Origin of the sequence: Mycobacterium sp. M23085, from assembly GCF_045343915.1 — a bacterium.
Lineage (GTDB): Bacteria > Actinomycetota > Actinomycetes > Mycobacteriales > Mycobacteriaceae > Mycobacterium.
In genome coordinates this window covers 1,770,687-1,826,897 of record NZ_CP174280.1, presented here as the reverse complement: position 1 = coordinate 1,826,897, position 56,211 = coordinate 1,770,687, and the positions used below count along the sequence as shown (strand labels likewise).

Below are 56,211 nucleotides of genomic sequence, written 5' to 3'. Positions count from 1 at the left end.
GGCGGCATCGACAACATCGTCTACACACCTGCCGTCGGACCGTTGGTCCGCATGGTGGACACCGATGCCGACACGTGGCGGCGCATCTTCGACACCAATGTCATCGGCGCATCGTTGGTGACTGCGGCGGCGGTGCCGCATCTGACGGTGTCGTCCGGCAAGGCGGTGTACCTGTCTTCGGACGCGGGCACCTTTGGGCCGCCGTGGCCGGGTCTGGGCGCGTACGGCGTCAGCAAGGCCGCCCTGGAACGGCTCGTGGAGGCGTGGCGGGCCGAGCACTCCGACATCGGTTTCACCAACCTGATCGTCGGGGAGTGCGCGGGCGGTGAGGGCGACGGTCAAACCGGGATGAACGAGGGCTGGGACATGGACCTCGCGATGAAGGCGGTCCCGCTGTGGTCGTCGCGCGGCTGCATGCCCGGCAAGTTGATGCCGGTCGAGGACCTGATCGACGTCGTGCACACCATCCTGCGGACCAACGCCTCGACGTCGATGCCGCTGGTGGTGGCCCGCGGCGCGCCCGCCAGTGCGGCCGCGTTCGCCGAAGCCAACCAGTCCTAACCGCGGCCGAGCTTCTCCTTGGCCAGGTCGGTCAGGAACCGCGCCGCCGACGTCGGCCGGAACGCCAGGGCCGCCTCGGTGAGCGCGTCGCGGGATGCGGTGGGCAGCTCGATGTCGGCGGCCGCGACGTTGAACTCGAGCTGCTCGACGCTCGAGGCGCCGGGGATGGCGACCACGCCCGGATAGCTGATCAGCCAGGCCAGCGCCACCTGCGCCGGCTTGGCGTCGACGTCCGTGGCGACGTCGCGCAACAGCTGCAGCAGCGGCTCGACGCGGCGCAGGTTTTCGGTGCCGAACAGCGAGTTCACCGCGCGGACGCCGCCCGGACGGTTGTCGACGCCGTACTTGCCGCCTAGCAGTCCCTGTTCCAGCGGGCTGTAGGCGATCACGATGCGGTTCTCCCGCTCGGCGAACGGCACCAGGTTCTTCAGCGCCTTGGGGTACGCCAGCGAAAAGTGCACCTGGTTGCTGATCACCGGACGGCCCAGCGCGGCGTCGGCCTGCTGCCACCGCTGCAGCGAATAGTTCGAGACACCGGCGGCGCCGATCTTGCCGCTGTCGAGGAGGTCGCGCATGCCCGGCATGATCACCGAGTCCGGAAACACCGGGTTGGGCTGGTGAATCTGGTACAGCGGGATCCGGTCCAGTCCCAGCCGCCGGGCGCTGGCGCGGGCCCGCTGCTTGACCACCGCGGGGAAGGGCACGACCGGCATGATCTTGCTGGCCACCACGACGTCGGCGCGCCTGTCGCCCAGGGCCTCACCGAGGATCCGCTCGCTCTTGCCCAGGCCGTACACCTCGGCGGTGTCGAACAGCGTCACCCCGAGGGCAAGGGCGCGGCGCACGATGTCGCCGGCGGCGCCGGCGGCGTAGCTTTCCCCGTAACCCCACTCGCGTGAACCGAACTGCCAGGTGCCCAGGCCGATCCGGCTGACCCGGCCGACCCCGTCGACGTCGACAAATTTCATGCGCCCAGCGTAGTGGCGATCGCAAGCGCGGCGGAGCCGGGCGCGGCGGGTCGCCACTGATGAGCCCGGTGGCGATCGTAAGCGCGGCGGAGCCGGGCGCGGCGGGTCGCTCAGCCGGGGATCTTGCCGAGGATGTAGTTGGCGATGCTGACCGCGGCCGCGCGGGGCGCCGCGCTGTCCGTGGTGCCGCTGGCCGACACGTTCAGGTCGATGACGACGTTCGCCTTGGCCGCGATCGCCCGTGCGGAGCGCACCTGGATGCCCTTGGGCGTCAGGTCCAGGGTGGTGATGCCGTTGCCGGCGTCGGCGGGGGCGCTCACCGACATCGGAATCGGCTGTCCGCCTGGTGCGCTCACCGTGACGGTCGAGCCGCCGCATTTGTGCCAGCCTGACAGCAGGCTGGCCAGTTGCGCCTGGGCCGCGCCCGGATCGCGGAACGCCGCGACGCCCTGGATGACCTGCATCGACTTCATCATGCTGCGGGTGTCGGTGAATTCACCGGCGTGATATCCGGCCAGCGCCCCGGGGGTGTAGGCGTCGGGACTGCCGGCGGCGATGCTTTCCCAGCACTCCGGGCGGTCGATGCTGCCGTCGTCCGGGGAGCGGCCGGGGCTGTTCCAGGTCGGGCCGACGTCGAGGTTCGCATCGCCGGTGATGTTGCGTAGCGCGTCGAGGCTGGGCAGCAGCGTGGCGATGGTCTCCGGCGGGACCGTGGGCGGCGGCGGTCCGGCGGTCGTGCTGGCACCCGGTGACGTCCGGTGCGACGAGGTCGACCCGGCCAGCGTGGCCCAGCCGGCCAGGGCGACGACCGCCAACGTGATGAAGATGTAAGACAGCGTCACCCCCACCAGGGCACGGTCCCGGCCGAGCTCGCCGGTCCGGCGGATCTGCGCCAGGCCGACATGTCCCAGAATCGCCCCTACGGGTGCGAACAGGAACGCGAAGACCAGCGACAGCGTCGCCATGGTGTTGACCGGCGGTCGGTAGGGCGTGGGGGCGGGCGGCGGGGTGAACTGCGGCGGCTGCGCGGCGAGCGGCTGGAGGACGGGCGGCTCGATGGCGGGTGGCTCCGCGTCGGGCGGCGGAACGCGGCCAAGCGGGTCGTAACTCAGCGGGTTTTGCCAATACGGGTCCTGCGGGTTTGTCACCCCGGTGCCTCCTTAGCGGCCGAACCTGCCCGAAATGTAGCCGACAAGGGCCCTGGCCTAAACCGGGGCCGTCACAGCCGCGGCTTGGCGATGCTGACCACGTAGGGCGCCTGCGCGAAGGTCAGGTAGACGCGATGCGGCCCCACCGCCATGCCCGAGAGCCGGGCCGCCTGGGCGTCGGGAGGCAGCCCCGACCGGTAGTCGATGGCGCGGAGGACGCGAATTCGCCCGTCCGGAAAGCCGGTGAAGCTCGCCGTCTCGAGCGTCACCAGTTCGCGGTCGGTGGCGGCGTAGATCCTGGTGTCGTCGGTGCCGAGTTCGCGGATCTGCGCCGATAATCGCGTGCTGGCCAGCTCCTCCAATCCCCGTCCGCCACGGCGCGAGTCGATGGCATGCAGCGTGTCGTCGTCACGGCCGGCGACATAGCTGCGGGTCACCGCCGTGCCGTCACCCGCCGAGACCGCGACGTCGAAGTTCAGTGAGCCGCGTTGGGCCGCCGGCGACGAGGTTCCCTGAAAGTGGCGGATGCCGGACGGTCCATACAGGTGGTAGTCGAGTTCGCGGCCCCGGTTCGCGCCGTCGATGGCGTCGGCGCCGGTCCCGGTGACGGCGGTGGGTAGCTTGCGGTAGCCGTACTGATCCACCGGCGTCACCGCCGTCCCATCCGCCGACAGCGCCAGCAGCATCCGCAGTCCCGCGTCCTGCGCCAGGTAGGCCGGCGCCGGTCCGGCGTCGAAATCGTTGACCTGGCGCAAAGTGTCCAGGTCGACCGCGGCCACCCGGCCGCGGTCGGGTTGCGGCACGAACACCACCCGTTCGTCTTTCTGGCTGATCTGCAGGTTGCGCCCGGGCGCCATCGGGACGGAGAACCGCGTTGTGGCGTCGCCGCCGCGATCGCCGGCGGTGACCTCGGCCAACCGCTGATCGTCGGTCAGCGCGACCAGCGCGTGCATGCGATAGGACCACACCGGCGCGTGCAACGCGGCAGCGGCACGCCACAGTTCGACGTCGGGCGCGGACTCCAGCGACGCTCCCGGGTGCGAACAGGCCGTGGTCATCGCGGCCGTCGCAACCACGCCGGCGACACCGCGACGCAGCAGCGCCCGGATGCGCTCGCCCGCGCGGGAACCCATTGCGGTGCCCATCGACCGCATGCTCCTTTCGCCGTTCGTCCAGGACATACCCCTTGCAGGCACGGCCACACCCCGTTTGGTGGCCGGATTCGTCGGGTAGCCGTTCCAGCGAGCGCGCACAGCCCTGCGCGTCGAACCAACTAGATGGGAGGGAGACACTGTGGCACCGAACGCCATGAAGTCACCCACCGACGTGGTCGACTTCCTCGTCAGTCAGCATGAGCAGATCAAGGCGATGTTCGCCGAAACCCTCGCGGCCTCCGGAAAGGCCCGCGAAAAGGCCTTTTTCGAACTTCGGCGTTTGCTCGCCGTGCACGAAACCGCGGAGGAAGAGGTCGTTCACCCCCGCGCCAAGCGCAAGATCGCCAACGGCACCGCCGTGGTGGACGATCGCCTGCATGAAGAGCACGAGGCCAAGACCGTTTTGCAGAAGCTGGAAAAGCTGGACGTCGACAGCGAGGAATTCACCCGCGAATTGACCAAGCTGCGCGACGCGGTCATCCAGCACGCCGAGCACGAGGAACACGACGAATTCGCCAAGCTGGGTGAGGAATTGAGCGGCGAGGAGCTCGAACGGATGGGCCGCGCAGCCAAGCTCGCCGAGGCGATCGCTCCCACCCGCCCGCACGCCGGGGTGGAATCGCAGGCGGCCAATTTGGCCGCCGGACCGTTCGCCGCGATGCTCGACCGGGCCCGCGACGCCATCACGGGCAAAGGCTGACACAGCCACCCGCGGCGTGGTCCCCCCGCTCGGTGGGCGAGCGGGGGACCATGCCTTCCCGCCAACACGACCATGGCCACAACGTCGAACGCGCCCGGAGCCGCCCGCTACCTCCCAGAGCAGCGAGGTCTGGACGCGTTGCGCCGTGCGGCCGAAACCTGCCGGGGCTGTTCGCTTTTCGAGAACGCCACCCAGACCGTGTTCGGCAACGGGCATCCCGGCGCGCCGATCATGCTGGTGGGCGAGCAGCCCGGCGACCAAGAGGACCGCGCCGGAGAGCCGTTCGTCGGCCCGGCCGGGCGGCTGCTCGCCCGGGCCCTCGAAGACGCCGGCATCGATCCGGCGCTGGTCTACCAGACCAACGCGGTCAAGCACTTCAAATTCACCCGCAAGGGCGGCAAGCGGCGCATCCACCAGAAACCCGGCCGCACCGAAGTGGTCGCTTGCCGGCCCTGGCTGATCGCCGAGATCGAGGCGGTGCGGCCGAACGTCATCGTGTGCCTGGGCGCGACCGCCGCACAGTCGTTGCTGGGCACCACTTTTCGGGTGTCCACTCAGCGCGGCCGGCAACTGCGGCTGCCGGAATCGGTCGACGTGCACCTGACACCGGAGGCGACGGTGGTGGCGACCGTCCACCCCTCGTCGGTGTTGCGCGACCGCAGCGACCACCATGACGAGGTCTACAAGTCGTTCGTCGACGACCTGCGCAGCGCGGGTGCGATACTCACCAAGCCCAGGTGAGTACCGCACCCGCCGCGGTCAACTCTTCTTGTGCGGCAAGAATTCCTGTGCTTTTGTCTTCAGGCCGATCTTGACGAAGCCCGCCCGGTCCTCGTCACCGGAGAGCACGGCCGTGGTCGCCGACTTGAACTGCTCCCACGTGGCATGCGGTGGGATCGGCGGCATGTCGGGGTCGGTGTACACGTCCAGCACGGTGGGACGGTCCGCGGACAGCGCGTTGCGCCACGCGTCCGACAATTCCTCCGGATCCTTGATCGCCATGGCGTTCAGCCCCAGGCCCGCCGCGAACGCGGCGAAGTCGACGTCGGGAAGGTTTTGGGACTCAGCAAATTTCGGGGCACCGGCCATGGCGCGCATTTCCCAGGTCACCTGGTTGAGGTCGTTGTTGTGCAGGATCGCAACGATCAGGCGGGGATCTTTCCACTCCTGCCAGTACCGCTTGATCGTGATGAGCTCGGCCATGCCGTTCATCTGCATGGCGCCGTCACCGCTGAACACGATCACGGGCCGATCCGGCTGGCCGAACTTGGCGCCGATGCCGTAGGGAACGCCGGGACCCATCGTCGCCAGCGTGCCCGACAGCGACCCCCGGATGTTGCCGCGGAACTTCAGTTGGCGCGCGTACCAGTTGGCCGACGAGCCGGAATCGGCTGTGACGATGGCATTGTCGGGCAACTGGGGGGAGAGTTCGGAGAACAACCGCAGCGGGTTGACCGGATCAGCGCTGACCATCGCCTCCTTCTCCATGGTTTCCCACCAGCGCGCCACCGTCTTCTCGATGCCCTCACGCCACGAGCGGTCTTCCTTGCGGCGCAGGTGCGGGATCAGTGCCCGCAGCGCGGTCTTCGCGTCGGCGACCACGTTGACCTCGTACGGGTAGCGCATGCCGATCATCCGGCCGTCGACGTCGATCTGCACCGCGCGGGCTTGACCGAACTCCGGCAGGAACTGGGTGTACGGGAAGCTGGAGCCGACCGTGAGCAGCGTGTCGCAGTCGCGCATCATCTCGTAGCTAGGCCGGGTGCCCAGTAAGCCGATTGAGCCGGTGACCCAAGGCAATTCGTCGGACAGCACGTCCTTGCCCAGCAGGGCCTTCGCCGCTCCCGCACCGAGCAGATCGGCGACCTCGGCGAGCTCTTGGTGGGCTCCGCGCGCACCGGTGCCCACCAGCATGGCGACCTTCTTGCCGGCATTGAGGACGTCGGCCGCGCGCGCGATGGCGGCGTCGTCGGGGGCGATGTCCGGGTATTCGATGCCGAGGCTGGAGGGCACCATCTTGAACGCGTGCTCGGGCGGTGAGTACGGCAGCTCCTGAACGTCGCTGGGGATGATCAACGCCGTCGGTGCCCGCTGGGTCATCGCGATCCGGATCGCGCGATCCAGCACATTGGGCAATTGTTCGGGAACCGTGACCATTTGGACGTAGTCGCTGGCGACGTCCTTGAAGAGGTTCAGCAGGTCGACTTCCTGCTGATAGTTGCCGCCCATGGCGCTGCGGTTGGTCTGACCGACGATGGCCACCACCGGGACGTGGTCGAGTTTGGCGTCGTATAGGCCGTTCAGTAGGTGGATCGCGCCGGGGCCGGAGGTGGCCGCGCAGACCCCGATCCGGCCGGTGAACTTCGCATAGCCCACCGCCTCGAATGCGCTCATCTCCTCGTGGCGCGACTGGATGAACTTGGGCTTGTTGTCCGCGCGGCCCCACGCGGCGAGCAGCCCGTTGATGCCGTCCCCGGGATATCCGAAAACGTGTTCAACGCCCCACGCCCGCAAACGCTCCAGCAGATAGTCAGAAACCTCTTTTTTGGACATGCTTTGCCTCCTCGGCAGACGGTTCTACAGTCCTGGCGGATGGGCGTGTGTGGCTATTGTTTGAACCACCTGCGCGACACCCCGGGCTTGCGGGCCAATGCGGGGCCGCTGCCGGGAGGCGTGACTGATGCAGGCTGCCGCCGTGTGGGCGGCTTGGGCACTTCCCACAGGGGCCGGACTACCCTGAATCGCCGGTGTTATGCGCTCAAACCGGGCCGGTCAGACGACTCTCAGCCAGTTTTCAGCTGGCGATTGTGCAATGGCATCCGCACTTCGCCGGGGCCGCTGCACAACAGCGTCAAAACCCGCCGTGCACACCGTTTCCCAGGTAGGCGAATCCGGCCTCGCACACGGTCGCCGGATCGAGCGAGTTTCGGGCATCGAGCACCACGGCCAGTGGCGCATCCTGCGCGATGATGCGCCAATCGAGTCGGCGAAACTGCGGCCATTCGGTCAGGACGACGATCGCGTCGGCGGCCTTTGCCGCCCGATAAGGGTCGTCGACGGCCGTCACCCGGCTTTGCTGCAGCACGGCGGGATCGATGTTGGGCAGTTGCGGGTCGTAGCCCACCACCTGGGCGCCGGCCGCGGCGAGTGCTTTGCACGCCGCCAGCGCGGGCGAATCCCTGGTGTCGCTGGTGGCGGCCTTGAAGGTGAGGCCCAAAGCGGTGACCCGGCAACCCGATAACGGCCGGCCGATTCTGCGCAGCAAAGCGGAGACGATCCGGTCCGCCTGTCCGGCGTTGGTCCGCCGAGCCGCCTCGACCTCGGCGAAGCCGACCGCGTTGCGGTGCGCGGTGTGCACCAGCGCCGCGGTGTCCTTGGGCAGGCACGAACCGCCCCACCCGGGTCCGGGGCGTAAGAACTCCGGCCCGATGCGCCGATCGGCGCCCATACAGCAGGTGACGTCCTCGATGTCGGCGCCGACCCGCGCGCACAGTGCCGCCAGGGAATTGGTGTAGGACAGCTTGACCGCCAGGAAGGCGTTGCTGGCGTACTTGGCCAGCTCGGCGCTCTCCGGGCTCATTCGCAGGACACGCTGCGCGTCGAGCCCGTACGACTGCAGCACCAGCTGAGCCGCCGATTCGTCGTGGGTTCCGATGACGAGTCGGTCCGGGTGGCTGAAGTCGTCGACGGCTCGCCCCTCGCGCAGAAACTCGGGCGTGGAGACGACACGAATGCCTTTGCGGCACAACCGCAACGCCATCGCGGACGTGGTACCGACCGGAACCGTCGATTTCAGCGCCACGATGGCATCCCGCCTCAGTACACCGCCGAGCCGGTCGATCACCGATTCGACCGCGTCCAGATCGGCGTGCCCGTCGTCAGCGCTGGGCGTGGGAACACAGACGAAGACGACGTCTCGGTCGGCCAGCGCACCGTAGTCGGCGCTGAAGCTCAGTAAGCCGTTGGCGAGTCCGTCACCCAGCAGTTCGGACAACCCGGGCTCGTCGATGACCGAGACTCCGGCCGCGAGCCTGCCCACCCGACTCGGATCGATATCGACGGCAACGGTATTCAGCCCCTTCCCGGCCACGCAGACGGCGGTGGTCAAACCGACGTAACCGACACCCACCACACCGACGCGCGGTTCGCCACTCATGCCGTCTCTCCCAAGATCTCGCGGCTTGCGGATAGCACCCGGGCCACCGTGATGCTCAGAAGTCCCTCATCCGGCACCGCGGCGTGGGGATCGCCGCTGCGGCCCGCCCAGAGCGCGGCGTGTGGCGCCGGTCCCCGCGGGCCCCACTGGTGCGGCGAGGTGGGGCCGAAAAGCACCACCGATGCCGTGCCGGTGGCGGCGGCCAGATGCGCCACTCCGGTGTCGCCGCAGATCACCAGGCGGCTGTCGCTGATGAGCGCCGTCAACGCCGGCAGATCGAGCAGCCCGGAGACGACGGCGGTACGGGGCAACCGCGCGGCGGCGGCGACCTGGTGGGCGAGGTCGAATTCGGAGGGCGATCCGGTGATCACGATCTGGTAGCCCTCGTTGCGCAGCGCGGCGGCCACCATGGCGAACCGCTCCGGTGGCCATTGCCGCGCCGGTGCGGACGCGCCGGGATGAATGACGACGGCTCCGGTCTCGTCCCGGGGCAGCGGTGGCCGCGGCAGCAGCGAATCGGTTGAATCGCAAGGTATTCCCGCCCATTCGAGCAGTGCGCACCACCGATGTACCTCATGCAGATCCGGGCGCCAGCGCGGCCCCGCCAGATTCGGATGACAGTGATGACAATGACTGATCACCGAATGCGGCGCCCAGGCCAGCAGATGGTCGATGCTCTGTGGACCGCAGCCGTGCAGATTGACCGCCAGCGCCGGCGGCCCGGTCAGCGGTTGCACGTCACCGAGCTCCGAGGTGGGCAGCAGCTCATCGACTGCGCCGGTGAGCATGGCCAGGTCGCGATAGCGATCCGGTGCGGCGAGCACCACCCGGGCTTTCGGATAGTGCCGTCGCAGCCCGCGCAGGGCCGGCACCGCCGTCAGCAAGTCACCGAGCCCCAAGGCGCGCAGCACCACGATGCTGTCCGGCGCTGCGCCCGCCAGGGTCGCTCCGGCCGTTAGGGCCACGACGATTCCGTCGAGGCGCAGACCACCATCTCACGCACCTCGCACCCGCCCGGTTGAGAAAGCGCGAAAAGCACCGTGTTGGCGACGTCTTCGGGCTGGTTGAGCTTGGCGTCCGCCGGCGGCTTGTACTGCTCGGGCCGTCCGTCGAAGAACGGGGTGTGCATCCCGCCCGGGATGAGCAAGGTGACGCCCACCTCTCCCGCGAGTTCGGCCGCCAGCGCGCGGGTGAAGCCGACGACCCCGAACTTGGATGCGCAGTAGGCGGTGGCATCGCTGACCGCTTTGATGCCCAGCGTGGAGGCGCAGGTGACGACGCGTCCCCGAGTGGCCTTCAGGTACGGCAGCGCGGCCCGGACGACGGCGGCGGTCCCGACCAGGTTGACGGCGATGACCTGTTCCCATTCCTTGGCCGGCACCTGTTCGAGGGTTCCGCAACAGTCGATGCCGGCCGCGGTGAAGACGCCGGTGATGCGGCCGTCCACCTGCTCGGCGAGGGATTCGACGGCAGATCCGACGGCGCTGGTGTCGGCCAGATCGCAGGTGACATAGGGCACGTCAGCGGACGGCGGTTTCTTGTCGAGCACCAGCGGTACGCCGCCGTGGGCGATCACCGCGGTCACCGCGGCCGCGCCCAATCCGGAAGAGCCGCCGGAGATCAACACACCTGCAAGCGATTGTTCCTGCATACCAACACCTTTCACCTATGTGCCCGGCACGAAGTCGCCGCGGCGATCAAGCGGGAGGACGAATAGCCGGCCACCGTGGGAAGGATCACCACCTCGCCGCCGTGGCGGTAGACCACATCGGCTTCGGGCAGATCGGCGGCCACGTAGTCGCCGCCCTTGACCCAGATGTCGGGTCGCAGATCTTCCAGCATGCGCTCTGGGGTCAGGCCATCGAAGATGGCCACCGCGTCGACACAGGCCAGCGCGGCCAACACCCGCGCCCGGTCCGCATCGCGCATCACCGGGCGTCCATCGCCCTTCAGAGCGCGCACCGACGCATCGGAATTGACCAGCACGATGAGGGCGTCGCCGAGTTCCCGTGCCTGCCGGAGCAGCCGGATGTGCCCGGTGTGCAACAAGTCGAAACAGCCGCCGGTGGCCACCAGGGTGCCCCCGCGGCGGCGCAGCCGCGTCGCCAGAGCGACCGGATCGACCGTGCCGATATCCCGGAATCGCGCACCACCGGCCAGGACATCGGATCCCGTGCCGGACAGGGGCGTCGAGACCGACGCGGCGCCGCCGGTGCTGACGAACCGTGCCGCGTCGCCGACCGCTGCCCGCACCGCCGCGACCGGGTCGGCGCCCTCGGCGAGTGCCACCGCAGCGGCGACGGCGAAGCGGTCGCCGGCCCCGCAGACATCGGCCGCGCCGGCGCCGGTTCCCTGCGGGATCCCCACATGGTGCACACCCGCACGTGGGCCGTACACCCGCGCGCCCTGGGCTCCGCGAGTGATGCACACCGCGCCGGCGCCCCACTTGCGCAGCAGCACTTCTCCACCGTCACCCGCCGAAGAATCTCCGCAGAAGTATTGTGCTTCAGCATGATTCGGTGTCACCAGAGCACATCCGGGCACCGGCGGCGCCCCGCGCGGATGCGGATCCCAGACCGTCGGAATGCGGCGGGCCGACTCGGTCAACGCCGTCCGGATGGCGGGGAGCGCGGTAACACCCGCGCCGTAGTCCGCGACGCAGATGGCCCGGGCGTCGGCCAGGGCGTCGGCCACCTCGGGCGCCAATGGCCCGCTGACGGGCGCGCCGTCGCCTCGATCGACGCGAAGCATGGACTGCCCACGGGCCCGGATCCTGATCTTGCTCACCGTGGTTCCGCTCATCGGCAGGGCCAGCACCCGAACACCGGACGCGGCCAGCAGGTCGTGCAGTTGTCCGCCGGCGTCGTCGTCGGCGATGCCGGTGATCAGCACCACCCCGGTCTCGGTGCGGGCCGCGAGCAGGGCCGCCAGCCCGGCCCCGCCCGGCCGTTGTACGAGCCGTTCGGCGTCGACCACCGGCACCGGTGCCTCCGGGCTGAGCCTGGTCGCCGAGCCCAAGATGTCGATGTCGAGGATTGAATCACCGACGATGACAAGCGGTTTGGTGCTCATGACGCTTCCTCCCGCAGCAGGACGTCATCGAGGGCCAGGCATAACCCGTGAATCAGCATCAGATGGATTTCTTGCACGGTGGCCGTGCTGGCCGCGTCCACGCAGATCGCCTCGTCGCACATGCCGCCCAGCTCGTTGGGGCCGCGGCCGGTGAGCGCCCACGTCACCATGCCCACGTCGTGCGCCGCTTTGACCGCGGCTATCACGTTGCGGCTGGCGCCGCTGGTGGACAGCGCCACCAGTACGTCGCCCGCGCGGCCGTGCGCCCGTACCCCCCGCGCGAACATCTCTTCGTCGCCGTAGTCGTTGGCGATCGCCGTCAGTGCCGAAGTGTCCGCATGTAAGGCGATGGCCGACATGGGGATTCGCTCCTCACGGAAACGCCCGACGAGTTCGGCGGTAAGGTGCTGTGCCTCGGCGGCGCTGCCCCCGTTTCCGCACGCCAACAGCCGGCCGCCGTGCGGGAGTAGCACGGCCAGCTGGCGGCCCCATCCGCGCAGTCGCGTCGCCTCGGCGCCGGTGCGTCGCACCGCGTCTCGCAACGCGTCGAAGTGCGCCTCGATCATCGCTCTCCTCCTTCGTTCACCGCGGCGAGCAACTCCGCATCGGTGATGTGGTCCAGGCAGGGGTGTCCCGGCACCGGGCAGACCCGGGCGCGGGTTGCCCGGCACGGCGCGGACTGATCGCCGAGCACGGTGACGCGCCGGCCGTAGGGCCGCCACTGGGTGGCGGGCACCACGGGGGCGAACAGTGACACCACCGCGGTTCCCACCGCCGCGGCCAGATGAGCCGGGCCGGTGTTGGGCACGACGACGACGCGGGCGGCGGCGAAAACCGCTGCGAGTTCGGCGAAGCTGGTACGTCCGCCGAGATCCAGGGCGGCAGCGCCCGCGGCCGCGGCGGTCAGCTCGGCCTCGTCCGGGCTTCCGGTGACCACGACGCGATGCCCGGAGCCGACGAGCGCGGCCACCATCGACGCGCTGCGGTCCCGGGTGGGCCGACGAGCCGGCACCGCGGCGCCGGGATGGAACACCACGAACGGTCCGGGTCCGATGTCGCGGGCCAGCCGCGGTGGCAGCGGACCGACGGCCCGGATCCGCAGCGCACCGTCGTCGCCGGTGGGCAGCACGCATCCGGCCGCCCGCGCCAGCGACAACGCCCGTTCCGGTTCCGGGATCCCGTCGCGCACCTGATGCCGCAGATTCAGCAGGGCGCCGGGGTAGTCGACGCAGATGGCGCCCACCCAGGGCACCGCCGCCATGCGACACAACAGGGCCAGCGGCAGCGGGGACTGGTGAAACGACGTGAAGATGTAGACCCGGTCGGGTGCGAGATCGCGCAGCTGCTTGATCAGCGCTTCGGCGTGGCCTGCGGTCAACTCGGGGGTGTCGAAATCCACCCACGGCGCCTGCCATTCCACGATCTCGTCGACGCCGATCAGTAGTTCGGCGGCGTCGCGGCCGCGCGGGCCCACCAGCATCGTCACCCGATCGTGGCGGGCTGCCACCGCGCGCACCGCCGGACCGGTGATCAACACATCACCGGCACTGTCCAGTCGGGCCACCACCGCGGTGCTCACCGGCACTCCGAAAGTACAAGGGACACAGCATCATCCAGCGTCGCGGCCACCGATGCGTGCAAGCGGGCGTGCTCGATTTCGGCGGGCAGGGTGCGGTCGGTGGGAACCAGCACCGCCCTGGCGCCGGCCGCCAGGGCGGCCTGCACGTCACCGCCGGTGTCGCCGATCATCACGCATCGCGCAGGCGGCACGGCCAGGGCCGCGGCCGCCGCCAGCACCATGCCGGGCCGGGGCTTGCGGCAGCGGCAGCCGTCCGCCTCTTCATGCACGCACACCTGCCAGGAGTCGAACGGGCCGAGCACCTCGTCCACCCGGTCGTTGACACTCCTGAGCTGCTCGGCGCTGATCAGCCCGCGCGCCACGCCGGACTGGTTGGTGACCACGGCCAGCAGCAGGCCGCGCCGGCGCAGGCGGGCCAGCGCCCGGGCGGCGCCGCGGGTGGGCCGGACGCCCGCGGGGTCGTTGAGGTACGGCTTATCGACGATCAGGGTGTCGTCGCGGTCGAGCAGCACCGCAAGCGGCGGCTCGCGCCGGGCCCGGCGAAACGCCCATTCCCCGGCCAGCCGATGCGCCACCGCGACCGGCGGGATGAGCGAACTGCTCAGCGAAAGCCGAAGCGCCTCAACGCCACTGCGCGGCCCACTGAGCCAGCGTCGGGCGGTGAACTCGGCCGTCAATGCCAACCACAGCGCGCCCGACCGGCGAGCCGTCGGGCGACGGCGCAGCAGCGCGGCGCCGAGCGCGACGGCGCCGGCCAGCGCGGTGGCCGAGTGCGCCGGCATTCGGCCCGGCCCTTCGCCGATCAGGGTGCGCCAGGAACGGCCGTACTTACGGCGCATCAGCGCGTTGTCCCGGTTACCGATCTGCGCTCGCACGCTCGACCGCCAGGTCGACGGCGCCACGGGATGGGTCGAGCGACGCTCTCCCCGGACGATGACCCCGCCGGCCGCGGCAATCCGCACCGCCAGGTCGGAGTCCTCGCGGTAGGCGCGGGGGAATCTGTCATCGAATCCGCCGACGGCTACCAGCATGTCGCGGCGGTACGCCATGTCGGCGGTGATCCAGCGCGCCGCAGCCAGCCGGGTGGTCCGGCGTTCGTCGTCGGTGGGCCGGCGTGACCGGTCCGTCGGTACCTCGATCTCCGCCTGGGAGCCGACCGCTCCGGTGGCATCGGCTGCCTTCAGGTCGATGGACAACGCCGATTCCCAATCCGGATCCGGCACCACGTCGTCATCCAGGAAGCACACCCAGCGGGTCTTGGTCGCACGCCATCCGATGTTGCGCGCGGCCGCCGGTCCGCGTCCGCCGCTGCGCAGCACGCGCACTGGCAAGTCGCCTTCCACCCTCAGATCGCGCGGCGGTCCTGGCCTGTCGTCGACCACCACGACCTGTGGCGGCACCGGGCCCGCGCCTCGGTCCAATGCAATCATCAAGCGGTGCAAGGATTCCCGGCCGATGGTCGGGATCACCAGGGTGTACTCCGGCATCACAGGCGCCGCCTCACCAGGTAGGGCCCCACCGCCAGCACGTCGATCGGAGAACTGCCGAAGACCTCGAGCGCGTCGCGCGGGGTGTCCACCATGGGTCTTCCCGCGGTGTTAAAGCTGGTGTTGACGATCACCGGAACGCCGGTGTGCTGGGCGAACCGGCTGATCGTGGCGTGCAGTAGCGGATCATCGGCGCGGTCGACGGTCTGGATTCGTGCCGTGCCGTCGACGTGGGTGACCGCCGGGATGCGCCCGCGCCAATTCTCGCTGACGTCATGGACGAACAACATGTACGGGCTGGGCAGCGGTCCGCGGGTGAAGATCTCGGCGGCACGCTCGGCCAGCACCATGGGTGCGACCGGCCGGAACTGTTCGCGGCCCTTGACCGCGTTGAGGCGTTCCAGGTTCGCGGGGTGGCGCGGGTCGGCCAGCAGCGAGCGCCCCCCGAGCGCCCGTGGGCCGAATTCGGCTCGGCCCTGAAACCATCCGATCAACTGGTTGCGGGCCAGCGCGTCGCCGATTGCCGAAGCCAGGTCGGGCGGGCGTTCGTAGCTGACCGCCGCGTCGTCGAGTGCGGCCTTGATCTGTTCCTCGGACCAACCACGCCCCAGCTGCGCGCTGAGCATCGGCGCGATCGGTTCGTCAAACGAGGCGGCCAGGCTCAGCGCGGCCCCCAGTGCCGTACCCGCGTCACCGGAGGCCGGCTGTACCCACACCCGGTCGAAACCGCCCTCGGCGTAAATGCGGCTGTTGGCAACGCAATTCAGTGCCACCCCGCCGGCCAGGCATAGCGCGTCACCGTCGGTACGGTCCCGCAACCAGCGAACCAGCTCCAGCAACACGTCTTCGACGACCCGCTGCACGCTGCACGCCAGGTCGGCGTGCACCGGGTCCAGCCCCCCGGCATCCGCGCGGCGCCGCGGCGCCAGGCCCTCCCAGTCGATCGGTTCGGTGCGGAAACCGCCGTCCGCGCAGGCGTACACCCGTCGGCGGAGCTCATCGGCGAAGCGGGGCCGGCCGTAGGAGGCCATCGCCATCACCTTGTACTCGTCACTGGACCGTACGAAACCCAGGTGTTCGGTGAGGCTTTCGTACAGTAGCCCCAGCGAGTGCGGCAGCTGCTGCACGGCCAGCACATCCAGCTTCTGATCTCGATACGCACCGGCCAGCATGGAGGTGCGTTCCCCGCGTCCGTCGACCACCAGCACGGCGGTGTCCGGATGCGGAGAGGCCAGCGCAGTCGACGCGGCGTGCGCGACGTGGTGACGGACGTGGTGCACCGCGGCCGGGTTGAGGCCGGGCAGCGCCGATTTGAGAAAGCCGGGCGCGCGCTCGGCGTACATGGTGCGCAGGTGCTCCCAGTCCTTGTCGAGTCCGTCGGGATCGACCGGCTCGTCGTACATCAGGGCCGGCTCGTAGGAATAGCCGACGGCGTCGATGTCTTCGGCGGCAAGACCGGCGTGCTCGAGACACCAGCGGATCGCCGCGACGGGAAGTTCCCAGGTGGCGAAGGGGACCGCCTGCTTTCCGTGCTTGCGCCGGGAAAAGCGTTCTTCTTCGGCGGCCGCCACCACCTTGCCGTCGATCACCAGCGCGGCGGCGGGATCGTGAAATACCGCGTTGACACCGAGTATTCGCACAGCTGCCTCCTACCGGGCCCGTTGCTCAGCGGCCGGGACCAGCTCTTCGTCCGAATCTTCGGCCGCGGCGCCTGTGGCGCGGAACCATTCCACGGTGGTCTTCAACCCGGTGCGATAGCCGACGTCAGGTTGCCAGTTCAGGCGTTCGCGGGCGAGCGTGATGTCCGGGCACCGGCGCTGCGGGTCGTCGGTGGCCGGCGGGGTGAACTGGATCGTCGACGTGCTGCCGGCCAGATCCCGGATCAGCTCGGCGGCCGCCAGGACGGTGAGTTCGGTCGGATTGCCGATGTTGACGGGCCCGCTGAAATCGCTGTCCGCCAATGCCAGTAACCCGGCAATGGTGTCGTCGACATAGCACAGCGATCGGGTCTGCAGTCCGGTGCCCGACACGGTCAACGGGGCACCGCGCAACGCCTGCAAGCAGAACGTCGGAACCATCCGCCCGTCGCCGGCGCGCATGCCCGGCCCATAGGTGTTGAAGATGCGTGCCACGCCGACATCGGCACGGCCGACGCGGCGATAGGCGAACGACAACGCTTCGGCGTACCGCTTGGCTTCGTCGTATACGCTGCGTGGCCCCACCGGATTCACGTGGCCCCAATAACTTTCGTCTTGGGGGTGTAACTCGGGATCGCCGTATACCTCGCTGGTGGAGGTCAACACGAACCGGGCGCCGCCGCGCTCGGCGATGTCCAGCGCGGTCGCGGTACCCGCAGAACCGGTGCGCAATGTCTCGATCGGCCGGCGCTGGTAATCGACCGGCGATGCCGCTGACGCCAAATGGAATACCACGTCGAACGACCAGCCGACTTTGTCGATCAACCCAGGATCGCAGACGTCGTGCTGCACGAACCGGTAGCCGGGATGGTGCGCCAGTCGGTCGTGCGGGCCACTGCTGGACAGGTCGTCCACGCTGACCACCTCCACGCCGGCGTCCAGCAGCCGATCGCACAGGTGCGCACCCAGGAATCCGGCACCGCCGGTGACCAGAGCACGGGACAGCGAACGCATCGGGCATTCGTACCCGTGGATTTGAGGGTGAAACTCCGTTTCGCTCTTCGGCCTTGGGGTAGCCGCCCCGGTCATGGCGACCATGCCCCGTACCTCCTTCGTCATTGCCACCCGGGACCGCTCTGAGGAGCTGTGCGCCACGCTAGGCCGACTGCTCGAGACGTTCGACTGCCCTATCGTGGTGATAGACAACGCATCCGATGACGACTCGGTGGCCGCGGTCAATCGTGTCGCGAACCGTTCGCCTGGGCGGGTGACTGTCATTGGGCTGCGCCGCAATGCGGGGGCCGTGGCGCGCAACGTTGGCGTGGCGCGGTGCAACACGCCGTATGTCGCCTTCTGTGACGATGATTCGTGGTGGGCGCCGGCAGCGATTTCGCTGGCGGAAAAGACCTTCGATGAGTTCCCCACCGTCGCACTACTGGCTGCGCGGACGGTGATACTGCCGCAAAACCGTGACGACCCTTTCGTCGCCGAACTCGCGGAGAGTCCACTCGGGCGTGACCCGAAGCTGCCCGGCCCATCGATTCTCGGGTTCCAGGCGTGCGCTGCGCTGGTGAGAAAGTCGGCGTTCGAGGGCGTCGGCGGGTTCAGCCCGATACTGCACTTTCGGGGCGAAGAGACCTTGCTGGCCTGTGATCTCGCGGCCGGCGGTTGGGATTTGTGTTTCTGCCCCGGGCTGGTGGCATACCACCAACCGTCGTTGATTCGGTCGCCGAGCCAGGCCCAGCACGCGCGGGTGCTGCGCAACGCGCTGCTGACGGCGTGCCTGCGCAGACCCGTCGACCGCTGCGCCGGGGCGGCCGCCGCCTTGGCAGCGGCGGCCGTCCATGACGCGGCCCATGCCAAGGCGTTGCTCGAAGCGGTGGCGGCGCTGCCGGCTGTCCTGCGGGAGCGGCGACGATTGCCAGATGCTGTGGAGCGGTCACTGCGGACGCTGGAAAGGGATTGAGCCACAAGATCACCCGGAGCATGTGCTAGGGGTGCTCACCTCGCGCAGCGCGGGCGACACCTTCTCGTAGATGCGTTCGGTGTCGGCCGCCACCCGGTCCCAGGTGTAGCGCACCCGGGCACGCTCGCGCCCCGCCTCACCCATCGTCCGTCCCCGGCGCCGATCACAGATCACGGTGGCGATGGCATAGGCCAGCGCATCCGGGTCTTTGGGCGGCACCAGACGGCCCGTGACACCGTCGACGACGGTGTCACGGATCCCGCCCACGGCGGTGGCCACCACCGGCACCCCACACGCCATGGCTTCCAAGGGCACGATGCCGAACGGCTCATACCAGGGCGTGCATGCCACCACGTCGGCCGACCGCAGCAGCGCCGGCATCTCGGCGCGGGTGACCCCGCCGCGCAGGCAGACCCGGTCGCCCACCCCAAGCTCAATCGCCAATGCTTTGAGCCGCTGTGCTTGCTCATCCTTGTCCAGATCGCGGGCAGGCGGTCCGCCAACGATCACCAACTCGGCACCCGGTATCCGCGGCAAGGCTCGGATCAGCGTGTCAAAACCCTTGCGTGCCACTAAACGTCCCACCGAGACGATGCGTGGCCGGCGACCGCGTACCGCCACCGGACCGCATGGCGCGAACGCGTCGGTGTCCACCCCGCAGGGCACCACGGAGGTGCGGGACCGGGACCGACCCATGCGAACCAGCTCGAACACCTCGTCGGTGCTGGTGGCCGCGACCCAGTCGGCCGCACGCGCAATCTCGGCCTCTACCTGGATACGGCAACCCGGGCTGGTGTCATCGGTTCCCTGATGCAGTTTCTTGGTGAGGCCCAGTGCGTGGAAAGTCTGCACGGTCGGTATCGCGTGTGCCCGCGCGGCGCGCTGGGTGGCTACGCCCGACATCCAGAAGTGTGCATGGGCGACATCCGGCGCCCCCGATAGCCATCGGTCATCGAGAAAATGGGCGAAGCCGTACATGTATTGCAGCAATTGATCTTTCGGTCGCACCCGGGCCGGGCCGGCCGGAACGTGCACCACGGCATAGCCATCCGTCGTCTCGACGCAGTCGGGAAGCTGCGGGTCATCGCGACGGGTGTAGACCACCACGTCGTGGCCACGCCGCGCCAACGCGGAGGACAACTCGGCGACGTGGACGTTTTGTCCGCCGGCGTCCACGCCGCCCAGGTGTGCCAGCGGGCTGGCGTGTTCGGAGATCATCGCGATCCTCATGCGGGCTCCTTCCTCAACATCTGCACTGCTCCTCGATCGCCTGGTCCCATTCGGCGAGGAAGCGCTCGAGCCCGAAGCGGGCGGTGGCGAATTCGCGTGCCGCCTTACCGGCGGCCACCGCGGTCGCCTGATCGTCGAGGAAGTCCCGCAGCCCTTCACCCAGAACTGTCAGGTCCGGGCTGACGATCCCTGCCTCGGAAGGGATTGCGAACGGCGCCATTGTGGTGCCGACGGCTACCACCGGCATCCCCAGCATCATCGCCTCGATCAGGGATAGGCCGAGTGAGGTCCAGCGGGCGGTATGCAGGTAGACACGGCGGCGCGCGATCTGCGCCCACAGCCGCGGCGCGGCGACGTCGCCGCGGCCGGCGACCGCGCCGCGGTTGACGTGCATCGCCTCGGTGCCGATGCCCCACACGTCGATCTGGGCATACTTCGACAACGGTTCCAGCAGGTCGGCGCCGACGACGCGGCCGCGCCGCGTCGGCTCGTTGATCATGGTGGCCGCCCGCGGCACGTCGCCGGTGTACAACTGGCCCGGATCGGCCACGCCGTGGTCGATGACCCGAGTCGGAGCGCGCCCGTTGTCCCACATCAACCGGTTGAATGCGGTGACGTGCACCAGAGCGATGTCGTCTTGATCGGCGAGCACATGCCTGGTCTGCGCTGCACTTTCGCGAGGTGCGTTGTGCTCGACATAGATTGCCGGTAGGTCGACGCCCGCCCTGCGGCCCGCCCAGCGGGCGACGAGTTCTGCGTCCCGCGGGCGTTGCAGCACAACCAGGTCGATGTCTTCGTGCGCCAAGTTCTCGAGCGTGATTTCGCGGGCGTTGGGCCAGGACCGTCCGGCCAACCCGATACCGTCCGTACCGCGATCGGACGCCACCGGAATCAGATACCGGTGCCGCCCCGCGACGAACGCCTGCGCCCACGATCCGTGGACGTGCCACACCAGGATGCGCTTTGCTCGGTCGGGCTCCGACATGGCGAGCCAAATACCCTATAGGTTCTTCGTCAAACAGCTTTCGACCCAATGATTCACTCGCGCTGGATCGCTCTTCGGCGCCGGCGCCGCCCGCTTAGATGTTGTCGCACAACGGAATTAGTCGAGAAGTGACCGTTATCGCGGGCGCAGTCGCGAACGCGGAGCTTGTCCACTATGCGAATGTCTATGGACATCTGACGAACTCCGGGCCGCTGAGAACCGGTTTGCCCGCACGCAATGTCGTGCGCGGCGGGGCCCAGGCAATTAGCTCAGGCGCTCTTGGCCAGCGAGGAACACGACGCGCTGTGGCCCTTGGCGACTCGCCGGATCAGCATGCGGGTCGCCTTGTCCAGGATCTCCTGGGCCACGTCGGGTTTACGGGCGCGTTCGGCGCGGCGCGCCGCCGCGGCGATGGTCAATCCCTGCTCGTAGCCGGTGACGACGCGGGGATCCACGTAGGAACCGCGCGCCACCGCCGGGGTGTTGCCCAGTTCTTGGGCCACCTCTTTCATCACGGCGGATTCGACGCGCTTGGCGACCCGCTGCGAGACCGCCGGGTCGGCGTCGGCGAACGCCGCGGCCGCCAGCACCGTCCCATGCCACGTCCGCAGGTCCTTGACGGTGTACTCGCCGCCGACCAGCTCCTTGAATCGGTCGTTGAGGTCAGCGGCATGTACATCGATCCACCCGGATGCGGTGCGGCACACCAGCAAACGGTCAGTCCGGTCCGGGCGGCGCATCAGCGCACGCACCGCCCGGACCACTTCGGGATCCTCGATTTCCACGGTGCGCCGAACTCCGCTCTTGGCCGGAAAATCGAACTCGACCGCGTTGCGCCGGACCGCCACATGCTCACACAGCAGGGTGGACAGCCCGTAGGACTCGTTTTCTTCCGCATACTGCTCGCCGCCGGCGCGAAAGTAGCCGCGATCGAGCAGCCGCAGCGCCAGCGCCAACACCCGCTTGCGGGTCAAGCCCTCGCGGGTCAGGTCTTTGGCGATCTCGGCACGCCACGCCGGCAACCGGGTGGACAGTTCCAGCACGCGGTCGAACTTCTCCTCGGCGCGTTCCTGTTGCCAGGCGCTGTGGTACAGATACTGCCGGCGGCCGGCGGCGTCGACACCCACCGCCTGGATGTGGCCGTTGCTGTACGGCGAAATCCACACGTTCTTCCAGGCCGGCGGAATGACCAAATCCTTGATGCGCTGCAGGGTTTCCGGGTCGGAGATCGCCTTGCCGTCCGGCCCGTAATACGCGAAACCCTTACCGCGACGCCTGCGCGCGATACCCGGCTTGCTCAGCACGCTTCGCCGCAGCCGCATTATTGGCCCTCCAGTATCTGGTTGCTGACTGCACAATTACCCGCCGGAGAAGTTGTTCACACGGTGGAAAAGAACCGCCGGCGTGGAACGACCCGCCACAACGTTGTGGCGGGTCGTCTCGGGCCGGGATCAGCCGGCCATGAACTCCTGGTAGGCCGACTCCAGGTACGGCGGCAGGGCGGAAACATTGCACTGCCGTTCGGTGTCGCCGATCGGTGCCAGGATGCCGCGCAGGTCGTAGTACTCCTGCGGGTGGCCGGTGAAGTAGCCGCGCAGGCTTGACTCAGCCTGCGGCCGCGGCTGCCCGTATGCGGCGGTCACCACCTGGTTGGCGCCCGGGTGCGCGGCCAGATACTGCTGGGCGGAGCCCTCCACGGACGAGACCGTGTTGTTCACACCGGCCGGGCTGCAGTCAGGTGCTGCGACCGCAGAGGGCGCAGCGACGATGCCCATGGCCATCCCCCCGAGCAGACAGCCGGCACTGATCCCGGCCACTTTCCGGCGCGCGACAATACTGCTGAATTTCATGATGTTTGTCGTCCTTCGAAACGAAATGATTTGCTCTCGACAGAGGCTCCCGATCCTCGAAATCCAAAGTAGCGGAAGCCAACAGTGGCAATGTTCGCTGAGGAAGAACGCCGGGGGCCGGTAGGGCCGCTGGAGGGTCTTTTGCTAAGCGAACCATCAAAGGAGCGCACAGTTTCTAAGAAAACGCACCGGATCCTAAGGGATCGCGTTCGCGATCGTGACGGAATTGTTACCTCAAGCTGGGTCCGCGGCGAGGATAGGAGCCATCGGCGGCGTGGTGGCCGTCGGTATTCGGCGGAGCCAGGGTCTGCAGCCACGTGTCGACGTCGGGGCCGACCACCACCGCACGCCCGGACGCCAACAGGGCTCCGGCGCCCAGCGCGGCGACCGCGGGTTCGACGGTGCGCACCTGTCGGCTATCGCCTTGCTGGGCAAGCAGTTTCGATGTCAGGTCGGGCAACCGGATGGCATCCGGGCCGGCGATGGTGCGCGGCGCGTGCGTCTGTCCCAGCGCCGACTCGACCAACACGTCGGCGACGGTGTCGGCGGCGATGGGCTGAATCAACCAGTCCTCGACGATCACCTCGTTGGGCTTGCAGGTCACCGCGGCGTGGTTGGTTGCGGATTCGTACCACTGCGTCGACTTGACGATCGTGGTCGGTACCGGACCGTCGAGCAGGATTTCCTTGGCCTCCCGCTTGGCCTCGTAATAGGGGAGGCCGTCGAATGCCGGGTCCTCGATGCCGGCGATCGTCGACACCACCAGGCGCTGCACCTCCTGCCTGGCGCACGCCTGCACGACGTTGCGCGACGCGGCGGCCAGGGTCTGGCTGATGTTCGATCGGCCATCGGGTGGTCGCGGATTGGATACGTCGATGGCGACGTCGACGCCCTCGAGTGCTTGCGAAAGCTCTGGCCCGTTGAACAGATCGACGCCGTGCGCACGCGAGATCTCGACTACCGCGACGTCGCGTGACTTCAGCCTGGCGACGACGCGGGATCCGGCTGTCCCGGTCGCCCCGATGACGGCGATGGTGTTCACTGCCTTCCCCTTTCCATGCCGGGGCCGGGCCTTCATCTACCCGGTAAAGCCGCGTTCAAACGGGATTGATGCCTGGCCGATACGTGAGCCGGGACAAAAACTGCGGTTCACGTGATCGCACGCACGCCAACCGCCCGCTGTCCAGGGGTGATGCGGTGCGCGGCGTTTGACGGGCCGTGCGGTGGGAACGCCGTAAGTGCCATCGAGCGCAAGCTCAGGAACCACCGAGAGGGAGGTCGGACCCATGGGGGATGACAAGAGCGGACCGGAGGAAGCGGTCAAGGGGACCGTCGAAGGCGTGAAGGGCAAGGCCAAAGAGGTCGGCGGGGCCGTGCTCGGTCGCGACGACCTGACCAGGGAGGGCCAGGCCCAGCAGGACAAAGCCGACGCCCAACGCGATGCGGGTAAGAAGGAAGCCGAAGCGGAGTCGGCGCGGGCCGGCGCCGATGCCGCCGAAGAGCGCCAGAAGAAGAACCAGTAAGCCACCCGCCGAGGGGCCCGGTCCGATTGTCGGGCCGGGCCTTTTTCGCGCGTAGGGTACGCGACGACGCCGACCCGCCGACCGATGGTTTCAAACCGCCCTGCGGGGTAATCCCGGCTTGAGCGGCCCTTTGGCGGGTGGCGCGCTGGGAAGAGCGAGGTGAAGATGAGCTTGCGAGACCGGGTGTCCGGTGTGGTCACCTTTTTGCGCGCGGGCTACCCCAAGTGGGCACCCGACGTCGGGTACTCGCCGCTGCTGGCGCTGCTGCCCCGGCGGGTGTCAGACGACGAACTCGTCGCCATCGTCAAAAGGCTTCTCACCACACGGCGTTCCGGCATCGACAGCGCCGACGTCGGCGTGGAAATCATCGGGGTCACCGACGAGATGCCTTCCGCCGACGAGATCGAACGTGTCCTGGTCGCGGTGCGATCGGGCCGCCAGGACGGCTGACCGCTCAATCCCGTTGCAGGTCCACCACCAGCGGACGGTGGTCGGAGATGGTCATCAGGCTCGACTCCACGGCGCCCCCGCGCAGCCGGGGATCGTCGGTCAAGATGTGGTCGAGCTGGCGGGTGGGCATGTCCGCGGGAAACGTTCGTGCGGCAGCCAACGCCCGCATGCCCGACCAGCGGCGCACCGTTTTCGGCGTCATGTTCAAGTCCCCGGTCAACAGCCGCGGTCCCGGGAACCCGCCCAGGTCGTGAATCAATCGGCGCAACTGGCGCCGATTCCAGCCGGGAACAAAGGACAGGTGGGTGTTGGCCACGGTGAGTTCGCCCAGCGGGGTACGCAGTTGCGCGATGACCGCCGCGCGCGGCTCCTCGTCGACGACCATGACCCGGTTGGGGCCGGGCAGATACATCGGAAAGCGCATCGGTATGCGGGGCAGTCGCACCACTTGCCAACTGGTGACCGGGTATCGCGACAGCAGCGCGATTCCGTACGCGGCGGTGCCGGGTTGCTCGCGGCCAGTGGCGGCCATCCAGGTCGCTCCCGGCGTGCCCGAAATCGCCGCCACGAACCGGTGCTCCACCGCGCCCATGGCTTCGGCCGCCGCGGCGGTCAGGTCGGCGTGCTCGGAGCGTGGCTGATCGCAATCGACTTCTTGCAAGCTGAGCACATCGGGATTCAGCCGACGCACGCAGTCGCGCAGCCGGTCGACCACCACGCCGTCGCCGACGGTGCGCCCGTGCAGGATGTTGAACGTCGCCACGCGCATGGACTTTCACCTTTCGCCCTCATGCAGTCGCCGGGGCGGTGCGGTCACCGAAATACGACCTCGCCCACCGTGAGCAGTCGGGAAAGCACAAAGCCGGGCAGAATGGGTGCTGATCCGCCTGCCCTAGCAGCGAATTGGCTTCGATAGCATTGCGCGGCCCGACGTTTGCGCTCTGTCGCCCAGCCGGGCGTGGGCGCCGCGCAGGCCCGGTCCCAGGGCACCGCCGCATCCGCCGGGGTTGCCCAGTGCCACATCCAGATTGGATATTCCAGCAGCGTGGCGCTGGTGCGGGCGCATGCGGCCGAGGCCGCTCGCCCGACGGCTTCGTGATCGGGATGACCATCACCCCGCCAGGTGGCCGCACACCAGGTCGCGGGGCCGGCGACTTCGAGGATCTTCGTCAGTGTCTCGGTAAGCTCGTCTTCGTGATCTGTCAGCTCACCGTCGGGCAAGCCCAGCGACACCGGCGGAGGGACGTTCAAAACGTTTGTCGCCCTGCGTGCTTCGTATCGAAGAATGGTTTCCATGCGAAGCCGCTCCGAGGCAGGGGCGTCGGCGTGCGCGGCGGCGCCATCGCTGACACAGACCACCTGAACCCGAATCCCGCTGGCGGCCAACTGGGTGATCATGGCGCCCAAGCCGAGGGTTTCGTCGTCGGGGTGAGGGGCCACCACCACCAGACCCTTGCACTCGGTCAGGTCCAGTGTCGGAAGGGGCCTTTCCTGGAAAGCGGCCAGCCACAACGGCGCCGGAGTGCCGCCGTGCGTCAGGGGCTTGACTGCAAACCTGGCACAGTTGCCCTCCGGCAGGGTTTTCATGGGTGGCCGGCCGTCTGCAGGCCCGCCAGATGCCCGAGCTCGGCGAGGTCGCGCTCGGCATGGCTTTGCCGGATGTAGATGCTCAGGTCGGCGACCCGTTGCGCGTGCCGGCCATCCTGGCACAACGGTCCGGGACCCAGCGCACGCCCGGTGCGGGTGATGGCTTCGTCGACCGCGTGTTCCACCACCGTGCGCACGCGGCGGGCCAACAGCTGCGCGGTGCCGGCCCGGTCGAACGGGTCCTCGTCGATCTGACGCGCGGCCGCGGCCAGGATCGCCTCACCGGCGGCCAGCGCGGCGTCCACGGCGCCCAGGTGTGCCAGCGAATATGCGTCAGCGGATCGGCTTGCGGCACAGCGGTATAGCGGGTCGGCGACCCGGCGCGCACCGCCCAGCCAACAGGCGGCCACTCCGATGGCGCCATGCCAGAAGCCGGGCCGATTCAGGTAGGCTCCGGGATCCCCCACTGCGACGGCTTGAGCATTGGTGAACTGAACCGGTCTGGTGTCGCTGCCCGCCATTCCGGCGTTCCACCACGTACTGGGCAACGCCTTAACGGTCGGGTCGGTGGCGGCTACCGCAAACAGGCCATGCGTCCCGTCCACCAGCCGCGCGGTCACCAGCGCGTGGGTGCAGAACCCCGCGCCCGCGCACCACACCTTGGTACCGCTGAGGGTGAATGCCCCGTCGATGGCGGTGGCCGTCAGCGTGGCGTCCGGGGATTCGGCCGCCCACACGCCCCACAACTGACCCGGTTCGGGCGGTTTGCCGCCCAGCTCATGGAGTATCGCCACCGCATCGACATGGGCTTCGGCGATCCTGGCCGCCACGATGTTCTCCTCGGCCAGCCGCGCCAGTCGTTGCCAGCGTTCGGCGGTGCGACCCGAGGCGGGAAGGGGCAACTCGAGCCGCCCGGACTCCAGCCAGTGTTCAACCAGACCCGCCGTCACGCGCAATCACCCGCCGCCGATCTCCCCAACTGTCTGAGGTGGTCGACTCCGTTTAGGGTCCGAGCCCCGGTCCGCGCCGGTGGGATCACAGACAGTTCGGTGTGTCGATGAATGCGGTGGCCGGCGGGCTCGAACCGCTCAACCAAGTCAGCTTTTTCGCCGGTCGGCAGCGTTCGGAAGCCGCCGACATGCCGATACGCCGGCGCCTCGAAGCCCACGTCCGCGCCGGATCTCAATTGATGAACCAGCCAACGCGAGTCCACCCGGCTGTCGGCGTCGGTGGTGGCAAACCAGACTTTGTGGTCGTCTCTGAAGAGTGAGCGCGCGTAATTGAACCCGACGGCCCGGGCCGTGCCGAGGTGGTGCACGTCGACCTTGATGAAGTGCACATCGGGCCCGTACTCACCGGCCAGCTCGTCGCTGCCGTCGTCGCAACCATCGAGTACCACCACGATCTTCACCGGTATCGGCGCGCACAGGGCGGCGGTCAGCACCGCGCGCAGACACCTGGGCAGCTGCGCAAGCTCGTTGTGGACGGGTATCACGACGGCTGCAGCGTCATACCTAGATGGCACGGCGGTTGACATAACCCCAAGATTTCCCAATTAGCCGCAAGTTAAACGGTTTAGCGGCCGCACCAGGTTGCCCCGCCCGCCCGCCGGGTATGACCTAAGCACCATGGCCGCCACCGACGCCCACACCGACGGGTCCGTTTGCGCCGCGCAACTGCGAGATGCGCTGCGGGGCGCGGCGTCGGCGCTCAAGGAGAAGGGGCCACGTTTCGCCTTAGCCGGCAGTTATGCGCTATGGGCTTACGGCGCACCCGAACCCATTCACGACGTGGACCTGGTGGTAGCGGAGACCGACGTGGACGCCGCCGTCACCGCCTTGGCCGACGCGGGATTCGTCATCGAACGCCCGCCAGAGGATTGGTTGTTCAAGGCCCGTATCGGCGGAGTGCTTGTCGATGTCCTACACCGCATCAACGGGGTGCCCGTCGACGCGGACACGCTGGACCGCGCCGAGCAGCAGGATGTGCTGGCAATCCGCATGCCGGTGCTTCCGCCCACGATGGTGCTGGTCCAGCAGTTACGTTCGCTCGGCGAGCACTACTGCGACTTTGCCAAATTGCTGCCGGCGGTGCGTGCGGTGCGCGAACGGCTGGATTGGGACGGCATCCGGGCGCAAACGGCCGACAATGACTATGCGGCCGCGTTTCTGGTGCTCGCCGACCGACTGGGCCTGACGGGTCAGTGATTCCGCAGTTTGGCAACCAATTTGTCTTTGCTCAGGCTCGAATAGCCAGACATGCCAAGCTCTTTGGCGCGCTTCCTGAGTTCCGGCACCGTCCAGTCCTGATAGGACCCTGACTTGCCGCCCCTGCGGGAGACTTTTGACTTGCCCTGCCCGGCGGCGGCGTTCGAGATCCGCGCGGCCTTCTCCTTGGAGTCGCCCTTCTTGCGCAAGTCCTGGTACATCTTTTCGTTCTTGATAGACGAACGTGGCATGATCCATCCTCCTGTCCACGATGCGACATCTTTGTCAGTAGTGCCCGCCTCTGCCGCATCAAAAACCTGTCAGGCGGGCACCGGGTCGGTGCGGCGGTCCCAGCAGCGGTGTCGCGCCAGCGCGGCGGCGAGTTCCTCGGCGAAGCGGTCGGGCAACTCGTCGGCGGCGGCCGTGGTGGTAATGACGGCCTGATCGTTGAGAACGTCGGTGTCCTCGGCAAGACGGTTGGCGATACCGGCGGTGCGCAGCAGGCGGATGCCGGCCCCGTACGCGCCGATCGGTTTCAGGTGTTTGTAGGCCTCCGTCACGAAGTGCACCGCGTAGCCGTCGTCGGACAGCGTCGACACCGAGCGCGGCCCGCACGCCACCACGATGGCGTCGTAGAGCACCGACGCCATGGTCGTAATGGATCGGTCAACCGGGAGCTCGCCGCCGGACCCGCCCTCCAGCGTGCCGCCGGCTACCGGTGCCAACACCTCGACCACCGCACCGCGTTGGCCCATCTGTTCGATGAAGCGTTGCGTCCCCACCACATCGACACCGTCGGCGGCCAGCACGGCGATCCTGCGCGAGGCGATGGTGTCGCAGACACCGATCTGGGAAAGCGCCGGTGAGGCCGCCACATGATCATCGACCGGCTCCTCGGGCGGTTCGGGGAGGCCGAGCTTGGCCGCCACCGCAGCGGCCAGCCCGCCGTCCACCCGCGCGAGTTGTGCCACGACGTCCGAACGGATCTCGGGAATTTCGACCTTGCCAAGCTCGAAGGCGAACGCGGCCACGATGTGTTCGGCTTCGACCGGTGACATGCTCAGCCAGAACATTCGCGCCTGACTGTAGTGATTCTCAAAAGACTTGGCGCGCTTGCGCATTACCTGCCCGTCCACCCGCTCGGTGTAGTGCCGGAAGACGTTCTCATCGGCCAATGCCGGGCAGCCGCCGCCGATGCTGTTCTTGAAGTAACTCGAACGACCCTGCGGGATCGCGTGCTGCCCGTAGCCGTCATGCTGGTTGGTTCGGACCTCGGCCACCGGCCGGTTGATCGGCAGCTGAGCGAAGTTGGGACCGCCCAGGCGGATCAGCTGAGTGTCCAGGTAAGAGAAGTTGCGGAACTGCAGCAGCGGGTCGTTGGTGAAATCGATGCCCGGCACCACGTTTGCCGTGTGGAACGCCACCTGCTCGGTCTCGGCAAAGAAGTTGTCCGGGTTGCGGTTCAGCACCATCTTGCCCACCGGCCGGACCGGAACCTGCTCCTCGGGAATGATCTTCGTGGCGTCCAGCAGATCGAAATCGAACTTGAACTCGTCCGCCTCGGCGACGAGTTGCACGCCCAGCTCCCACTCCGGATACTGGCCCGACTCGATCGAGTCCCACAGATCGCGGCGGTTGTAGTCGGGGTCCTTGCCGGCGATCTTTTGGCATTCGTCCCAGATCAACGAGTGCACACCGAGGCGGGGCTTCCAGTGGAATTTCACGAAAGTTCCTGCGCCGCTGTCGTTTACCAGGCGGAAGGTGTGCACGCCGAAGCCCTGCATCATGCGGTAGCTGCGCGGCAGCGCCCGGTCTGACATCAGCCACATGATGGTGTGCAGCGTCTCGGGCTGCAGGGCCACGAAGTCCCACAGCGTGTCGTGCGCCGACTGCGCCTGCGGAATCTCGTTGTGCGGCTCGGGTTTCACCGCGTGCACAAAGTCGGGGAACTTGATGCCGTCCTGGATGAAGAACACCGGAAAGTTGTTGCCCACCAAATCGTAATTGCCTTGCTCGGTATAGAACTTGGTTGCGAAGCCGCGCACGTCGCGAACGGTGTCGGCCGATCCGCGCGACCCGGCCACCGTGGAGAACCGGACGAACACCGGAGTCTGAACACCGGGGCTGGTCAGGAATCTGGCCGCGGTGTAGTCCGCCAGCCAGTCGTCGTATGGCTCGAAATAGCCGTAGGCCCCGGCGCCGCGGGCGTGCACCACGCGTTCGGGGATGCGTTCGTGGTCGAAGTGGGTGATCTTCTCCCGGGCGTGAAAGTCCTCCAGGAGCGTCGGACCCCTTTCGCCGACCGTCAGCGAGTCATCGGTGTGATCGATACGGACGCCTTGCTGAGTGGTCAGGTATCCGGTGTCGCGGCGGAACCGGGCCGGTTCCAGATCGCGTTGCTTGGTATTCTGGTCGGTGGCCATGCCGTGGGGGTTACCACCGGCCATCCGGAGCAAACGGCGCGGATGCACGGCAATTGATAGGACACCGGATTACCCACCATCGATAGGGGTAGTCGGAAGCGATGGTTCAAACGGCCAAGGTCGGCTCGGCGACCGGTTGTCGACCTGCGCGGCAGCGAGGTGAAGTCGGATGATCGATGACCGATCGGCTATCCGGATGGAGCTGGAGACCGCCCAGGAGCTACCTGTCCTGACCGTCGAGGGCGTGCTGGACAGCTTTACCTACCGAACGGTCCGCGACGCCATCATCTACGCCGCGATCAACGAGCCGCGTGCGGTGATTGTCGATATCAATCATCTGCATGCGCCATCCGCTTCGGCCTGGACGGTGTTCACCAGCGCTCGCTGGCACGTCAGCGTGTGGCCCGACGTGCCGATCCTGCTGGTGTGCGCGGCGCCGCAGGTTCGGCGCGCAATGAGGACGGTCGGCGTCACACGGTATGTGCCGATACATTCCACGCTTGAGCTCGCCCTGGACGCGGTGGCGAGCCAGTCCCTACGCGTCCGTCGTCGGGCCCGCGCCAGCCTTGCGCGAAACATCAGCAGCCTTGAGGTTGCGCGCGGCGTGACCGCCGAATGGCTCACCCAGTGGGACATCGCTGAGGTGATCCCCGTCGCCGCCACGCTGGCTACCGTCTTCGTCGAAAATGTTCTCGACCACACGCAGAGCGCGCCAGTGTTGATTGTCGAAAGCTATCAGGACACCGTCACCGTCGCGGTCGAAGACACCAGTTCTCGCCTGCCCGGGCGGCATGAAGATGCCGACTGGGGGGCCGACATCGTTTCCGGGCTGGCCATCGTCGCCGCGCTCTGCCGGGCGTGGGGTGCGACCCCGACGTCGTCGGGCAAGACCGTCTGGGCACTGATCGGTCAAGAAAACCAGTTCTGACCGTGAGTAGTGTTCGTGTCCTTCGGAACTCGTTATCACTGATGAGCTTTTGAAGCCCCGTTGCGGTACCCGGATCCGCGCGAATTCGACTTCACCGGCTAGAAGCGCACTTCGCTGATGCGCCGCGTCCGACACCGGATGCACCAGCGCTCGACCCGACGGGTTTCCGGGAACGGGTCAAGATCTACGCCACCGATGTCAACAAGGACGCGCTCAGCGAGGCGCGCGGCGCCTCCTGCGGCGCGCGGTGATCTTCGGGCGTAACGACCTGGCCGAGAGTGCGCCGACATCGCGCGTCGATCTGCAAGTGTGCCCGACAGCCTGATGTATCTCAACGCGGCGATGCAACGAAACATGTTGGGGCCGGCCACAATTTGGCCCGTCCCTCATGGCGCACTGTTTCTCGGGCATGTCGAGATGTTGCTCAGCCACGGCGACCGGTTCACTCCGCTGAACCTGAAACACCGGCAACGTGGACCTCTCGGGGTTGACGACGGTGCCCGACTTGGCGTTTCGCCCCGGCCCGGTGGCCCACATCGTGGTCACCGGCTAAGGACACCGTCGGGATGATCAGTCAGGCGCCGACCATGTTCGGGCTCTCGCCCCGCGACGTCGGCCGGCTGCTGCGCGATCTCGAGGTGTCTCGTCCTACCAGCCGGTGGAGCTGCGTGCGTATCTGGACAGGCAAAGGTGGGACGGCGTTCGGCCCGAGTCAAGGACGTCAAATGGCAGCGGCCGGGCGCGGAGATGGTGTGGTTCGAGTCGACCGGGAAATGAAGGTCATCCTGCCGCTAAGTGTCCGCCTTATCGACCCGTGCCCTGGCCCGGCCGGAGGGTGGCAGTTAAGCGCTTAATTCCTGTACAGCAGGCGAATCCCGGTCCGCGATGCGAAGACGCCGCCCACGCGGTTTCGCGATTACCGGGCAGGGTATGCCATCCGTGTTGGCCAAAAATGATCGTGGCGCGGAGGGAATCTCAGTTGAGGGTGGCAATTGTCAGCGGCGACGACGTCGTCGGGGAGGACCCGGCGCAGTTGTGCGCCGCCCTGGCGGCCGAAGGCCACGACACCACGCTCTGCCTACGACGAGCCAGTCGACGTTCCGCGCAGGCGGCAACCGAGGGCAACTACCGCCGCGCCTCGGTTCCCGTCGGTCCGCGCAAAGCAGCATCGCCGGTCGACGTGCTCCCCTATGTAGGGGAGTGGGCGGAGACACTGGACCGGATCTGGTCAACCGAGCAGCCCGACCTCGTGCACGCGTACGGCTGGCTGGGCGGCTTGGCCGCTCAACTGGCCGCGCGACGCCGAGGTATCCCGACCGTGCAGACGTTTTTGGGATTGGCCGCGACGTCGTGTTGCCATGGCGGGGCGGAACGGGACGAACGGGAGCGCATCGAACCGCTCCTGGCGCGCAGCGCGGCCTGGGTGACCGGCGAGAGCAGCGACGACGTCGATGCGCTGGCCCGACTCCGTCACCGGCGGGCCAGGGTGTCCGCTTTGACGTGCGGGGTCGATGCTGGCCGCTACACTCCGACGGGTCCGACAGCCCCGCGCAACGGTCTGCAACGCATTCTCACTGTGACGCCAAACCCATTGTGGTACAACGGCCTCGATATCGCCATCCGCGCTTTGCCCAAGGTGCGCGGTGCCGAATTGGTGATCCTGGAAAATGACGCCAGCAACAGCAGCCACAACGATGCGCGGGCCCAGCTGCAACGTCTCGCGTCGGAGCTGGGTGTGGCCGATCGCGTGCGCTTTGCCGGTCGGGTCACCGATGACGAACTGCCGAAGTTCATCCGGTCCGCGGACGTGGTGGCGTGCACTCCCCGCCAACCACCCCGGGCCACCGCCGTGTTACAGGCCATGTCCAGTGGGGTGGCGGTGATCGCGGCCAGCGTGGGGGTCCTTGCCGACGTCGTGCTCGACGACATCACCGGTCTGGTGGTGCCGCCGGAGAATCCCATCGGGTTGGCCGCGGCAACGAGAAGACTTCTCGCCCAAACCTTTCAATCCAAGAGTATGGGTTCGTCGGGCCGCAGCCGCGCCGTGTCGCGCTTCGCGTGGCAGCGGATTGCGCTGGACACGCTGAATATCTATGGAACGGTCGGGTCGCAGAATCGGATCGGTTCACCATCGACGGTGCGGTGATGCAAAGATGCAGGCGCTCAGAGTTTTTCATTCAGGCTGGCCATGACCACCGCGACGGGCGGGGTCGCCAGCAAGTTTTCCACGCTGGCTGCGCGCGTCGCCGGTGAACCGACCGAAGGGGCCGAATCCGGTTATTGTCCCGCCCGTCCGGTGCTGGGCCGTGACTCGGAACCGTCCCTGCATTCAGTCGCGGTGCAATACAAGCAGTTTCGCACCGTCGACTCGCTGGCCGCGCGGCAATTCTTGGCCAGCGTGTATCGGCCGGGCTGGCGGCTCAGCGGACTCGCGACTCAGGCCGCGTTGTCGCACCGGCGCAGTGATGCCGGCTCGATGACCGTCGACGAGGTGATGATCCAGGGGCGTGTGTCGCTCGAGATTCCGGCGGCCGACACCCTTGTGGTGATTCAGCCGCGAGCGGGAGCGTTGAGCATTGCGGGCGGCCCCGCGGCGACGGCCGACTTCCCGATCCTTATCACCCACGGCATGCCTCGCGTATTGCACTGCAACGGCGCGCGTTTCGATGTGGTGACCGTCGAGGCGGACGTGCTGCACAAAGTCGCCTCGGACTGGCACGCGTCGTTGGCGCAACAGACCCAGTTCGTGAATTGGCGGCCACGTTCCCGCGCCGCCGTGCGGGCGTGGCACCGAGCGCTGGATTACGTGGTTGGCACCTTGGCCTCCGCCGACACCGCCCACCAGCCGCTCATCGCCGCGGGGATGGCCAACCTGCTGGCCGCGGCGTTGCTCGAGTGTTACCCGTCCAATCTCAGCGAGCAAGACCCGGCCAGCGATCTCGCCATGCCCGAAACCCTGAAAGAGGCCGTGTCTTTCATCCACCGCCACACTACCGAGGACATCGGCATCAACGATGTCGCCGGTGCGGTGCATCTGACGCCGCGGGCCGTCCAGTATCTTTTCCGCCGCCAGCTCGACACCACACCGACCGAGTACATGCGTCGTGTCCGGCTCAATCGCGCTCACCAAGAGCTGGTGGCGGCGACGAGCGTTACCTCGACGGTCACCGAAATCGCCCAGCGGTGGGGATTTGCGCACACCGGACGGTTCGCCGTGCTCTACCGGCAGACTTACGGCCAAAGCCCGCACACCACATTGAGGCAGCAGGCCTCAGCATCCTGACCGGAGCGCAGGCGGTCGCCAGCCCACCGCGGGCCACGCCGGTCGCGGCCGCCAAGAATGCCCGACGCGACAATCCAGCCACTGGTCTAAGCGTCTCATAAGAATCGTTTGCCGAATTTCGGAAAAGTGAGCCGAACTTGGGGATAAAATCGTCTCATCCTTAGCTGTGGCAATGGGGCCGCGTTGGAGGGGGGAGCGGTATGAGTGCTCGACGATCGGCTCGCCCAGTTGACCCGTTCCCCGACCAGCTCCCGCCGAGCGAGACGGTGTCGGTCCGGGCGGCCGACGGCACCCGGCTGCACGCGCAGGTGTTCGGGCCGCCCGACGGTTATCCCATCGTCCTGGCGCACGGCATCACCTGCGCGATCCGGGCGTGGGCGTATCAGATCGCCGACCTGTCCAACGACTACCGGGTGATCGCCTTCGATCATCGCGGCCACGGGCGAAGTGGCGTGCCGCGTCCCAAGGCCTACGGCCTCAAACACCTTGCTTCCGACCTGGACTCGGTACTGGATGCGACGCTGGCGCCGCACGAACGGGCCGTGGTGGCGGGTCACTCGATGGGCGGCATCACCATCACCGCGTGGTCGCAGCGCTACCGCCACAAGGTTGCGCGGCGCGCCGACGCCGTGGCGCTGATCAACACCACCACCGGTGATCTGATCCGGAAGGTGCAACTGCTGCCGGCGCCGTACGGGTTGTCGCCGGCCCGGGTTCTTGCCGGGCGCGCCCTGATCAACGCGTTCAGTGGGTTCGCAGTCCCGCGTGCCGCCCGCATCCCGAGCCGCTATATGGTGGCGATGCTGGCATGCGGACGAGACGCCGACCCGAGCATCGCCAGGCTGGTTTACCAGCTCTTCGAGGAGACGTCGCCGGCGGGGCGGGCCGGGTGCGCGCGGGCGCTGGTCACGTCGCTGGGATCGCGGCATCTCAGCCTGGACGGCCTGACCGTGCCGACACTGGTCATCGGCAGCGAACGCGACCGGCTGACGCCGATCAGCCAGTCCCGCAGGATCGCACGCACCGTGCCCCACCTGATCGAACTGGTCGAGCTGCCCGGCGGTCACTGCTCGATGCTGGAACACCCGCGCGAGGTGAACCGCCAGTTGCGCGCGCTCGCCGAAATGGCGGTGCACAACGCGGCCACCCGCCGCATCAGCTCATAGCAGGGCGGTGATCTCGGCGGCCGCGCGCTGCCCGGAGCGGATCGCCCCGTCGAGGAACCCGGTCCATTCGTCGGCGGTTTCGCTACCGGCCCAGTGAATCGGCCCGACCGGTTCGCGCAACCACGGCCCGAACCGTGTCCACGAGCCCGGCGGCACGGCGGCGGTCGGGCCGCCGGGCGCGAATTCCTCCACCCCCCAACAATGATCGACATAGTCCAGCGGTTTGAGCGCTTCATCGCCGAAAAGCGTTGCAAAGCAGCGCAATGCGTCGCGGCGGCGCTGATCGCCGGGTAGCGAGTCAAAGACGCGGGCGTCGACGAATCCCATCAGGATGCCGGGGCCGTCCGGGTGCGGACTGACGTCGAAGGTGATGAATACCGGGCCCTCGTCGGACAGCGCCTGCCCGGAAAACCCGTTGGTCCGCCAGAACGGCGTCGAATAGGCCGCGTAGGCCTTGCTGAGGCGACCCTGCGGCCAATGCCGGGCGAGTTGCTCGTATTCGGCGGGCAGCGGGGGAGTGAACTCGATCGAGGCGCGGTGGGCCGGCGGAATGGCGACGATGACGAATCCGGCCTCGGTCTCGCCGCGATCGGTCGTGACGGTGACGCCCGCGCCGTGCCGCTCGATTCGGCGCACCGGGGCGTTGAGCACCACCCGGGCGCCCAGTTCGGCGGCCGCCGCCTCGGCGATCTGTTGCGTGCCACCGGGGAAGCGGTCCTGTTGGGCGCCGTCCTGGACGTCGAGCAACCGGTCCAGGCCGCCGGCCGCGTGCGCGTAGCGGGCGGCGTGCAGCATCGACACGTCGTCGGGCTCGCATCCCCAGGTCACCCGGGCCACGATCGCCAGCAGGTCGTGCGAGGAGGCGGTGGCGCGCACCGAACGCAACCAGCCGCCGAGCGACAGGCTGTCGAGTTCGCGGGCCCGGCGGGCATCCCACGGCGCGGCCAGCGGAATGCTGCGGGCGATCCTGTCGAACTGCCAACGCAACCGGCCGATGTCCAGCAGCCCGGTCAACGAAAGCTTGGGGATGGTGCCGTGATACGCGTGCGTCCACCCACGCCAATGGATGAGGTTCTTGCCGTCATGGTGTGTCGGCGTGGTCGCCACGTCGAGTTCGGCCGCCATCGCCAAGACGGCGTCCTGGGTGGGCCCCACGAAAGTGCCGCCCAGATCGGCCGGCAACCCGGCGACGCTGCCGGTCAGCGACCGGCCGCCGACTCGGTCACGACCCTCGAAAACCACCACGTCATGGCCTTGTTGGTGCAGCACGCGCGCCGCGGCGAGTCCCGCAAAGCCCCCACCGACCACCACAACGTCGACAATCCGTGGGGGTTTTGACACGCGGTCTAGTGAACCGCATTTCGGCGGTTTTCACGGCGATTTCTGCAAGCTAACCGGGCGAACGGCGGACGTTCGCATCATCGCGATGGCAAACATATGCCGATCTGGCCCTGGTAATTACGCTGCGACCACGTGCTTCCCGCAAGTCCTGCCAGTTCGGCGCCCGTCGTCGAGACCAAGCCCGACCTGCCAACGGTGGCTCTGGGCAGCATGATCGGCACCACCATCGAGTGGTACGACTTCTACCTGTACGCGACCGCGTCGGCGCTGGTCTTCAAACCGCTTTTCTTCCCCAACATCTCACCGACCGCGGGGACGCTGGCCTCGTTTGCCACCTACGCCGCCGGATTCGGGGCCCGCCCCCTCGGTGCGGTGCTGTCGGGGCACTTTGGCGACCGGTTGGGCCGCAAAACCGTTCTGGTGGGCGCGTTGTTGGTGATGGGTCTGGTCACCACCGCGATCGGAGCGTTGCCGACCTATGCCGAGGCCGGGCTGCTGGCGCCGGTCCTGCTGGCGTCGCTGCGCGTGCTGCAGGGACTGGCCGTGGGTGCCGAATGGGGTGGTGCCGCCGTGCTCTCGGTGGAGCACGCTCCGCCCGATCGTCGCGGACTGTTCGGCAGCTTCACTCAGCTGGGCTCACCGGCCGGCATGCTGCTGGCGACTTCGGTGTTCTTCCTCGCCCGCAGGGCCAGCGGGCCGGCCGCATTCCTCGCATACGGCTGGCGAATCCCGTTCCTGCTCAGCATTTTTCTGGTCGGCATAGGTCTGTTCGTCCGGCTCAAGCTGACCGATGCCGAAATCTTCAACCTGGTCAAGGCGCGCGACGAGCTTGCCCGGTTGCCGATAGTGGACGTGCTGCGCACCGATTCGCGCAACGTCGCCATCGCCACCGGGTTACGACTGTCGCAGATCGGGCTTTTCGTGCTGTTGACGACGTATTCGCTTACCTATCTGCAAGATTCATTCGGCAAGGGCAACTCGGTGGGCCTGATCGCGGTGCTGGTCTCATCGGCCCTCGGATTTCTGAGCACACCCGGCTGGGCGCTGCTGTCGGATCGGATTGGACGGCGGCCACCATATCTGTTCGGGGCGCTTTCCGGAGTCGTGGCCCTGGTGTTGTTCTTCGTTGCCGCCGGCAGTGGATCGGCGATGTGGGTAGTGCTGTCAATCGTGTTCGGCATCAACGTCGTTCACGACGCCATGTATGGACCACAGGCGGCCTGGTTCGCCGAACTATTCGAAACCCGGGTGCGCTACAGCGGCGCGTCGTTGGGCTATCAGGTCGGCGCGGTGCTCTCGGGCGGGTTTGCGCCGCTGATCGCCGCGTCGCTGCTGGTGGCCGGCGGCGGCCGGCCCTGGTTTATCGTGGTGTACTTCGCGGTGCTGGCGGCGCTCACGGTCACCGCCGCGCGGGCGGCGCGCGACACGCGGGGGGATGACCTCGGATGAGCGTGCCGCGCAGAATCTTTCTGAACGCCTTCGACATGGCTTGTGTCGGGCATCAATCCGCGGGCCTGTGGCGTCACCCTGACGATCAGGGGTACCGCTATCGGGAGCTGGGTTACTGGACCGAGTTGGCCCGCATCCTGGAGACCGGCGGGTTCGACGCGCTGTTCCTCGCCGATGTGCTCGGGGTTTACGACGTGTACGGGGCGTCGCGCGACGCGGCGGTCGCCGATGCCGCCCAGTTCCCGGTCAACGATCCGACCGCGGCCGTCTCGGCGATGGCGGCGGTGACCGAGGGTCTGGGCTTCGGAATCACGTTGTCGCTGACCTACGAGCAGCCGTACGCGCTGGCTCGCCGGCTCTCGACGCTGGACCATCTCACCGGCGGCCGGGTGGCGTGGAACATCGTGACCTCGTATTTAGACAGTGCCGCAAGGAATTTGGGGTTTGATGCCCAGATTCCGCACGACCAGCGTTATGAGATCGCCGACGAGTACCTCGAGGTGTGTTACAAGCTGTGGGAAGGCTCGTGGGAGGCCGACGCCGTGCTGCGCGACGCGGCGCGCGGCGTGTTCACCGACCCGGCCAAGGTGCACGACATCGAGCACACGGGCCGATATTTCTCGGTGCCCGGCCCGTTCCTGTGCGAGCCGTCGCCGCAGCGCACCCCGGTGTTGTTCCAGGCCGGGGCGTCGCCGCGGGGCGTCCGGTTCGCGGCCGCCCACGCCGAGGCGGTCTTCGTTTCGGGGCCGACGCCGCAGATCGTGCGCGGCCCGGTGCGGGCCTTGCGGACGGCCGCCGCCGAGCTGGGCCGGGACCCACGGTCCGTCAAGGTGTTCGCCATGGTGACCCCGGTGGTCGCCGCCACCCACCACGGGGCCGTCGCCAAACTGCGTGAATACCGGCGGTTCGTCAGCCCCGCCGGCGCGCTGGCATTGTTCGGCGGTTGGACCGGGGTCGACCTGGCCGAACTCGGCCCCGACGACCCGCTGAGATACGTCCAAACCGATGCCAACCGTTCGGCGCTGGCCTCGTTCACCACGGCCGCGCCCGAGCGGGCCTGGACGGTGCGGGAACTGGCCGACGAAATCGGCATCGGCGGCCGGGGCGCGGTGCTGGTGGGTTCACCGACCGAGGTGGCCGACGAACTCGAGCGGTGGGTCGAGGAGGCCGACGTCGACGGGTTCAACCTGGCCTACGTGACGACCCCGGGCACCTTCGTCGACTTCGCGAAGTTCGTTATCCCCGAGTTGCGTCGGCGGGGGCGGGTACCGGAGCGGGTGCCACGCGCAACGCTGCGCGAGCGGCTGGGTCACAACGGCCCGCTACTGCCGGCCGACCATCCCGGCGCGAAGTACCGCCGCTGAATTACGGCGCGACCGTCAGCCAATCGGCGAATCCGGACGGGTCGTGCCGGCCCAGCGCGCCGTGCTCATACAGGCCCCACCCCTCTCGCGGCTCGCCGTCGCCGTCGCGGCACACCGCGCGGCCGACATGGTCGATCACGCCGAAGCCCGCTCGGGCGATGATGGCCGGGTCGGTCATGTCGTAAGTCAGGCGCTCGGCGAACTTCTCGCCCTTCCACATGCCGTGAATCCAGTCGGAGTCGCCGCCGTAGCCGCCGCCGACGTGAATGGGCACCGGCAGCTTGGACTCGACGTCGAAGTGCACCGGGGTGCCGTCGGGGGTGGTGGCGTCGATGGTCGCGCCGGTCGGAATCCGGGTGCCCGAGCGGTAGTGGATCTTGACCCGCGGCCAGCCCAGTTGCTCCACGCGGCCGTCGCGCCAGATCCGGGTGCAGTCGTTGAGCGAGCGGAACCCGTTGGGCTCCTCCTGGATGATCAGCACGATCGCGAATTCGTCGAACGCCATGGGTACATACAGCCACCACATGCCCTCGAAGGGCGGGTCCGCGGGCCGCCCCGCGGGCTCGGCCTCGCCGATCGGGCGGATACCCCAGGATCGGTCCCGGCTGCCGATCCAGGTCGCGGGGTCGACGGCGATCTCCTCGCCGTCGACGACGATGCGCCCGCTCCAGCTGCCCAGCTGGGCGAACCGCTGCGCGTCCAGCGTCACCCGGTTACCCGAACGCAGCATGTGCGGCTGTTCCTGGACGACGTCGAAGAGCCCCTCCCAGGTGAGATCGGCTGCGATGCCTTCGGTTTCGTCGAGCACGATCCGCAGCTTGTGCAGCGGCTCGATGACCTCGACGCGGTAACCGTTGACATGCTGGTTGAGCCGGTCCTGGTCGATGGCGTCCGAAACGTGCACGGCGGTCTGGGTGTCCCCGCGCCTGATGAGCAGGAACGCATCCTTGACCCCGAGGTTGGGGTAATACCCGATGCCGCTGATCACGAAGATGTTTCCGGTGCGGTCATGGGCGTTGAAGTAGGAGCGGTCATAGAAGTTGCGGTCCGAGGAGCCCGGCCAGGCGATCGGCTGGGGGATCTGATGTACCGGGAACTCGTCGAGCGGTCCGAGCATTACTGGTCCTCTCCGATTAAGCGTCGCATCAATCCGGCGTGGTAGAACAACGATTCGACATCGTCGGGCTTTTCGGTCTCGCCGAAGTGCACCCGTCGCGCGCCGGTGCGCATGAACACGCACGCCCACATCACACCCGAGTACACGTAAAACCAGTGCAGGTCGCCGACTTCGACGCCGGCCAGCCGCGCGTAGGTGGCGCGCACGTCCTCCTCACGCATCACCGCGGGCAGTCCGGGCAGGGTTGCCAGCCCGGCGAGCTCCTGAAATACCATGTGCGCGAATATCATCCACGCCACGTCGAGCTCACGCGGCCCCAACGTCACCATCTCCCAGTCCAGCACCGCCACCGGACGGAAGTCGTCGTACAGCACGTTACCCACCCGGGCATCACCCCACAGCAGGACCGGCTCGGCGGCGGCCGCCTCGGCCGGCCAATTGGCCTCCAGCCAGTCGAACGTCCGTTCCAGCAGCGGTGATCGGCCGATGTCGGGTACCGCGAATTCATACCAGGACCACACCCAGTTGAAATGCTTGCGCAGCGCGGTGTCTCCGGCCTGTCCCTCGGTGAGAAAGCCAAATGTGCTCTGCGCGTCGGGAATCGAGTGCAGCGTAGCCAGTACGCCGACGGTGGCGTCCTGCAGTTCGCGTTGCCGCGCGGGGGGCGCGTCGGCGAACCAGTTGCCGCCGAACGTGTACGGCATGACGTCGGGCGGCACCTCACCGGCGACGTAGTCCATCACGAAGAACGGTGTGCCGAGGACGTCGCCGGTGTTCTCCAGCCAGCGCACCCGCGGCACGGGCACGTCGGTCAGCTCGCCGACTTTCCGGATGACGTCGAATTGGTGGTCGAGGCGGTAGGTCGGAAATACCTGCACATCCTCGGCGCTGGGAGCGACCCGGGCCACCAGCTTCTGCTCGGTCGGCTGCCCGTCCTGCTGCCAGCGGGTGGTCAGGATGATCGTCTCCGACGACATGCCCGTCGAGTCCACGCCGCTTTCCACGGTCACCTCGGGATTTGCGGCGTCCGGCAGTACGGTGGAAAGCCAGCGCGCCATCACCGTCGGCAACGTCGTCACGTCACGGCTGGAGCGCTGTAGCCGGTCGACATTGTCGAGCGCGGGTTCTGTTGCCATAAGGTGCCTCCTTCGTTGAGGCAATTACGATACGGTAGGTAGCGTTATGAAAGCAGACCCGTCCGACCTTGACAAGGGCGCCGGCGCCGGCGCCGGCCGCCCGCGCGATCCGCGTATCGACTCGGCGATCCTGTCGGCGACCGCGGATCTGCTTGTCCAAACAGGCTATTCCAACATCAGTTTGGCCGCCGTTGCCGAGCGCGCCGGCACCACCAAATCCGCGCTGTACCGGCGGTGGTCGAGCAAGGCCGAACTGGTGCACGAGGCCGCCTTCCCGACGGCTCCGACCGCGCTGGAGTCGCCGGCCGGCGATATCGCCGCCGACATGCGGATGATGATCGAGGCCACCCGCGACGTGTTCACCACCCCGGTGGTGCGCGCCGCGCTGCCCGGTCTGGTCGCCGACATGACGGCCGACCCCGCGCTCAATGCGCGGGTGATGTCGCGATTCGTGGACCTGTTCACCGCGGTGCGGGTGCGGCTGCGCGAGGCGGTTGACCGGGGCGAAGCCCACCCGGATGTGGATCCGGACCGATTGATCGAGCTGATCGGGGGAGCGACGATGCTGCGGATGCTGCTGCGTCCGGAAGAAGAGCTCGACGATGCGTGGGTGGAGCAAACCACGGCCATCGTCGTGCACGGGGTGCGGCGATGACGGGGCGGCTGGCCGGCCGGGCCGCGATCGTCACCGGCGCCAGCCGCGGCCTGGGCCGGGCGATCGCGCTGGCGATGGCGGCCGAGGGCGCCGCGGTGGCGGTTGCCGGGCGTACCGAAGAAGTATGGGACGAGCGATTGCCGGGGACCATCGGCGAGACGGCCGCCGAGATCGAGGCGGCCGGCGGGCGTGCCGTGCCGGTGCGGGCCGACCTGACCGACCGCGATCAGATCACCCGACTGGTGGAGTCGGCGCGAGAGGCGTTGGGCCCGATAGGAATTCTGGTCAACAACGCGGCCTTCACCGCGCCGGGGCGGCCACCGGCGCCCGGCGCGCAGCCGCATGATGGTGCCGCCAAGGCGGGTGCCGCCGCCAAACCCGGCTGGCCGGGGTTCGCCAGCACGCCCCTGCACGCCTACCGCCGGCATTTCGAGATCGCGGTGTTCGCGGCGTACGAGCTGATGCAGATGGTGTGCCCCGACATGATCGAGGCGGGTGGCGGGTCGATCATCAATATCACCTCGATCGCCTCGCGACTGCCGGGCGACGGCCCGTACCCCGATCGCAGCGGCGGCGTGCTGCCCGGCTATGGCGGATCCAAGGCCGCGCTCGAGCACCTGACCCGGTGCGCGGCCTACGATCTCACCGACCACAACGTCGCGGTCAACGCGTTGTCGCCGTCGAAACCGATTCTCACGCCCGGGCTCTCGTACTATGCCCGCAACTTCGACGACACCGCCTCGGAGGACGAATTTGCGCGCGCGGCAGTCGAATTGGCGCTGGTCGATCCCGCCCAGGTCACCGGGCGCACCATCGGTCACCTGCAGGTTCTCGATGGCAGCTTTCAGCCCTTCGCGGTTGGTTAGACCGGCGCGGTCGCCGTCACCGCGTTGATGATCACGGCGTGCACCCGGTGCCACCGCGGCGACTGGAATCCCGCTCGCCGCAGCAGCCGATCGGCGCGGCGCCTGGTACGGGCCTTGCCCTTGCGGCTGGCCGCCAAGGTTGGCATGAGCCACAGCGAGAACTGGTCGACGAGCACCAGCTGACCGCCGGGCCGCAGCACTCGAGCACACTCGGCCAGGCCCGCCTGCTGGTCGGACCAGTGGTCGAACGACGTGGTGCTGACGATCAGATCGAAGGCGTGGTCGGGGTAGTCGAGCTCTTCCGCGACCCCGTGGGTGAAAGCCAACCGGCCGTCGCGTGCGATCGATCGCGCGACGTCGACCATCTGGGGTGCGGCGTCGATCCCGGCAAGCCGCGTGGCGTTCGGATAGCGGTCGGCCAGCACGTGCAGCAGATAGCCGGTGCCGCAACCCACATCGAGGATCGCGTCAGCGGACGGCGCCGTCCGCACGGCCAGATCGGCGGTGCGGTCGCAGATCGCGTGATGCAGCCGGCCACGCCAGCCGCCGTCATAACCGGTCGCGCGGTCGTTGAACGCGCCGACGTCGCGATAGGGCGGCACCCGCTGAGTGTCCCACCCCTCCACGGCATGGAACAACTGGCCCTGGGGCCGCCTGACGTGCAAGCATGGGAAAAGTCAGTGCCGCAACGGCGGCAGGCAACCAATCGAGTGGTGTGCCAATGCCTGGTATGGACAAGCCGACAGGGCGAGTCGTGGCCCTGATCGTTCTGCTGCTCGTGGTGGCTGCCGCCCTGCGCGGCTACCTGCCCGCTCGGCTCGATGCGACACGCAGCGAGTCCGGCGGCGGGGCGGCGCTGGCGTTCGTGGTCGCGGTCCTCGCCGTGACGCTCGCAGTGGTCGCGGTCGCCGTGGTCGCGCGGTTGCGAGACCCCCGCGCGCCCGCGCCGAGTGCCGGTGGCCTGTCCGACATGCTGGGCACCGGCAAGGGGCGACCGAGCTGGCGGGTGATGTTGATCGGGCTCGGCGTGATCGTGGGCTGGCTGCTGATCGTGATGTTGCTGGGCCGGTTCTTCGCCCACGGAATCGCTCCCGGCCCGTCACCGCCCGATAGCGGGGCGGCGCCGTCGGCGAGCCCGCCCACACAGTCGCCGCCGCCGCAGCATCCGCACCGTCCTCGCGGCGCGTCGCAGAACATGCTGGGGATGCTGCTCGCCTGCACTGTCGCTATGTTGGTGATGTTCGTCGTCGGGACGGTCGCGTCGGCCCGGCGGCGCTGGCGTCCGGCGGCTCCCGGAATCACCGACGAGCCGGCGGAATCCCGGGCACCCGAGCCGCGTTCGGAGTCACTGGCGCGAGCGGCCGAACGGGGGCTGGCCGAGATGACGGACCTCAGTCGCGAACCGCGAGAGGCGATCATCGCCTGCTACGCCGCGATGGAACGTGAACTCGCACAGGTGCCCGGCGCCGTTCCGCAGGAATTCGACACCCCGACCGAGGTGCTGGCCCGCGCGGTGGAACACCACGCCCTGCACGTCGACAACGCCGTCCAATTGGTAAACCTCTTCGCCGAGGCACGGTTCAGCCCCCACGTGATGAACGAGGGCCACCGCGACGTGGCGGTCAGCGCCCTGCGGGTGGTCCTCGACGAGCTCGGCTCGCGGAGCGCCGCATGAAAAAGATTACGGTCCTGGGTGTTTGCCTCATCATCGGCATCGAAGTGCTGGCGCTGACGCAGCATGATCGACGGTTGGTATTGGCGGCGTCAGGCGCCGGGTTGGCTGTGGTGCTGCTCAGCCTCCGTCGAGCCCTGGGGCGCGGCGTCGGCACCGACGCGGAACCCGACGCCGACGATCTCGGGGATTCGTTGCGCCGCTGGCTTTCCACCACCGAGACGACGATCCGGTGGGCGGAGTCCACCCGGCTCGACTGGGACCGGCATCTGCGCCCGATGCTCGCGCGCCGTTACGAGATGACCACTGGCCAAAGGCAATCCAAAGATCGCGCGGCCTACCACGCGATGGGGCGCATGCTCTTCGGTGCTGAACTGTGGGAATGGGTCAATCCCAACAACGTCACGCGCAGCGGTGACCGCGCACCCGGTCCAGGCCGTGCGGCCCTGGAAGAGATTCTGCTAAAGCTGGAGCAGGTATGACAGGAGGCGCGATCCGAACATGACGCTGCCGGCCGCAACCACGACCGCGCACTGCGAGGCGATTCTCGACGAAATAGAACGCGTGGTGGTGGGAAAGCGCGCCGCGCTGCGGCTCATCCTCACCACCGTCCTCGCACGTGGCCACATCCTCATCGAAGACCTGCCCGGCCTGGGCAAGACGCTGATCGCGAGATCCTTTGCCGCCGCTCTGGGGCTGCAATTCACCCGGGTGCAGTTCACCCCCGACCTGTTGCCGGCGGACCTGCTCGGCTCGACGATCTACGACATGCAGTCCGGCCGCTTCGCGTTCCGGCCCGGCCCCATCTTCACCAACTTGCTGCTGGCCGACGAAATCAACCGCACTCCACCCAAAACCCAGGCCGCGCTGCTGGAGGCGATGGCCGAAGGCCAAGTCAGCATCGACGGCGAAACACACCAGTTGCCAAAGCCGTTCATTGTGCTGGCCACCGACAATCCGATCGAGTATGAGGGCACTTATCCGCTGCCCGAGGCGCAACTCGACCGGTTCGCGATCCGGCTGGAACTGCGGTATCTCAGCGAGCGGGACGAGACGTCGATGCTGCGCCGCCGCCTCGAACGCGGCTCGGCCGAACCGACGGTGAACCAGGTGGTGGATGCGCACGACCTGCTCGCCATGCGTGAATCGGTCGAGCAGGTGAGCGTGCACGAAGACGTCCTGCACTATGTGGTGTCGCTGGCCAACGCGACGCGCCACCATCCGCAGGTCGCGGTGGGCGCCAGCCCGCGCGCCGAACTCGATCTGGTGCAGCTCGCCCGCGCCCGCGCGCTACTGCTCGGGCGCGACTACGTCATTCCCGAGGATGTCAAGGCGCTCGCCATCGCGGCGGTCGCACACCGAATCACCCTGCGTCCCGAAATGTGGGTACGAAAGGTCCAGGGCGCCGACGTGATCGGCGAGTTGCTGCATCGCCTGCCGGTGCCGCGAACCGGCACCGGGACTCAAGACAAGACACCGACATGAGTCCGCGTGACATCTAGCGTTGAAGTCGAGGTCCGATGGCGCGCAGCCGAATTGACGCGGGCAATCGCGACCTGCGCGGGGTTTGCGATGGCCGCCGCCGTGATCGGTGCCCGGTGGCAGCTGATCGCCTTCGCGGCGCCGCTGCTCGGGGTGCTGTGCTCGATCAGCTGGCAGCGGCCTGTCCCGACGATTCAGGTGCATGGCGAGCCCGACGCCCAGCGTTGCTTTGAGAACGAGCAGGCACGCATCAGGGTGTGGGTCACCGAAGAAGGCGGCACATCGGCGGTCCAGGTCACGGTTCCGGACATCGCCGGCATGGAGCTCGAAATCACCGAAGCCGATGCGGCCCGGGAGATAACCGTCATGGTCACCGCGCGGCGCTGGGGCCGATATTCCATCGCGGCTCACATCGACGTCGTGGCCCGCGGTGGGCTGCTCACCGGAACCGCCACCGTCGGGGCCGCCGAAGTCATCGTGTTTCCCTTGACGCCGCCACAGCTGACGCCCATCCCGCAGACCGAGCTGCTCGACCGGTTGGGCGCCCACCTGACCCGCCATATCGGTCCTGGTGTGGAGTACGCCGACATTCGCCTATACGTGCCGGGGGATCAACTGCGCGCGGTGAATTGGCCGGTGAGCGCGCGCCGCGGCCAACTGCATGTGACACAGCGATTGACCGACCGCGCCGCCGACGTGGTGGTCCTGGTCGACGGGTACCGGCAGCCCGCGGGTCCGGCGACCGAGGCCACCGAACGAGTCGTGCGCGGGGCGGCGCAAGTGGTGCAAACCGCGTTGCGCCACGGTGATCGGGCCGGCATCGTCGCTCTGGGGGGCAACCAGCCGCGCTGGCTGGGTGCCGATATCGGGCAGCGCCAGTTCTATCGGGTGCTGGACACCGTCCTGAACGCCGGTGACCGGTTCGAACACACCACGGGCACGTTGGCGCCGCGCGCGGCGGTTCCCGCCGGGGCGATCGTCATTGCGTTCTCCACCCTGCTCGACACCGAATTCGCCTTGGCCCTGATCGATCTGCGCAAGCGTGGCCATGTCGTGCTGGCCGTCGACATCCTCGACACTTCGCCGTTCGCAGACGAACAGGACCCGCTGGTGGATCGGATGTGGGCGCTGCAACGCTCCGCGATGTATCGCGACATGGCCACCATCGGCGTGGACATCGTGTCGTGGCCGGGCGACAGCGGTCTGGAACAGGCCATGGGTGTGCTGCCCGACCGCCGGCGGCGGGTGCGGGGGCGGCTTCGTGGATAGCGCCGGCCCGGGGACGCTGGCGCAGCTGGCGGCGCCCGCGTTCGCGACGGGTTTCGGCCTGCTCATGGTGGGGCTGGCCGCCGACGGCTGGCACGGTTCCGCGGTGCTTGTCTGGGTGGCCGCGTTGATCGCGGTCGCGATCGGCATCGTATTTCGGCGCGCCGCAACGGTTGCCGTGCTGCTGGCGGCCGTCACCGTCATGTTGACCGACCCGCCGCTGATCTTCGTCGCACTGTCCGGTTTGTGCGCCGCCGCCTACCTGGTATGCCGCCACGCGGTCGGCGCGTCCGCCCGGGTGGTACTGGACAGCTGGCCCACCGCGGTTGGCGCCGTCGGGTTTACGTTCGCCGGCTTGGTTGCGACGTCGTTTCCCTGGCAGTTACCGTGGTTGCCGTTGGTCGCGCCGCTGGGCGCATTGGTGATCTACCTGTTGGCCGTCCGGCCGTTCATGAGCTGACCGGTGACGCCGGACGCTGCGTCAGTGCAGCAGCTGGGCGGCCTGGTCGGCCAGATCCAGCAGCGGCTGCGGGAAGATACCCAACACGACCGTCACCGCGGCGCATACCGCGATGGCGGCCTTGCTCAAGATGCCCGGCGCCAACACATGCGGCGTGTCTTCGGTCGCTTCGGTGAAGAACATGGACACGATCACCCGCACGTAGAAGTAGGCGGCCACCCCGCTGGCAACCACACCGACGATCACCAGAGGCGCGGCGCCGCCCTGGGCGGCGGCCTTGAAAACGGCGAGCTTGCTGACGAATCCACTGGTCAATGGGATACCGGCGAACGCCAACAAGAACATCGAAAACATCACGCCCACAATGGGGGAACGTTGCCCCAGCCCCGCCCAATGCGAGAGCGTGGCGTCCTCGACTCCGTCGGCGTCGCGGATCAGGCCGACGATGGCGAACGCGCCGACGGTGCTGAAGCTGTAGGCCAGCAGATAGAACAACGTGGCGGACAAGCCGGTGTGGTTGTCGGCGATGACGCCGGTGAGGATGAATCCGACGTGGGCGACCGACGAGTAGGCCAGCATGCGTTTGACGTCGGTCTGGTTCACCGCGGTGATGGTGCCGACCGCCATGGTCAGGATGGAGATGGTCCACAACACCGGGCGCCACTGGTCGTGCAGCGGTGGCAGCGCCACGTAGATAACCCGAAGCAGCGCACCGAAAGCCGCGACCTTGGTGGCCGCCGCCATGAACCCGGTGATGGGGGTGGGCGCGCCCTGGTACACGTCGGGAATCCACGAGTGGAACGGAACGGCGCCGGCCTTGAACAGCAGGCCGACCGACAGCAGGGCGACGCCGACCAGCGCCAACGAGGAGTCGCCGCGCGCGGCCAGCACATCACGGATGCCGGTCAGCAGCAGCGTGCCGGTCGCGCCGTAGAGCAGCGCGACGCCGTAGAGAAAGAATGCCGACGAGAACGCGCCCAGCAGAAAGTACTTCATCGCCGCTTCCTGCGAGAGCAAGCGCCGATGACGGGCCAAGCCGCACATCAGGTACAGCGGCAGGGACAACACTTCCAGCGCGACGAACATGGTCAACAGGTCGTTGGACGCGGGGAAGACCATCATGCCGCCGACGGACAGCAGCGCCAATGGGAACAGCTCGGTTTGGGCGGCGCCGGCCCGGTCGGCCTGGCGCTCGGCGTCGCTGTCGGGCACCGCCGATGCCTGTGGTGTGAAGGAGTCCAGGCCGCCCGAGCCGGCCGTGCCGACACCCACCGACACCCTGCTGTCCGCCTTGGCCTGCCTGCGCTCGGCGATGAAGATGACCGCCATCACCGCGACCAGCAGCACGGTGCCCTGCAGATACAGCGTCGGGCGGTCAATGGCCATGGCACCCAGAACCGCCGCGCGCCCCGAGCTTGGGATCGAGCGGCTCACGGCGATGACCGCGATGAACGCCGCGATCAAGCCGCCGAGTGAGAGTGTCACCTGTGCGGTATAGCGAATTCGTCTGGGCAGGAACGCCTCTGCGAGGACACCCACCACTGCGACGCCGAAGACGATGAGCGTCGGGCAGAGCAGGAAGTACTGGATGCTCGGGGTAGGAAGGGTCATCGCGGTCCTTCGGCGGTCCGGTGGAGGTCGGCCGGTCTGGGTGTTCCCACCGGGACGGTCGGCTTGGGATCGTGCTGGCCGATGGTGGTCATGGTGTTCTCGACGGCGGGATTGATGATGTCGAGCACGGGCTTGGGGTAGATGCCGAGGACCAGCAGCAACGCGATCAACGGTGCGACGACGACCAGTTCGCGGGCGCGCAGATCGCCGATCTTTTCGTTGCCGCTGGCGACCGGTCCGGTCATCACGCGCTGGTACAGCCACAGCATGTAGACGGCCGACAGCACCAGCGCGGTGACCCCGAATCCGGCGGCCAACCAGTACCGGTTGAAAGTGCCCAGCAGCACCAGGAATTCACTGACGAACGGTGCCAGGCCCGGCAACGAGAGGGTGGCCATGGCCGAGACCAGGAAGGTGCCGGCCAGTATCGGGGCCACCTTTTGCACACCGCCGTAGTCGGCGATCGATCGACTGCCGTGCCGCGCGATCAGGAATCCGGCGATCAGGAAGACCGCGGCCGTGGACAGGCCGTGGTTGAGCATGTACAGCGTCGAGCCGCTCTGTCCCTGGCTGGTCATCACGAAGATGCCCAGAATGATGAACCCGAAGTGCGAGATCGAGGTGTAGGCGATCAGCCGCATGATGTCGGTCTGGCCGATGGCGACGATGGCGCCGTAGATCACCCCGATGACCGCCAGCACGACAATCAGCGGGCGGAAATACGTTGAGGCGCCGGGGAACAGCTGCAGGCAGTAGCGCAGCATGCCGAAGGTGCCGACCTTGTCCATCACCGCCATCATCAGCACCGCGGTCGCCGGGGTGGCCTCCACCGCGGCGTCGGGCAGCCAGCGGTGGAACGGCCATAGCGGGGCCTTGATCGCGAACGCGAACATGAAGCCGAGGAACAACGCCTTGAACACCGCGGAGTCCGCACCGTACCGGCCCGAGGAGACGCCGGCCACGATTTCGCGGAAGTCGAAGGTGCCCGACCCGTGCTGCGACGTCACCACATACAGCCCGATCACCGCCGCCAGCATGATCAGCCCGCCGAACAGGTTGTACAACAAGAACTTCACCGCCGCGCGCGACCTGCCCGGCCCGCCGCCGAAACCCCCGATCAAGAAGTACATCGGGATGAGCATGGCCTCGAAGAAGACGTAGAACAGCAACACGTCCAGGGCGACGACCGAGATCAGCACCATCGACTCGATGGCCAGCGTCAGTGCGATATAGGCCTGGACGCCGCGACTGCGCTCACCCCCGTCGTTCCAGCCGGCGATCTGCAGCACCGGGATCAGCACCGCCGTCAGCAGCACCAGCACCACCGCGATGCCGTCGACGCCCAGGGTGTAGCCCGCGCCGAACGCCGGGATCCACTGGTGGCGTTCGACGAATTGGTAAGGCGCGCCACCGGTTTTGAACCCGACGGTGACGACGACGGCCACCGCCAGGGTCAGCACGCCGAACGCCAGACCGGTCCACTTGGCGAGCTGCCGCAATCCGGGCGGCAGCAGGATGATCAACACGGCGCCGGCCAGCGGCACCAGCCACAGCACGCTCAGCCATGGAACGCTATTCACCAGCGCCGCTCCTTATCATCGCTTCGTCGCCCGCAAGCGGACCGTGGCCCCACTGCATCGTCGCCGGCGCACATCACCACAGCCGCATCGCCAGGATCAGCGCGACCACGAGCACCGCGCCCGTCAGCATCGACAATGCGTAGTTGCGGGCGAAGCCGGTTTGCAGCCCCCGCAACCGATTCGACGTCGAACTCACCAGTGCCGCCAGCGCGTTGACCGACCCGTCTACACCCGCATTGTCGACCTCAACGAGGGCGTGAGTCAGCTGCGCACCGGGGCGCATGAAGACCTCTTCGTTGAAAGCGTCGGCGTAGAAGTCGTTGCGTACCGCCGTCGTCAACGCCGACACGGAGAGCGGAGCCACCCGGGGGATCGGGGTCTTCGCGTACAACCGGTAGGCCACCGCGATGCCGATCACCACGACACCCAGCGCCAGCGCGGAGCTGACCCAGACCGGATACGCATGGGTGACTTCCTCGTGCTTCCCGACGACCGGCTCGAGCCAGCGCTGCAGGGTGCCACCCACCGCCAGCAGGCCACCGGAGAATACCGAGCCGACGGCGAGCAAGATCATCGGCCAGGTCATCAGGGCCGGCGCCTCGTGTGGGTGGGCGCCCGGCCCCCAGCGCTTTTTGCCGAAGAAGGTCATCATCATCACCCGCGTCATGTAGAACGCGGTGACGCCGGCGCCCAGCAGGGCGGCGCCACCCAGCAGGTAACCCCGAATGCCACCGGCGGCCAGCGCCGCCTCGATGATGGCGTCCTTGGAGAAGTAGCCCGCAAACGGCGGCACGCCGATGATCGCGAGGTAGCCGAGGCCGAAGGTGACGAACGTGATGGGCAGCGCCGCCCGCAGACCGCCATAGCGGCGCATGTCCTGTTCTTCATGCATCGCGTGGATCACCGCGCCGGAACCGAGGAACAACCCGGCCTTGAAGAAGCCGTGGGTGAGCAGGTGCATGATCGCGAAGGCGTAGCCGGCCGGGCCGAGGCCGGCCGCCAGCACCATGTAGCCGATCTGGCTCATCGTCGATGCGGCCAGCGCCCGCTTGATGTCGTCCTTGACGCAGCCGATGAACGCTCCGAGCAGCAGCGTGACCGCACCCACGATGACCACGGCCAGCCGTGCATCGGGGGACAGGTTGTACAGCGGGTTGGACCGCACGATCAGATACACCCCGGCGGTCACCATGGTGGCGGCATGGATCAGCGCCGACACCGGGGTAGGGCCCTCCATGGCATCACCCAGCCAGGCCTGCAACGGGACTTGCGCGGACTTGGCGCAGGCGCCCAGCAGCAACAGCAATCCCATGGCGGTCAGCGCACCGTGACCGGCCGCGGGCGCGCCGGCGAACACCCCGGCGTACGACAGGGTGCCAAAGGTGCTGAACATCAAGAACATTCCCAGCGCCAGCCCGGCATCGCCGACCCGGTTCATCACGAACGCCTTCTTGGCCGCGGTGGCCGCCGTCGGCTTGTGGTACCAGAACCCGATCAGCAGGTAGGACGCCAGGCCGACGCCTTCCCAGCCGACGTAGAGCACCACGTAGTTGTCGGCGACAACCAGCAACAGCATCGACGCCAAAAACAGGTTGAGGTAGCCGAAAAACCGTCGGCGATCGGGGTCTTCGGCCATGTAGGCGACCGAATAGATGTGGATCAGTGACCCGACGCCGGAGATCAGCAGCACGAAACACACCGACAGCTGATCGATTTGCAGGCCGAAGTCGACCTGGAGCTGGCCGACCGGGATCCAGCTGAAAACCTTCTGGTGGATGACTCGGTTGTCGGCCGCGCGGCCGAGCAGCTCGTTGAGCAGGCCCAGGCCCACCACGAATGCCGCGAGCGCGGTGGCGCAGCCCAGCCAATGCCCCCACCGGTCGGTGCGCCGCCCGCCGAACAGCAGGATTGCGGCGCCCGCCAATGGCAGCGCCACCAGCAGCGGAGTGTATTGAGTCATGTTGGCGTCTTCAGCCTTTGAGTAGGTTCGCGTCGTCGACGGACGCCGATTTGCGGGTACGGAAGATGGTCATGATGATGGCCAGGCCGATGACCACCTCGCAGGCGGCGACCACCATCGTGAAGAACGCGATCATCTGCCCGTCCAGGTGGCCGTGCATCCGCGCGAACGTGACGAACGCGAGGTTGACCGCGTTCAGCATCAACTCGACGCACATGAACATCACGATGGCGTTGCGGCGCAACAACACACCGCAGGCCCCGATGGTGAACAGCAACGCCGAAACATACAGGTAATTAGCCGGATTCACGACGTACCGCCTTGGGAGAGACTCGGGCTCGGCTCGGGGGACGGGGTCTTCTTGCCGTCGGCGCCGCGGCTCTGCAGGATCGGCGACACCGAAAGCTTCGAGTATGAGCCGTCGGGCAGCAAGGCGGCAACGTCGACGGCGTTGTGGCGCGCGTACACGCCGGGGTTGGGCATCGGGGTGGGGTGCCCGCCCGGCCGGAAACGTTCCTGGGAGAGTTCGCGCTGCGTCTTGCGGCGCTCGAAGCGCTCACGGTGCGCCAGCACCATCGCCCCGACGGCCGCGGTGATCAGCAGCGCACTGGTCAGCTCGAACGCCCACAGGTACCGCGAAAAGATCAGTGCCGCCAGCCCTTCCACGTTGCCGTTGGCGTTGGCGGTGGTCAGCCCGGCGAAGCCGCCGGTGGCCACGTTGCCGATGGCGGCGATGAGCAGAATGCCGAAGCCGATACCGGCCACCGCCCCGGCGATGCGCTGACCGCGCAGCGTCTCCTTGAGCGATTCCGCGGAGTCCACACCGATCAGCATCAGCACGAACAGGAACAACATCATCACCGCGCCGGTGTAGACCACGACCTGAACCACACCCAAAAACAGCGCGTCCTGGATCATGTAGAAAATGGCCAGGATGATCATGGTCATCGCCAGGAACATCGCCGAGTAGACGGCGTTGACGGCGGTGACCACCCCGATCGCGCCGATCACGGCCAAAACGCCCAGCACCCAGAAGGCGACCGCTTCGCCGGTCGAGGTGCGGACGATGGTGTCCTGGGCAAAACTTGACGCCACGGTGACGGCGTGCCCGGTCAATCCGGTCACCGGGAGTCTCCAGCCTGCTGGGTCTGGCGCAACCCGTGCGCCGTCACATTGCCCTGGTAGTAATCCTTGTCGGTGGCGCCTTCGGTCCTGGGGTGCGGCGGCGCGAGCATGTCTGGCAGCAGGGGCGCCAGCAGCCGGTCCTTCTCGTAGATCAGGTCGGCGCGATTGTCGTCGGCCATCTCGTAGTCATTGGTCATCGTCAGCGCGCGGGTGGGGCACGCCTCGATGCACAACCCGCACCCGATGCACCGCAGATAGTTGATCTGGTAGACGCGGCCGTAGCGTTCGCCGGGCGAATACCGGAGTTCCTCGGTGTTGTCCGCACCCTCGACATAGATGGCGTCGGCCGGGCACGCCCAGGCGCACAACTCGCACCCGATGCATTTCTCCAGGCCGTCGGGGTAGCGGTTGAGCTGGTGCCGGCCGTGGTAACGCGGTGCGACTGGCCCCGGCTTTTCCGGATACTCCTCGGTGACATTGCGTTTGAACATCGATCCGAGCGTCACGCCGAATCCGGCCACGGCGTCCAAGAATTTAGCCACGTGCTGTCTCCTTGCTCGCGGCCGTCAGGGCTTTCGCTGGCAGCGGCGGTGTCGGGAATGCCGGTGTGGAGCCCGATCCGGCGGGCAGCTTCTTCGCCTCGCGGCGCAGCTGTTTCTCCAGCGCGCGAATGCCCGGCGCGCTGAACGGCTTTCGTAGCAACAGCACGAGCACCGTGGCGAACACCACGCTGCTGATGACCAGAATGGGGGTCCAGTGCTGGTAGCCCTGATTCTGCAGCGTGCGAATCACCGCGGCGATCAGCACCCAGACCAGCGAGGCCGGGATCAGCAGTTTCCAGCCCAGCCCCATGAACTGGTCGTAGCGCAGCCGGGGCAGCGAGGCCCGCAGCCAGAAGTAGATGAACAGGAAGGTCCACATCTTCGCGGTGAACCAGAGCACCGGCCACCAGCCGGTGTTGGCGCCGGCCCACATGTTCAGCGGCCACGGCGCGTGCCAGCCGCCGAAGAACAGGACGGTGGCCAGCGACGAGACCGTCATCATGTTGACGTACTCGGCCAGCATGA

At 67.8% G+C, this 56,211-nt stretch carries 55 protein-coding genes and 1 pseudogene (2 of these 56 running past the window's edge); 21 read left to right on the top strand and 35 right to left on the bottom strand.

The annotated features are described in order from the left end of the window. On the top strand, positions 1-561 hold the 3' portion of the coding sequence (locus ACIUM1_RS08225; RefSeq protein ID WP_406817591.1) for an SDR family oxidoreductase. The gene continues 207 nt to the left of window position 1, outside the view; the window shows 561 of its 768 coding nt (coding positions 208-768); its start codon lies off the left edge, out of view; its stop codon occupies positions 559-561. Here the strand turns inward: ACIUM1_RS08225 and ACIUM1_RS08220 are convergent. The 3 genes from ACIUM1_RS08220 to ACIUM1_RS08210 form a co-directional block, all read right to left on the bottom strand. Next, positions 558-1,529, bottom strand: coding sequence for an aldo/keto reductase (locus tag ACIUM1_RS08220; RefSeq protein ID WP_406816705.1), 972 nt, complete (start codon positions 1,527-1,529; stop codon positions 558-560). The two genes, ACIUM1_RS08225 and ACIUM1_RS08220, sit on opposite strands and share 4 nt — an antisense overlap. A gap of 110 nt (positions 1,530-1,639) precedes the next feature. Beyond that, complete coding sequence (locus tag ACIUM1_RS08215) at positions 1,640-2,677, bottom strand: sensor domain-containing protein (protein ID WP_406816704.1); 1,038 nt, start codon at positions 2,675-2,677, stop codon at positions 1,640-1,642. A 71-nt stretch (positions 2,678-2,748) separates the two neighbouring features. Then, positions 2,749-3,822 carry a hypothetical protein gene (locus ACIUM1_RS08210; protein WP_406816703.1) on the bottom strand — a complete coding sequence of 358 codons (1,074 nt, stop codon included), beginning with the start codon at positions 3,820-3,822 and terminating at the stop codon, positions 2,749-2,751. 148 nt (positions 3,823-3,970) lie between these two features. Between ACIUM1_RS08210 and ACIUM1_RS08205 the strand changes: the two genes are divergently transcribed. Together ACIUM1_RS08205 and ACIUM1_RS08200 are read left to right on the top strand one after the other, a co-directional pair. After that, the gene (locus ACIUM1_RS08205; protein ID WP_406816702.1) at positions 3,971-4,531 is read left to right on the top strand and encodes a hemerythrin domain-containing protein; all 561 of its coding nucleotides are present in this window, start codon (positions 3,971-3,973) and stop codon (positions 4,529-4,531) included. A gap of 72 nt (positions 4,532-4,603) precedes the next feature. Continuing rightward, the gene (locus ACIUM1_RS08200) at positions 4,604-5,272 is read left to right on the top strand and encodes a UdgX family uracil-DNA binding protein (protein WP_406816701.1); all 669 of its coding nucleotides are present in this window, start codon (positions 4,604-4,606) and stop codon (positions 5,270-5,272) included. Between the two features lie 18 nt (positions 5,273-5,290). On the opposite strand, the gene ACIUM1_RS08195 is transcribed toward ACIUM1_RS08200, so the two are convergent. From ACIUM1_RS08195 to ACIUM1_RS08150, 10 genes are all read right to left on the bottom strand, one after another. Continuing rightward, positions 5,291-7,084 (bottom strand): thiamine pyrophosphate-requiring protein, encoded by a 1,794-nt coding sequence (locus ACIUM1_RS08195; RefSeq protein WP_406816700.1) that lies wholly within the window; start codon positions 7,082-7,084, stop codon positions 5,291-5,293. Positions 7,085-7,382: 298 nt separating this feature from the next. Beyond that, complete coding sequence (locus ACIUM1_RS08190; RefSeq protein WP_406816699.1) at positions 7,383-8,687, bottom strand: UDP-glucose dehydrogenase family protein; 1,305 nt, start codon at positions 8,685-8,687, stop codon at positions 7,383-7,385. Continuing rightward, on the bottom strand, positions 8,684-9,652 hold the full coding sequence (locus ACIUM1_RS08185; RefSeq protein ID WP_406816698.1) for a glycosyltransferase family 9 protein: 969 nt from the start codon (positions 9,650-9,652) through the stop codon (positions 8,684-8,686). The genes ACIUM1_RS08190 and ACIUM1_RS08185 overlap by 4 nt, the downstream gene beginning before the upstream one ends. Further along, on the bottom strand, positions 9,643-10,338 hold the full coding sequence (locus ACIUM1_RS08180; protein ID WP_406816697.1) for an SDR family oxidoreductase: 696 nt from the start codon (positions 10,336-10,338) through the stop codon (positions 9,643-9,645). The genes ACIUM1_RS08185 and ACIUM1_RS08180 overlap by 10 nt, the downstream gene beginning before the upstream one ends. A gap of 11 nt (positions 10,339-10,349) precedes the next feature. Then, on the bottom strand, positions 10,350-11,759 hold the full coding sequence (locus tag ACIUM1_RS08175; RefSeq protein WP_406816696.1) for a PfkB family carbohydrate kinase: 1,410 nt from the start codon (positions 11,757-11,759) through the stop codon (positions 10,350-10,352). Continuing rightward, positions 11,756-12,325, bottom strand: coding sequence for an SIS domain-containing protein (locus ACIUM1_RS08170; RefSeq protein ID WP_406816695.1), 570 nt, complete (start codon positions 12,323-12,325; stop codon positions 11,756-11,758). Before ACIUM1_RS08170 ends, ACIUM1_RS08175 begins: the two co-directional genes overlap by 4 nt. Next, positions 12,322-13,338, bottom strand: a complete 1,017-nt coding sequence (locus ACIUM1_RS08165) for a glycosyltransferase family 9 protein (RefSeq protein WP_406816694.1) — start codon at positions 13,336-13,338, stop codon at positions 12,322-12,324. The genes ACIUM1_RS08170 and ACIUM1_RS08165 overlap by 4 nt, the downstream gene beginning before the upstream one ends. Next, positions 13,335-14,825, bottom strand: coding sequence for an HAD-IIIA family hydrolase (locus ACIUM1_RS08160; protein ID WP_406816693.1), 1,491 nt, complete (start codon positions 14,823-14,825; stop codon positions 13,335-13,337). Before ACIUM1_RS08160 ends, ACIUM1_RS08165 begins: the two co-directional genes overlap by 4 nt. After that, entirely contained in the window at positions 14,825-16,465 is a 1,641-nt protein-coding gene (locus tag ACIUM1_RS08155) for a carbamoyltransferase (protein WP_406816692.1), read from the bottom strand. The genes ACIUM1_RS08160 and ACIUM1_RS08155 overlap by 1 nt, the downstream gene beginning before the upstream one ends. A 9-nt stretch (positions 16,466-16,474) precedes the next feature. Next, a complete protein-coding gene (locus tag ACIUM1_RS08150; protein WP_406816691.1) occupies positions 16,475-17,560 on the bottom strand; it encodes an NAD-dependent epimerase/dehydratase family protein in 1,086 nt (361 codons plus the stop codon). Here ACIUM1_RS08150 and ACIUM1_RS08145 point away from each other — a divergent pair. Continuing rightward, on the top strand, positions 17,550-18,428 hold the full coding sequence (locus ACIUM1_RS08145; RefSeq protein ID WP_406816690.1) for a glycosyltransferase family 2 protein: 879 nt from the start codon (positions 17,550-17,552) through the stop codon (positions 18,426-18,428). The genes ACIUM1_RS08150 and ACIUM1_RS08145 overlap by 11 nt on opposite strands. 9 nt (positions 18,429-18,437) lie before the next feature. Here the strand turns inward: ACIUM1_RS08145 and ACIUM1_RS08140 are convergent, their stop codons facing one another. From ACIUM1_RS08140 to ACIUM1_RS08120, 5 genes are all read right to left on the bottom strand, one after another. Further along, the gene (locus tag ACIUM1_RS08140; protein ID WP_406816689.1) at positions 18,438-19,658 is read right to left on the bottom strand and encodes a glycosyltransferase; all 1,221 of its coding nucleotides are present in this window, start codon (positions 19,656-19,658) and stop codon (positions 18,438-18,440) included. A 13-nt stretch (positions 19,659-19,671) separates the two neighbouring features. Further along, positions 19,672-20,643, bottom strand: coding sequence for a glycosyltransferase (locus ACIUM1_RS08135; protein ID WP_406816688.1), 972 nt, complete (start codon positions 20,641-20,643; stop codon positions 19,672-19,674). A gap of 269 nt (positions 20,644-20,912) precedes the next feature. After that, positions 20,913-21,965: a DNA topoisomerase IB gene (locus ACIUM1_RS08130; protein WP_406816687.1), complete on the bottom strand. Its 1,053-nt coding sequence runs from the start codon at positions 21,963-21,965 to the stop codon at positions 20,913-20,915. 129 nt (positions 21,966-22,094) lie between these two features. After that, positions 22,095-22,493 (bottom strand): heme-binding protein, encoded by a 399-nt coding sequence (locus ACIUM1_RS08125; RefSeq protein WP_406816686.1) that lies wholly within the window; start codon positions 22,491-22,493, stop codon positions 22,095-22,097. Positions 22,494-22,722: 229 nt separating this feature from the next. Further along, positions 22,723-23,571, bottom strand: a complete 849-nt coding sequence (locus tag ACIUM1_RS08120; protein WP_406816685.1) for an SDR family oxidoreductase — start codon at positions 23,569-23,571, stop codon at positions 22,723-22,725. A gap of 208 nt (positions 23,572-23,779) precedes the next feature. Between ACIUM1_RS08120 and ACIUM1_RS08115 the strand changes: the two genes are divergently transcribed. Next, entirely contained in the window at positions 23,780-24,016 is a 237-nt protein-coding gene (locus tag ACIUM1_RS08115; protein ID WP_406816684.1) for a CsbD family protein, read from the top strand. A 165-nt stretch (positions 24,017-24,181) separates the two neighbouring features. Beyond that, a complete protein-coding gene (locus ACIUM1_RS08110; protein ID WP_406816683.1) occupies positions 24,182-24,466 on the top strand; it encodes a DUF3349 domain-containing protein in 285 nt (94 codons plus the stop codon). A gap of 4 nt (positions 24,467-24,470) precedes the next feature. Here the strand turns inward: ACIUM1_RS08110 and ACIUM1_RS08105 are convergent, their stop codons facing one another. From ACIUM1_RS08105 to ACIUM1_RS08090, 4 genes are read right to left on the bottom strand one after another with little or no spacing between them, the layout of a single operon-like run. Next, positions 24,471-25,235, bottom strand: a complete 765-nt coding sequence (locus ACIUM1_RS08105) for an endonuclease/exonuclease/phosphatase family protein (RefSeq protein ID WP_406816682.1) — start codon at positions 25,233-25,235, stop codon at positions 24,471-24,473. Between the two features lie 44 nt (positions 25,236-25,279). Then, a complete protein-coding gene (locus ACIUM1_RS08100; RefSeq protein WP_406816681.1) occupies positions 25,280-26,053 on the bottom strand; it encodes a PIG-L deacetylase family protein in 774 nt (257 codons plus the stop codon). Beyond that, positions 26,050-27,003, bottom strand: a complete 954-nt coding sequence (locus ACIUM1_RS08095; protein ID WP_406816680.1) for an acyl-CoA dehydrogenase family protein — start codon at positions 27,001-27,003, stop codon at positions 26,050-26,052. The genes ACIUM1_RS08100 and ACIUM1_RS08095 overlap by 4 nt, the downstream gene beginning before the upstream one ends. Further along, positions 27,000-27,578 (bottom strand): glycosyltransferase, encoded by a 579-nt coding sequence (locus ACIUM1_RS08090; RefSeq protein WP_406816679.1) that lies wholly within the window; start codon positions 27,576-27,578, stop codon positions 27,000-27,002. Before ACIUM1_RS08090 ends, ACIUM1_RS08095 begins: the two co-directional genes overlap by 4 nt. A gap of 103 nt (positions 27,579-27,681) precedes the next feature. Here ACIUM1_RS08090 and ACIUM1_RS08085 point away from each other — a divergent pair, with 103 nt between their 5' ends. Further along, positions 27,682-28,260, top strand: coding sequence for a nucleotidyltransferase family protein (locus tag ACIUM1_RS08085; protein ID WP_406816678.1), 579 nt, complete (start codon positions 27,682-27,684; stop codon positions 28,258-28,260). On the opposite strand, the gene ACIUM1_RS08080 is transcribed toward ACIUM1_RS08085, so the two are convergent. Beyond that, a complete protein-coding gene (locus ACIUM1_RS08080) occupies positions 28,254-28,511 on the bottom strand; it encodes a Rho termination factor (RefSeq protein WP_406816677.1) in 258 nt (85 codons plus the stop codon). The genes ACIUM1_RS08085 and ACIUM1_RS08080 overlap by 7 nt on opposite strands. Positions 28,512-28,580: 69 nt before the next feature. Continuing rightward, entirely contained in the window at positions 28,581-30,683 is a 2,103-nt protein-coding gene (locus ACIUM1_RS08075; RefSeq protein ID WP_406816676.1) for a catalase, read from the bottom strand. Positions 30,684-30,852: 169 nt separating this feature from the next. Between ACIUM1_RS08075 and ACIUM1_RS08070 the strand changes: the two genes are divergently transcribed. The 5 genes and pseudogenes from ACIUM1_RS08070 (at position 30,853) to ACIUM1_RS08050 (ending at position 36,060) form a co-directional block, all read left to right on the top strand. After that, the gene (locus ACIUM1_RS08070; RefSeq protein WP_406816675.1) at positions 30,853-31,611 is read left to right on the top strand and encodes an STAS domain-containing protein; all 759 of its coding nucleotides are present in this window, start codon (positions 30,853-30,855) and stop codon (positions 31,609-31,611) included. Positions 31,612-31,751: 140 nt separating this feature from the next. Next, positions 31,752-32,373: pseudogene (locus ACIUM1_RS08065) on the top strand (CheR family methyltransferase); the annotation flags it as partial. 217 nt (positions 32,374-32,590) lie between these two features. After that, positions 32,591-33,757, top strand: a complete 1,167-nt coding sequence (locus ACIUM1_RS08060) for a glycosyltransferase (RefSeq protein ID WP_406816674.1) — start codon at positions 32,591-32,593, stop codon at positions 33,755-33,757. Positions 33,758-33,799: 42 nt separating this feature from the next. Next, positions 33,800-34,894: a helix-turn-helix transcriptional regulator gene (locus tag ACIUM1_RS08055; RefSeq protein WP_406816673.1), complete on the top strand. Its 1,095-nt coding sequence runs from the start codon at positions 33,800-33,802 to the stop codon at positions 34,892-34,894. Positions 34,895-35,094: 200 nt separating this feature from the next. Next, the gene (locus tag ACIUM1_RS08050) at positions 35,095-36,060 is read left to right on the top strand and encodes an alpha/beta fold hydrolase (RefSeq protein WP_406816672.1); all 966 of its coding nucleotides are present in this window, start codon (positions 35,095-35,097) and stop codon (positions 36,058-36,060) included. Here the strand turns inward: ACIUM1_RS08050 and ACIUM1_RS08045 are convergent. Further along, positions 36,055-37,401 (bottom strand): flavin monoamine oxidase family protein, encoded by a 1,347-nt coding sequence (locus ACIUM1_RS08045; RefSeq protein ID WP_406816671.1) that lies wholly within the window; start codon positions 37,399-37,401, stop codon positions 36,055-36,057. The two genes, ACIUM1_RS08050 and ACIUM1_RS08045, sit on opposite strands and share 6 nt — an antisense overlap. A 210-nt stretch (positions 37,402-37,611) precedes the next feature. Here ACIUM1_RS08045 and ACIUM1_RS08040 point away from each other — a divergent pair, with 210 nt between their 5' ends. Both ACIUM1_RS08040 and ACIUM1_RS08035 read left to right on the top strand, forming a co-directional pair. Continuing rightward, a complete protein-coding gene (locus ACIUM1_RS08040) occupies positions 37,612-38,850 on the top strand; it encodes an MFS transporter (protein WP_406817590.1) in 1,239 nt (412 codons plus the stop codon). Continuing rightward, positions 38,847-40,214, top strand: coding sequence for an LLM class flavin-dependent oxidoreductase (locus tag ACIUM1_RS08035; RefSeq protein ID WP_406816670.1), 1,368 nt, complete (start codon positions 38,847-38,849; stop codon positions 40,212-40,214). The genes ACIUM1_RS08040 and ACIUM1_RS08035 overlap by 4 nt, the downstream gene beginning before the upstream one ends. Before the next feature lies 1 nt (position 40,215). On the opposite strand, the gene ACIUM1_RS08030 is transcribed toward ACIUM1_RS08035, so the two are convergent. Together ACIUM1_RS08030 and ACIUM1_RS08025 are read right to left on the bottom strand one after the other, a co-directional pair. Further along, positions 40,216-41,331: a hypothetical protein gene (locus ACIUM1_RS08030; RefSeq protein WP_406816669.1), complete on the bottom strand. Its 1,116-nt coding sequence runs from the start codon at positions 41,329-41,331 to the stop codon at positions 40,216-40,218. Continuing rightward, on the bottom strand, positions 41,331-42,467 hold the full coding sequence (locus ACIUM1_RS08025) for a phosphotransferase family protein (protein ID WP_406816668.1): 1,137 nt from the start codon (positions 42,465-42,467) through the stop codon (positions 41,331-41,333). Before ACIUM1_RS08025 ends, ACIUM1_RS08030 begins: the two co-directional genes overlap by 1 nt. Positions 42,468-42,513: 46 nt before the next feature. Here ACIUM1_RS08025 and ACIUM1_RS08020 point away from each other — a divergent pair, with 46 nt between their 5' ends. Together ACIUM1_RS08020 and ACIUM1_RS08015 are read left to right on the top strand one after the other, a co-directional pair. Next, entirely contained in the window at positions 42,514-43,122 is a 609-nt protein-coding gene (locus ACIUM1_RS08020; protein ID WP_406816667.1) for a TetR/AcrR family transcriptional regulator, read from the top strand. Further along, positions 43,119-43,988, top strand: coding sequence for an SDR family NAD(P)-dependent oxidoreductase (locus ACIUM1_RS08015; RefSeq protein ID WP_406816666.1), 870 nt, complete (start codon positions 43,119-43,121; stop codon positions 43,986-43,988). Before ACIUM1_RS08020 ends, ACIUM1_RS08015 begins: the two co-directional genes overlap by 4 nt. On the opposite strand, the gene ACIUM1_RS08010 is transcribed toward ACIUM1_RS08015, so the two are convergent. Continuing rightward, positions 43,985-44,653 (bottom strand): class I SAM-dependent methyltransferase, encoded by a 669-nt coding sequence (locus ACIUM1_RS08010; RefSeq protein WP_406816665.1) that lies wholly within the window; start codon positions 44,651-44,653, stop codon positions 43,985-43,987. The two genes, ACIUM1_RS08015 and ACIUM1_RS08010, sit on opposite strands and share 4 nt — an antisense overlap. A gap of 65 nt (positions 44,654-44,718) precedes the next feature. On the opposite strand from ACIUM1_RS08010, the gene ACIUM1_RS08005 reads away from it, so the two are divergent. The 5 genes from ACIUM1_RS08005 to ACIUM1_RS07985 are packed head-to-tail and all read left to right on the top strand — an operon-like array spanning position 44,719 to position 48,868. After that, positions 44,719-45,663 carry a DUF4129 domain-containing protein gene (locus ACIUM1_RS08005; protein ID WP_406816664.1) on the top strand — a complete coding sequence of 315 codons (945 nt, stop codon included), beginning with the start codon at positions 44,719-44,721 and terminating at the stop codon, positions 45,661-45,663. Beyond that, a complete protein-coding gene (locus ACIUM1_RS08000) occupies positions 45,660-46,142 on the top strand; it encodes a hypothetical protein (protein ID WP_406816663.1) in 483 nt (160 codons plus the stop codon). Before ACIUM1_RS08005 ends, ACIUM1_RS08000 begins: the two co-directional genes overlap by 4 nt. 19 nt (positions 46,143-46,161) lie before the next feature. After that, complete coding sequence (locus ACIUM1_RS07995; RefSeq protein WP_406816662.1) at positions 46,162-47,145, top strand: AAA family ATPase; 984 nt, start codon at positions 46,162-46,164, stop codon at positions 47,143-47,145. Between the two features lie 6 nt (positions 47,146-47,151). Next, a complete protein-coding gene (locus ACIUM1_RS07990) occupies positions 47,152-48,411 on the top strand; it encodes a DUF58 domain-containing protein (protein ID WP_406816661.1) in 1,260 nt (419 codons plus the stop codon). Beyond that, a complete protein-coding gene (locus tag ACIUM1_RS07985; protein WP_406816660.1) occupies positions 48,404-48,868 on the top strand; it encodes a hypothetical protein in 465 nt (154 codons plus the stop codon). Before ACIUM1_RS07990 ends, ACIUM1_RS07985 begins: the two co-directional genes overlap by 8 nt. Positions 48,869-48,889: 21 nt before the next feature. Here ACIUM1_RS07985 and nuoN read toward each other — a convergent pair whose 3' ends face one another. From nuoN to nuoH, 7 genes are all read right to left on the bottom strand, one after another. Beyond that, complete coding sequence (gene nuoN / locus ACIUM1_RS07980) at positions 48,890-50,479, bottom strand: NADH-quinone oxidoreductase subunit NuoN (RefSeq protein ID WP_406816659.1); 1,590 nt, start codon at positions 50,477-50,479, stop codon at positions 48,890-48,892. After that, a complete protein-coding gene (locus ACIUM1_RS07975) occupies positions 50,476-52,059 on the bottom strand; it encodes an NADH-quinone oxidoreductase subunit M (protein ID WP_406816658.1) in 1,584 nt (527 codons plus the stop codon). Before ACIUM1_RS07975 ends, nuoN begins: the two co-directional genes overlap by 4 nt. 73 nt (positions 52,060-52,132) lie before the next feature. Further along, a complete protein-coding gene (gene nuoL, locus ACIUM1_RS07970; protein ID WP_406816657.1) occupies positions 52,133-54,019 on the bottom strand; it encodes an NADH-quinone oxidoreductase subunit L in 1,887 nt (628 codons plus the stop codon). Positions 54,020-54,029: 10 nt separating this feature from the next. After that, positions 54,030-54,329, bottom strand: a complete 300-nt coding sequence (gene nuoK / locus ACIUM1_RS07965) for an NADH-quinone oxidoreductase subunit NuoK (protein WP_406816656.1) — start codon at positions 54,327-54,329, stop codon at positions 54,030-54,032. Next, a complete protein-coding gene (locus tag ACIUM1_RS07960) occupies positions 54,326-55,114 on the bottom strand; it encodes an NADH-quinone oxidoreductase subunit J (protein WP_406817589.1) in 789 nt (262 codons plus the stop codon). Before ACIUM1_RS07960 ends, nuoK begins: the two co-directional genes overlap by 4 nt. A gap of 26 nt (positions 55,115-55,140) precedes the next feature. Further along, on the bottom strand, positions 55,141-55,635 hold the full coding sequence (gene nuoI, locus ACIUM1_RS07955; RefSeq protein ID WP_406817588.1) for an NADH-quinone oxidoreductase subunit NuoI: 495 nt from the start codon (positions 55,633-55,635) through the stop codon (positions 55,141-55,143). A gap of 43 nt (positions 55,636-55,678) precedes the next feature. Continuing rightward, positions 55,679-56,211, bottom strand: the 3' end of a protein-coding gene (gene nuoH / locus ACIUM1_RS07950; protein ID WP_406817587.1) for an NADH-quinone oxidoreductase subunit NuoH. 730 nt of this gene lie beyond the right edge of the window; 533 of the gene's 1,263 nt are visible here — the last part of the coding sequence; its start codon lies off the right edge, out of view; the stop codon is at positions 55,679-55,681.

Excerpts from the sequence above, each read along its gene's own strand:
- ACIUM1_RS08220 (WP_406816705.1), bottom strand. The coding sequence starts at position 1,529 with ATGAAATTTGTCGACGTCGACGGGGTCGGCCGGGTCAGCCGGATCGGC.
- ACIUM1_RS08210 (WP_406816703.1), bottom strand. The coding sequence starts at position 3,822 with ATGGGCACCGCAATGGGTTCCCGCGCGGGCGAGCGCATCCGGGCGCTG.
- ACIUM1_RS08200 (WP_406816701.1), top strand. The coding sequence starts at position 4,604 with ATGGCCACAACGTCGAACGCGCCCGGAGCCGCCCGCTACCTCCCAGAG.
- ACIUM1_RS08195 (WP_406816700.1), bottom strand. The coding sequence starts at position 7,084 with ATGTCCAAAAAAGAGGTTTCTGACTATCTGCTGGAGCGTTTGCGGGCG.
- ACIUM1_RS08190 (WP_406816699.1), bottom strand. The coding sequence starts at position 8,687 with ATGAGTGGCGAACCGCGCGTCGGTGTGGTGGGTGTCGGTTACGTCGGT.
- ACIUM1_RS08180 (WP_406816697.1), bottom strand. The coding sequence starts at position 10,338 with ATGCAGGAACAATCGCTTGCAGGTGTGTTGATCTCCGGCGGCTCTTCC.
- ACIUM1_RS08175 (WP_406816696.1), bottom strand. The coding sequence starts at position 11,759 with ATGAGCACCAAACCGCTTGTCATCGTCGGTGATTCAATCCTCGACATC.
- ACIUM1_RS08170 (WP_406816695.1), bottom strand. The coding sequence starts at position 12,325 with ATGATCGAGGCGCACTTCGACGCGTTGCGAGACGCGGTGCGACGCACC.
- ACIUM1_RS08160 (WP_406816693.1), bottom strand. The coding sequence starts at position 14,825 with ATGCCGGAGTACACCCTGGTGATCCCGACCATCGGCCGGGAATCCTTG.
- ACIUM1_RS08145 (WP_406816690.1), top strand. The coding sequence starts at position 17,550 with ATGGCGACCATGCCCCGTACCTCCTTCGTCATTGCCACCCGGGACCGC.
- ACIUM1_RS08150 (WP_406816691.1), bottom strand. The coding sequence starts at position 17,560 with ATGGTCGCCATGACCGGGGCGGCTACCCCAAGGCCGAAGAGCGAAACG.
- ACIUM1_RS08140 (WP_406816689.1), bottom strand. The coding sequence starts at position 19,658 with ATGAGGATCGCGATGATCTCCGAACACGCCAGCCCGCTGGCACACCTG.
- ACIUM1_RS08135 (WP_406816688.1), bottom strand. The coding sequence starts at position 20,643 with ATGTCGGAGCCCGACCGAGCAAAGCGCATCCTGGTGTGGCACGTCCAC.
- ACIUM1_RS08130 (WP_406816687.1), bottom strand. The coding sequence starts at position 21,965 with ATGCGGCTGCGGCGAAGCGTGCTGAGCAAGCCGGGTATCGCGCGCAGG.
- ACIUM1_RS08125 (WP_406816686.1), bottom strand. The coding sequence starts at position 22,493 with ATGAAATTCAGCAGTATTGTCGCGCGCCGGAAAGTGGCCGGGATCAGT.
- ACIUM1_RS08120 (WP_406816685.1), bottom strand. The coding sequence starts at position 23,571 with ATGAAGGCCCGGCCCCGGCATGGAAAGGGGAAGGCAGTGAACACCATC.
- ACIUM1_RS08115 (WP_406816684.1), top strand. The coding sequence starts at position 23,780 with ATGGGGGATGACAAGAGCGGACCGGAGGAAGCGGTCAAGGGGACCGTC.
- ACIUM1_RS08110 (WP_406816683.1), top strand. The coding sequence starts at position 24,182 with ATGAGCTTGCGAGACCGGGTGTCCGGTGTGGTCACCTTTTTGCGCGCG.
- ACIUM1_RS08105 (WP_406816682.1), bottom strand. The coding sequence starts at position 25,235 with ATGCGCGTGGCGACGTTCAACATCCTGCACGGGCGCACCGTCGGCGAC.
- ACIUM1_RS08100 (WP_406816681.1), bottom strand. The coding sequence starts at position 26,053 with ATGAAAACCCTGCCGGAGGGCAACTGTGCCAGGTTTGCAGTCAAGCCC.
- ACIUM1_RS08085 (WP_406816678.1), top strand. The coding sequence starts at position 27,682 with ATGGCCGCCACCGACGCCCACACCGACGGGTCCGTTTGCGCCGCGCAA.
- ACIUM1_RS08080 (WP_406816677.1), bottom strand. The coding sequence starts at position 28,511 with ATGCCACGTTCGTCTATCAAGAACGAAAAGATGTACCAGGACTTGCGC.
- ACIUM1_RS08075 (WP_406816676.1), bottom strand. The coding sequence starts at position 30,683 with ATGGCCACCGACCAGAATACCAAGCAACGCGATCTGGAACCGGCCCGG.
- ACIUM1_RS08070 (WP_406816675.1), top strand. The coding sequence starts at position 30,853 with ATGATCGATGACCGATCGGCTATCCGGATGGAGCTGGAGACCGCCCAG.
- ACIUM1_RS08055 (WP_406816673.1), top strand. The coding sequence starts at position 33,800 with ATGACCACCGCGACGGGCGGGGTCGCCAGCAAGTTTTCCACGCTGGCT.
- ACIUM1_RS08050 (WP_406816672.1), top strand. The coding sequence starts at position 35,095 with ATGAGTGCTCGACGATCGGCTCGCCCAGTTGACCCGTTCCCCGACCAG.
- ACIUM1_RS08040 (WP_406817590.1), top strand. The coding sequence starts at position 37,612 with ATGATCGGCACCACCATCGAGTGGTACGACTTCTACCTGTACGCGACC.
- ACIUM1_RS08035 (WP_406816670.1), top strand. The coding sequence starts at position 38,847 with ATGAGCGTGCCGCGCAGAATCTTTCTGAACGCCTTCGACATGGCTTGT.
- ACIUM1_RS08030 (WP_406816669.1), bottom strand. The coding sequence starts at position 41,331 with ATGCTCGGACCGCTCGACGAGTTCCCGGTACATCAGATCCCCCAGCCG.
- ACIUM1_RS08025 (WP_406816668.1), bottom strand. The coding sequence starts at position 42,467 with ATGGCAACAGAACCCGCGCTCGACAATGTCGACCGGCTACAGCGCTCC.
- ACIUM1_RS08020 (WP_406816667.1), top strand. The coding sequence starts at position 42,514 with ATGAAAGCAGACCCGTCCGACCTTGACAAGGGCGCCGGCGCCGGCGCC.
- ACIUM1_RS08015 (WP_406816666.1), top strand. The coding sequence starts at position 43,119 with ATGACGGGGCGGCTGGCCGGCCGGGCCGCGATCGTCACCGGCGCCAGC.
- ACIUM1_RS08005 (WP_406816664.1), top strand. The coding sequence starts at position 44,719 with ATGGACAAGCCGACAGGGCGAGTCGTGGCCCTGATCGTTCTGCTGCTC.
- ACIUM1_RS08000 (WP_406816663.1), top strand. The coding sequence starts at position 45,660 with ATGAAAAAGATTACGGTCCTGGGTGTTTGCCTCATCATCGGCATCGAA.
- ACIUM1_RS07995 (WP_406816662.1), top strand. The coding sequence starts at position 46,162 with ATGACGCTGCCGGCCGCAACCACGACCGCGCACTGCGAGGCGATTCTC.
- nuoN (WP_406816659.1), bottom strand. The coding sequence starts at position 50,479 with ATGACCCTTCCTACCCCGAGCATCCAGTACTTCCTGCTCTGCCCGACG.
- nuoL (WP_406816657.1), bottom strand. The coding sequence starts at position 54,019 with ATGACTCAATACACTCCGCTGCTGGTGGCGCTGCCATTGGCGGGCGCC.
- nuoI (WP_406817588.1), bottom strand. The coding sequence starts at position 55,635 with ATGTTCAAACGCAATGTCACCGAGGAGTATCCGGAAAAGCCGGGGCCA.